Origin of the sequence: Sutcliffiella horikoshii, from assembly GCF_021991925.1 — a bacterium.
In the GTDB taxonomy this organism is placed as follows: Bacteria; Bacillota; Bacilli; order Bacillales; family Bacillaceae_I; genus Sutcliffiella_A; species Sutcliffiella_A horikoshii_F.
On record NZ_RXZI01000007.1, the window covers coordinates 170133 to 223451 of the forward strand.

Consider the following 53319-nt stretch of genomic DNA (forward strand, 5'->3'; position numbering starts at 1 on the left):
GAATGAAGTGCACTATCCCAAAACTTCTTATCTTGTAAGGCTGTCACATAGTTTTGAAGCCCGATAAACTCCATCGATCCAATCCCATCCCACTTCATCAGACCATAGTAACCTGTTAAAATAAGCGGTATGAAAATAAGAATCCCAATCAGTAAAAGTGCAGGGAGAACATATAAGGCTATGATCCATTTGTTAGACATTACTTTATTCATTACATTCAACCCCATATTGTCAGGAATAGAAAAGGACCATCCAGTAAAAAAGGAAGTCCTTTTCTCTCCCATCATAATTAATCGTTCAAATGCATGTTACTCTTGAGATAAGGCATCTTCATGTTCTTTGGCAAAATCGTCTGGTGTTACACCTTTTCCAAAGAGCGATTGAATTAAATCCAAATGAACTTGTGCCACACCTGCGCTCATTTGCACATCAGCAAATAATGTGATATTGCTAGCTTCACTAAGGTCATTCAATACATCAATATACATATCAGGTAGGTCTAGGGAAGCTGCATCCACTTTTGTAGCAGGAATGACACCAGCACCTGTTACAGCTTTCTCGCCCCATTGCTGGATAAAGAATGATACAAACTTCTTTGCTTCATCTTTCACATCGGAATCTTCTGCTACAAACAAGCCAACCCCTGGACCACCAACATGACTGTTAAGATCCCCATTTCCATCTACTGTCGGGAAACTGAAGTATCCAATGGAGTCTCTGAATTCCTGTGGAACATCTTCATTTGTCGTATAGTTCGGAAGATCCCATGAACCCATTAGATACATTGCTGCCTGTTCACCCATAAACATACTCTTCGCTTCTTCATCTGATAATCCATTGAAGCCCCTAACAAACGCGTCCATGTCGACCAGATTTTGAATTTCTTCCGCTGCAGTGACTAATGCAGGATCCTCAAAGGAACCTGATCGATTAATTGCGCTCGTCAGCACATCTCCTCCACCAATTCTATCAGCCATATACATATACCATAAAGAGCCAGTCCATCTGTCCTTATTACCAAGGGCGATTGGCGCCACTCCGTTTTCATTCAATGTAGTGATGATATTTTTGAACTCATCATAGGTTGTCGGAGCTTCTAGACCATATTGATCAAAAATGGCTTTATTATAGAAAACAGTTGCAATATTAAGCTCCAATGGCAAACCATAAGTATTATCGTTCATGGCATATGCTTCTGCCGTACCAGATACAAAACTATCCTTCAGATCTCCTTCAAGCAAATCATCCAAAGTAGCAAACTTTTCACCGTTGACATAGGGCTCCAGAAACCCTGCTGCCCATGTCATCCCAACATCTGGCAACTGATTAGAGGTGGATAATACTTTTAATTTATCCTTGTACTGCTCATTACTTAAGACTTCCAAATCGACTTTCACACCTGGATTTTCTTTCTCGAAGTCCTCAATGATTTCGCTTACAATTTTGTGGTGTTGCTTTGAACTTCCTTCAGGCCATAAATGCATGAATTCAATCGTTTTCCCATCCCCGGAACCCGATGTATTCTCCCCAGAACCAGAGCAACCCGCCAACAATACCAGCAGCGAGAGAAAAATTCCGGAAAATAATGTAACCGCTTTCCTTTTTCTCAAACTAAATACCCCCAATATTCTTATTTTTGAAACAGATTGTTACTAAATTTAGATTATCACCGAAAAGAATGTTTGTCTAGTGGATAAACAAAGTTTATAATAGAAACATATAATGGTACACTTAGGAAAAACAGAATAAGGAATGGAGTTAATCGATGAAAATGTTACATACCTTTAATCAACAAGTAGTCCGAAAGGGAAATAAATCCCTAGTTTTGCAAACCATTAAGGAGTTCACCCCCATTTCCAGGGCGGATATCGCTAATAAGACTGGGCTTAATAAAGGAACTGTCTCCTCACAAGTAAACGAATTACTGAAGGAGAATTTAATTACTGAATCAGGACCAGGAGTTTCAAGCGGCGGAAGAAGGCCGGTGATGCTGTTGTTCAATCAGGTCGCAGGATACACCATTGGCGTAGATATCGGGGTTAATTACATCCTTGGAATCTTAACAGATCTCAGTGGTAATATCTGCAACGAGAAAATCACTCGATTTGATAACTTAACGTTTGAACAAATAAAGGTCGAACTATTTGACATTGTTGATTCCCTCATCTCTTCTATGCCTTCAAGTCACTATGGAATTGTCGGGATAGGTATTGGGGTCCCTGGTACGGTGAATACCGATGGGGAAATCCTTCTGGCTCCAAACTTAAATTGGAAGAATGTCCACCTAAAGGACCTGATGGAAGATCGATATAACGTTCCAGTTTTAATTGAAAACGAGGCAAATGCTGGCGCTTACGGAGAAAAGAAGTTTGGAGCCGGAAAAGAATCAGAAAACATCATATACGTTAGTGTAGGTATTGGTATTGGCGTTGGCCTCATTCTTAATGGACAGCTTTATAAAGGCAACAATGGTTTTTCTGGTGAGCTAGGTCATATGACCATTGAAGTGAACGGACCAAAATGCAGTTGCGGTAACCAAGGATGTTGGGAATTGTATGCTTCGGAAAAAGCGCTGGTTAAAAAAGCCTTACAAGAAAACATCCTCCCTGAAGACGGGAAGGAATTATCCCTAGAATCCTTGATGACACATGCAGAAAATGGGGAAAAAAATGTCATACAAGTTTTTGAAGCCATTGGAAAATATTTAGGTGTTGGAATTAAAAATATCATCAATATTTTCAACCCAGAGCAGGTGATCATCGGTAATCGGTTAGCTTCTTCCTCTAAGTGGCTGGAAGATTCTATAAGGGAGGCACAAGATAATACCCTCTTCACCCACCAAAGAGATTTAAGCATAAACTTTTCAAAATTATCGACGCACTCTACTGCCTTAGGGGTAGCAGCTTATGCAAGTGAAAATTTTCTTACTATTGATATCCAAGAAATGTAAACAGGGTACTTCTAGCAATGGCCTAAAACTTCTATTTAAATAAAACAGAGGGGATGTTTCAAAAATGACACTTATACAAAATCCAATTCTTACAGGCTTTAATCCAGATCCTAGTATTTGTCGAGCAGGAGAAGATTATTATATTGCAGTCTCTACATTTGAATGGTTTCCAGGGGTGGGAATCTATCATTCCAAAGACTTAAAAAACTGGAGGTTGATTTCAAGGCCGCTCAACCGTCTCAGTCAATTAAATATGATGGGAAATCCTGACTCTGGAGGTATTTGGGCACCTGCTTTATCCTATAGCGATAATAAGTTTTGGTTGATATATACGGACGTTAAAGTAGTGGAAGGACAATGGAAAGATAGCCATAACTACCTCGTTACATGTGATGCCATCGATGGGGAATGGTCTGAACCCATCCATTTAAATAGTTCAGGTTTTGATCCCTCCCTTTTTCATGATGAAGACGGTAGGAAGTACCTGGTAAACATGCTTTGGGATCATCGGGTAGGTAACCACAATTTCTACGGAATCGTCATGCAAGAATATAACCCTGATTTGCAAAGACTAACCGGGAAAAAAGAGATTATTTTCAAAGGAACGGATATTAAATTAACCGAAGCACCTCATTTATACAAGATGAACGGATATTATTATTTATTGACAGCGGAAGGTGGAACGAAATATGATCATCAAGCCACTATCGCTAGATCTAAGAACCTGTGGGGACCGTATGAAGTGCATCCTGATAACCCATTGATTACGTCCTTCCCTTATCCAAGAAATCCCCTACAAAAAGCGGGGCATGCTTCCATTGTACATACACATACGGACGAATGGTTCTTGGTTCATCTGACAGGAAGGCCATTGCCGCAGGAAGGGCAAGCATTACTTGACCCTCGGGGATATTGCCCACTTGGTAGGGAAACAGCCATTCAACGATTAGATTGGGAAAATGATTGGCCATTTGTGGTAGGTGGTAACCAGCCTTCTCTTGAAATTGAAGGCCCAAATATAGAGGAAATACCCTTTGAAAAGGATTATGAGGAAAAAGATGATTTCGATTCCAAATCCTTGAACAATCACTTTCAATCCCTAAGGATTCCATTAGGGGAAGATGTCGTTTCATTAACTGATCATCCTGGCCACTTGCGTCTTTACGGTCGTGAATCCCTATCATCAAAATTTACACAAGCACATATTGCAAGACGTTGGCAGCATTTTAATTTCACCGCTGAAACCAAGGTTTCTTTTAACCCGGATACATTCCAACAAGCTGCAGGTCTTGTAAACTATTACAATACTCAAAACTGGACAGCCTTGCAGATTACCTGGGATGAAGCCAAAGGACGAATATTAGAACTTACGGTTTGTGATAATTTCACCTTCACCCAACCATTGGAAGATAATAAAATAGTAATTCCAAATGATGTGCATTATGTATATTTACGGGTGGACGTGGACACTGCCACATATAGGTATTCATACTCTTTTGACGGAGACAATTGGACCGCAATCCCAATAAAACTCTATTCTTATAAATTATCTGATGATTATATTAATGGAGGCGGTTTCTTCACAGGTGCTTTTGTAGGAATGCAGTGTCAAGACACTTCCGGACAGAAGCTTCATGCAGATTTTGATTATTTCATTTATAAGGAAAAAGCTTAATGAAAGGCTCTGTTAACAACAACAGCGGCGTTTAACAGAGCATAATGAAAAAACACATGGCCCCTTATATGGTGTCATGTGTTTTTCCATTTGTTAGCTTACCTGCTCAATCGCGATACCTAATCGCCAAACCTTTCAAAAAGTTCCTCGCGTATTTATCCATGCAAGCCTTATAGTTCTTGTGTCCCTTCTTCCGCAAGAAAGCACCAAGTTCACCTTTGGTTATCGTAACGCCAGCTTCTCCGATAATATCGATGATATCTTCCGTGGTTAACGCAAGCGCGATCTTCACTTTCTTCAAAAGGATATTGTTTGCAGGCTCGTTGGAAAATGGAGGCTTTGCAGGTTGGCCAGGCTTTGGCTCCTGTCTGCCTCTTTTAAAAATAATCAAGCCGTTCAGAAACGATTCAAGCTTATTATTATTGATGGGAAGAATCTCTTCCTCCTCCAGTGCCTGCTCATATTCCTCTTCTGTTTCATAATCATAGCTGTCCACCTGTTTGGTGAGCATCATCTGTACTTCATCTCTTGTAACGTCGATGTCACCTAGCTTAAAGATCTCGACCATGTCGTTGTCTTTAATGTCGAGTGCGTATCTTAATCTGATTAGAATATCGTTGTTTGTCATGTATAAACTCCTTTGTTGAATAACTCATTCTTATATTTATTACCAATTATCATCCATTTAACATCCGTTATGCAATTGGCAGGGTGAGCGTGACCGTTGTACCCCCGTCTACCTCTGAAGATATCCGAATGTCTCCTTCATGCGCCTGGATGATTTCTTTTACGATTGATAAGCCTAGACCTGTTCCCCCAATTTTTCTAAGATCGGAATTGTCGACTCGATAGAATTTGGTGAAAAGGTGTGGAATTGCGTCTTCCGGAATCCCTATACCGTGGTCCTTTATTGTTACTTTTAACATGGTATCAGAAGAAGATACAGTAATATGAATTTCTCCTCCTTCAGGAGAATACTTGATCGAGTTACTCAATAAATTAGCCATCACCTGTAACAACTTCTCCCGGTCCCCCACCACTTTAGTGTTCTCTGTCAAAACCTGAATTTGAATGGGATGCGTATTAGAATTCACCTTGAAAATTCTACTTACCTCCCGGATGATATCCACGATATCTTCTTCCGCCCTACGGTAAAGCTGTTTTCCCGCTTCCATCTTTTGCACATCCAAAAAGTCATTGATCAATGCTGTCAAACGTTTTGCTTCCTGATGGATGGTCGTCAAATAGGTTTTCTTACGATCCTCTGAAAGTTCTTTATACAGCATTCTCTCCGTAAAGCCAAGAACGCTTGCCAAAGGCGTCCTTAACTCATGGCTGACGGTACTGACAAACTCCGATTTCATCCTATCAACTTCATACTCTTTGGTGATATCACGGAACACCAAAATGAACCCATAGCTATGATCCTGCCGCGTGACCTTTTCCTTATACATCTTCATGACACATTTTTCATGCTTTTGATTAATTTCAAATAAGATACTTGTATCATCTTCTACCTCATCAAACAGATAGAACAAATCGGTACGCAGTTTTTCTTTCTCTTCCGCCATTTCCACAAGGACGGACGTCCATTCCTCAAAGGATAGATGCAATAGCCGTTTAGGAGTAGGGAATCCCATAATGCTACACATTTTAGTGTTCGATTGGAGAACGCTTCCTTTCTCATCCACTAAAAGTACACCCTCCTGTATGGTGTTTAAGATATCTTGGTAGAACAGGCGATTTTCTTCGGAATCTTCATATAAATCCACTTTTTCCAGACCCATGCTAACCTGTTTGGCAAGTGCTTCCCCTGTTTCCACATCCCTGTCAGCAAAAGGAGCATCATATCTTGTAAACTGCATATAAGCTACCATCGTTCCCTTCGATGTGATGACAGGTATGAACAAATCAAAGGCTGTCATGTCAATAGTGTGGTAGGTATTCTCCTGCGGGCTACATTTCCTGCTGATTTTAAAGGGTGTGTGTTTTTCCTTTAATTGTTGCAGAAATACATTACTCTCATCTTCCCTAAATTTCCTCACTGCTTCAGGCGACAAACCAATGGAAGCTGTTGTTTTATTCTCATTTAACAACATGATCAGGCCAACATTTGCATCAAGTACCTTTCCCATATTCCTGACGACATTTTCAAGCAAGGTTTCTCTGCTCAATGTCTCAGACATCTCATGGATAAAAGTATTACGGATAGCCAATTGTTCATTACTTGCTTCTATTAACGTTAGATTATCTTGAAGCTGTACCTGTTGGGCCTGTAATTCATCCTGTTGGGCCTGTAATTCTTCATTTTGACCAATCAATTCATCTTCTTTGTATTGTAACGTATTTACCATGGTGTGGAGTGCATTGGATAATACCGCAATTTCATCCGACCCATGTTGATAGGAAGGAAGATTAGTGGTTCTGCCATTTGTTATGTCATCTGCAGCATCCGAAAGCTCCCTTAACGGTTTCCCCACCTTTTTGATGAGCACCCAAGTAATCGTGAACAATAAGGAGATGACAAGAAGAAAATATAAGGAGAATAACAGTTGACTAGCTGTTAACTTTTCTGCCATCACGTCTACATTATCCTCTATTTCCTGATCCACTTCATATCGGTATTCTTTCATATATTCCATGAAAGACAAAATTCTCTCGGATGTTCCTTCTATGAAAAGATAGTCCTGAAGCTCATCCATGGCATCTTGTTCCACTAGGTCTTCCACTTTTGGAAGATACTCAAAAAAATAAAACTGATGGAAGTCTGTTACCCGAACCATAAACTGAGCGTCATTTTCATCCACTGCCATCTTCCCAAGACGAGCAATACCCTCTTCAACCTTAACTTTAGCATTTTTTGCATCTTCCAACATATCCTGATTGGAAAAAGCAACATACCCTCTATACTTCAAAAATGAACTATTAATTTCATCATCAATGTATTTAATCAATTCCTCTTTTTGTTCTAGCTCCTTGTTTCTGTCTATGAAGTCTTTAGATAAAGAATACTCATACCCTAACAAAGTAACGATACCTGTTACCAAGACAAGAAAAAAGATCCCATTGATGATTAAGAATTGTGTAGATATACTATTTTTCCATTTCATTTAGTAGTGCCTCGACTCTTTCCGCCAGCTCCATCGGACTAAACGGCTTGGACATGAATCCCGACGCCCCGGAGGCAAGTACCTCTTCCCGGACAGACTGCTGACTTTTTGCTGTAAGCATAAGGACTGGCGGGAAATCTCGGAGATTCATGGTTTTCATCTTAGTTATAACTTCTAAGCCTGTATACACAGGCATCATATAATCTAGAATGATAAGATCGAAAGTCTTTCCCGTTTCCAATAATTCAACGGCTTCCTTCCCAGTGCAAGCCTCCACAACGCTATGACCTTCATCTTCAAGTGTGTCTGTTATAAGCATGCGGAGAACACTTTCGTCTTCTGCAAGCAATATTTGTGCCATCTCTAACTCCCCCATTTTTTAATCTTTTCATTGGGTAACGCCCTTACGCTGCATTTCTCCCCAACCCTTTTTCTTCCTCAGTACATCCACAATTCCCTGGCACCTCCAAATTACCGTTAAAGGTCTGTACCAGAATGTTTCGGTAAAGGAATAAAAGAACAAAACAGCGATATGCCTCGCTTTGGGATACCGTTTAAGACTCCATTCTTCCATCAAAATAGCCAGCATGGAATAGATGGAACCGTAAATAACAAAAAGCAAGAATAAGAGCAACGCCAATTCTTCGTATATCCCTCCCAGAAAAAAAGAAAGGATAATAAATAGATAGCCTGCAAGTTCCACGACTGGCCCTAAAAATTCAATAAGAATAAAATAAGGCATCGACACCATCCCAATGGAACCGTATTTTGGATTAAATGCCATGGACCGATGTATCCACAAACTTTCAAACAAGCCCCTGTGCCACCTGTTCCTCTGTCTTTTTAAAAAAGTCATCTCTTCTGGAGCTTCTGTCCAGCACACAGGATCTGCCACATAAACGATTTTCTTGTCCGCCTTTTTTTCCTTTATATGCCGATGCAGCCGGACGACCAATTCCATGTCTTCCCCTACAGTATGGGAATAGCCCCCTGCATCGATGACCCATTTTTTCGAAAATACACCGAAGGCACCGGATACAATCAGTAACAGATTGTGTCTGCTCAACCCAATACGTCCCACCAGAAATGCTCGCAAATACTCAATGACCTGCATAATGACCAACGGATTCTTGGATAGTCCCACCTTTAAGATGGAACCATTTTCAATGGAAGACCCGTTGGCGATCCTTACGCTCCCTCCCGATGCAATGACATCTCCATCGGAATCGATGATCGGCTTCATTACTTTTAAGAAGGCATCCCTTTCCAAAATAGAGTCCCCATCCACCGAACAAAAATAAGGGTAAGAGCAAAGGTTGATTCCAACATTCAATGCATCCGACTTTCCACCGTTCTCTTTATCTACCACATAGAGATAGTCAATAACAGAAGACTGATAGATGCCTTTCACTTCTTTTGTAAGAAGCTTTTGTTTGACAATCTTTTTTATTTTCTTTAATTGAAATTCTTCGATAAGCTTTTCCATCGTATCATCTTTTGATCCGTCATTTATCACAATGATTTCATATTGGGGATATTCGATGCTTAGAAGGGACCGGACAGATGCCACTATTCCGAGAGATTCATTATAGGCAGGCACCAAAATGGAAAGCGGTTTGGAATAACTAACATCCAGCAGGTCTTCGTATGGCTCGGTGTTGTCCAACTGGTAACTCTTCCTGACTTGAAACAGGGAAACGATCAACATGAACATGTAAAAGAGGATCACCGTCCCCATATAAAGGACGACAAACCAACCAATCCCTTGCCAAAAGGTATAAAAGAAATTATAGTCCATGAACTTTCCCTCCTTTCAAGAGCCACTCTTCTGCCATATCTCTTGCAAAACGGTCTGTTGAGGTTTCTTGGACCTGCCGAAGATACTCTTCCCCTCCGTCAATGGCAATTATCGACTTCGCTGCATTGTTTCGGACATCAAAGTTCGGGTCGCTCAGAAGTTCGGTCAAAAAGGAGAGGCTTTCCTTCCGATTGGTTTTGCCCAGTAGTTTGCTAATCATCAACCGCTCTTCCCATGCACTCTCTCGAGTATGCAACTTCCCCATACGGTCCAAGATTTTACTGTAACCCAATTCATTCAATGCTTTTAAAATGCGTATTTTCTTTTCCCCTATAGAGGGAATAAGAAGATCCTCGAGAAAGGAAAGGTACTCCCTTTTCCCATCAATTCCTATCATATCTAGTACCGGAAGCTGAATGTATTCCGGAAGTTCTTCAAAACGAGTAACCATCACCTGAAACTGCTCCTCTGTCATCACACCAAATAGAGAGCGGTACATAAATTCCGATAGGCGCCAATTTGGTTCTTTCAAGAACTCCTCCCATTGATTGGTGTGGAGCCTGACCAAGATTTTTAATAATTGCCTTCTTTCTTCCTGGGAGAGTTTTCTTTTCTGAAAGGTAGACAGAAGAAATGGAACCATCCCTTTCATATGAAAATCCTCTACTGCATAAAGACAATTCATCCTGATGCTCCAACGATGCTTAAGAAGGTTCCGCTTATAAACATCGCTAAAATGCGTTTCGGCAAAAAGGGTGATTTTCTCTTGTACCTCTTCCCCCTGAACCACATCGGCAAAATCTTTGAACAGCTCTTCCATTGCTTTCCATTGGTGGCCATTCCAATTCTGTTCAAGAATGACAGAATTTTGGCGGTATAAATAGTCAAAAACGCTCGCCCTCAATTTTTCTTTCTGTTGTTCTATCTGTTGACGCATCCGGTTCTGCATCCGTTTGGTGACAAGCATGAACAAAAATAAAAGGGAGAGTACGACAAATAAAGAAAGTATGATGACAAGCACAATGGTCAAAAGGTTATTTACCATTGTCACATCCCCCGCTTTATCAGATGTTGAAGCCTTGCTTCGACCTCAAGGAGCTTAAAAGGCTTTGTCACATAATCATCAGCGCCAAGTTGCAACGCTTTTTGAATATCCCGCTCACTTTTCCTTGAGGTCAACATCATCACTTTAAACTGATCATGGCGCCTTTGGGCACGAAGCTTCTGCAAAACTTCCAATCCATCCATTTTCGGCATCATCCCATCGAGGATGATGACATACCGGTCTTGGCTTTGTAACCATTCCGATTGCAGAAAACTTTTCCCATCTTCAAATGTTTCTATTTCAAGGGTCCTATTGGCTGGCACCGACAGTTTTCCGACCACTTCTGAAAGCATCATCCTTACAATTTCATCATCATCGACAATCGCGACCTTAACCTTCTGTATGACAACCTCTTGTCCTCCCTCGTATACCTCCACCCTTGCCTTTCCTTTCCTTTTTGCTTCATAAAGAGCCTTATCCGCCCGTTCCATAGCATGTTCCAACGACAAGCTTTCCTCCGTTATCTGTACGACTCCCCCTGAAAAAGAACAAGAAAAAGAGGCTTGGTATGCATGAAAAGTTACCTTCATGAAACCTTCCAGCAGGCGTCCAATCAGCTTTTCTGCTTGCTCCTTTGTTGTTTTCGGCAATAACATGGCAAACTCTTCGCCTCCATATCGGGCAAAAACATCGCCAGTCCTCATATGATGCTTCATATAGGCAGCAAGCCCCTTCAACACCTCGTCACCAACCACATGCCCATATGTATCATTCACCTTCTTAAAATAATCAAGATCAAGGACCCCTACACTAAACGTTTCTTTCATCCGGGAAAGGTTCGCTTGCAGTTTGCCATAGAACGAATGAAAATACTTGCGGTTATACGCCTTCGTCAGTTCATCAATCAACAACAATTCATCATACTGCTTTTTTCTCCCCACATGCCTAGAGATCCGCACTTCAAACTCTTCAAGATCCAACGGTTTAGACATAAAGTCATCCGCTCCCAAACGGTAAGCGTCCAGCCGATTTTTCCGTGTGGGATTGGAGCTGGTCACCATAACAGGTGTCAGCATTTGCTGCCCGCTAGCTTGAAGCCGCTCCAACAAATGAAGCCCAGCATTATCTTTTAAGCAATCATCTAGTATCAGGCAATCTGGCTTTACATCATAAAATGTATCAATAGACTTATCGATGTCTGTACTGACCAATACATGGAAGGATTTGCTCTCAAGGTATTCCTTCCATTCCATGAGTAAAGAAGCATCATGATCCGCGATGAGGATACTTGGTTGATCTTTTGATTGTTCGATTGTGGCAGGGCGCATCTTTTTACAATAGCCAATAACCTCTTGCAAAAATGATTGGCATTCCTTCCATTGCCAAGTTTCCTTTACCATAGTATCCGTTTTTTCATATAACGCTTCTGTTATATCCCCAAGCTCATCCAGTCCGACTGTCCTTGCAGTTCCTTTTATGGAGTGAATAAATCGATACACTTCTTCATGAGGAATATCGCCAGCGCTATCTTCCCACTGATTGATTTGGTTCCAGATATTATCTATCAATTTCGTTTTATATTTATCCAACATCACACAACCCTTTCGTACAGAAAACCTTCCCTTACTAAGTTCCAATATATTTTAATTATAAGGATGTATGATGGTCATGTCATGGATATATTTTCATTACGGAACATTTAAATAATGCATGAATTTTTATTTTGAACCAATTATCCAAATAAAAAGTGCCACTCTTTTTGAAGGAGTGACACTTTTTAAAAAAATTGTTCAGTTGCGTACAAACCTCACAACACTCTCCACATGAGCGGTTTGAGGAAACATATCCACAGGCTGGATCCAGTCCACCTTATATTTTCTGCTCAAGAATTGAATATCCTTGGCAAGTGTGGAAGGATTACAGGAAACATATACAAAGTTTTTCGGTTCTACGTCCAAGACGGTCTTCATGAAAGTTTCATCCAAGCCCGTTCGTGGTGGATCCACGACAATCGTATCTGGCTTCCAACCTTCTTTCACCCATCTTGGCAGCCATTTCTCCGCTTTTCCTGCAACATATTTCATGTTGTTGTATCCGTGGCGTTTTGCGTTTTCCTTCGCGTCCTCAATGGATTCTGCGATGGTGTCCATGCCACGCACCTCTCCAGCATTTTCCGCCAGCCAAAGTCCGATGGTTCCGACTCCACAATAAGCGTCTACCACTTTTTCTTTACCCGTCAATTGTGCCGCTTCTTTCACCAAATCATACAGCTTTACCGTTTGTACAGGGTTAAGCTGAAAGAAGGCACGGGCACTCAGTTCAAATGAAACATCCCCAAGTGTTTCTTGAATTACTTTTTCTCCACTTAAATGGAACGTTTCTTCCCCAAAAATTAGGGAGGTTTTTTTGCCGTTCACATTTAGCATGATGCTCTTCACTTTTGGCAAGCGCTTTTGAATTTCTTCCACTACCAACTGTTTGCGGGGCAATTTTTCATCTGTTGTGATCAGGACAACTTGAATTTCCCCAGTGGAAAAACCAACTCTTGTCATGATGGTCCGTACGGATGGTTGGCCCTTTTTCTCATTTTGAACAGGAATGTTGAAGTCCTGCAGGATTTTTTTCACTGTGTTGGTTACTTCCGTTGTGGCACTGTGCTGGACGATACAATTATCAATATCGATCAGTTTATGGGAGTTGGCACCGTAAAGTCCTGCGATGACTTTCTCCTTATGCTTTCCAACCTGAAACTGGCTTTTGTTTCGGTAGTTCCAAGGGTCATCCATGCCAATTGTCGGTCTAATGTCCAACTTACCCACATTAAGCTTTGTATGGCGTTCTAATGACTGAATGACGATATCGCGCTTTAGGGTCAACTGTTGATCGTATTTTAGATGCTGCAACTGACACCCTCCGCATTGTTCATAGATCGGGCATCGAGGGGTAGTGCGGTGCGGCGACTTGCTTCTGATTTTCTTGATTTTGGCTTCTGCAAACTTGTTTTTGACATCTGTCACTTCCGCCACGACTACTTCTTCAGGTAATGCCCCAGGAACAAATACGACTTGCTTTTTAAAATAGCCCACACCTTCCCCATTAATTCCAAGGCGCTTGATGGTTAATGGAAAGGTCTGTCCCACTTTCATGTCGACACTGGATTGTTGCTTATTATATGGTTTCTTCGTTTTCATTTTACTAACTCCTCAGGTTGCGGTTCGATGCTTCTCCAAAGGTAAAGGGACGCATAACTTAAATATGGTTCCCAACCCTTGCTCCATTCCTGCATCTGCAGGATGGTTGGCTTTTGGTCGAGTCCTTTTAGTTTTTTTAGTGCATTTTGGATGCCGATATCTGCAATCGGAAAAAGATTGGGTCTGCCAAGCCCAAATAGTAGCAGATTCTGAACGGTCCAAGGACCAATGCCTCTAACTTTTACTAGTTCTTTCAGAATCACTTCATCCGGTTTTTGGTGCAATTTGTATAAAGGTAGTTCTCCCTCCGAGATCATTTTAGATGTATCTATGATATATTCCGCTTTTCGGCGGCTCATTTTGAGTTCAGTGATCTGCTCATAATCAAGCTTAGCGACATCTTCTGGCTTTGGATAGAACCAGACACCTTCTCTTTCAAACCCGAAAGTGTGGACAAACCGCTGTGTCAAGGTGTGTGCGAATTTCATATTGACCTGCTGATGGATGATGCATTTCATCAGGCAATGATACAGGTCGAAATCTAGAACAAGTGGTGTTCCTTCATGCTCTTTGAAGATTGTTGCAAGCTCTGTTTTAGCAAAATGATCTTGAATAGCTTGGAGTGGTTTGTCCCATTGGAAGATATTTTTTATGTGATGTATTTCTTTTTCTGTCAGGTTTGCATTACTTGTAAGTTGGAAGGAAGGTTCCTGTTTGGTTCCTGTCGCTTGGACAGTGATTACTATTGGCAGTTCTTCTTGATACATCGGAACTTTTACCGTTCGTTCCTTTTGAATAATAACCATTAAAGGGTCAATGGATAGCCGTTGCAGCACTCTGTCAAAATCATATGGTCCGTCTATATTTATTTTAACCAATTTCTCCACCGTCCTTCATTTACTGTCCCAATTATAACGGCTTTCCGTTGTGTTGCCAAACATGGGAATTGGCGCGGAGTCGTTTCATCCTAATGGATGGGACATCGGAACATGAAAAGAACTCCTTGCTGGCGGGCAAAGGAGTCAGTTCTCTTGAATAAGCAAGATTGGATTGGGAATAGTATGTTGTGCAGCGATATGATCCAGGCTTTTAAATTCATATCCCTGTTTCTGCAGGTCATCAATCACTTTTTCCATCGCTTCAGCATTGTCTTTGGAAACGGTGTGTAGCAGAAGGATGGCGCCTGGATGGATCTGGGCCATGATGTTGTCATAAGAATATCTCCAGCCTTTTTGCTGGTCCGTGTACCAGTCAACATATGCCAGGGACCAGAATACATGTTGATAGCCCATTTGATTGGCAAGTGCCAAGGTCCGATCACTGAAAGTCCCACGAGGGGGCCGCAGGTATGTCATATTATCAAGCCCAGTGATGTTTTTGTATTCCTCTTTGATCATATCGAGCTCTTTTTTGAATCGGACGTCGTTCACTTGTGTCATATCTGGATGATGCCAGCTATGGTTACCGACAATATGGCCTTCGTTTACCATCCGCTTAATGAGGTCAGGCTGATCTTTAAGATAGTAACCTGTTACAAAAAAGGCTGCGGGAACCTTTTTCTTTTTAAGTACATCTAAAACCTTTTCGGTGTATCCATTCTCGTAGCCATTATCAAAAGTAAGATATATTTCTTTTTTCGTGGTGTCACCAAGGTAGAATGCGTTGTGCTTTTTTAGAAGTGCCTCGTATTTTTCACCAGCATCCGGCGGTTCATGGTTCTGGCTCTTTTTAAACCCCCAATGCAGGGTGGTAGTGGAATAGTTGTCCGCTTGGATAAGCTGCGGAATCAGAAAAAGTGCCATAGCAGTAATGGTTAAGATGTTGAGTAGTTTTCTCATTTCATTATGTCCTCCCTTCCATGTTTTGTCGCTACTTCTATGTTTCGTTTTGGAGGGAGGAATGATACGGTGTATTGTTTTCCAATTAGGGAAGAAGGAGCGAGTGGCGGGTTTGTGGCCAGCCACTCCTCTTTTAATACTTTAAAAGGAAAGAGACCTAACCTTCTTTCGCAAGGTTAGGAAATACTGTCCGAGTGCAGGCAAATACAAGCGAAAGTCAGCCAAATACAGTCCGAAACATCCTCCATACATGCCAATCGACATTTACCGGGAAATAACGACGCAACTCTTCCACCTCATCCACCACTTCCGTTTCCACAATCAAAAAAGCAGCCCGGCAACAAACTAACGTTGCCAAACTGCTTTATATTAAAAATTAGTTAAACACTCTATCCTTAAACTGCGCAAGCTTCTCTAAAGAAGACTTTTCCACATCCGCATGCAAGCTGTTGCCATGTGAATCCATCGTTACAACCGCAGTAAAGCCTTCCACATTTAAGTGCCACATTGCTTCTGGGATACCGAACTCCATCAAATCTACTCCGTCGACACCCTTGATACAGTCGGCATAATATTGCGCCGCTCCGCCGATTGCATTCAAGTAAACGCCGCCGTGCTCTTCCAATGCCTTCAATGTTTTAGCACCCATTCCACCTTTACCCATCACAGCGCGGATACCAAAGCGCTTCATGATATCTCCTTGATAAGGCTCCTCGCGGATACTTGTCGTCGGGCCGGCTGCTTTGACGTGCCAGTTTCCTTCGTCATCCTTAAGCATAACCGGTCCACAGTGATAGATAATTTGGCCATCTAAGTCAACCGGGGCATCATTGTCACTCAAGTGCTTGTGGATCGCGTCACGACCAGTGTACATTCTGCCATTGATGCGTACTACGTCTCCCACTTTTAAAGAACGTATTTTTTCTTCCGTAATCGGCGCTTCCAAAACGATTTCACTAGCTTCAGAAGTAGCTGCCACTTCTTCTTGCTCTGTCAATTCTTTAGAGAAGTCGATCATTTCCCCTTCTTGATATAACCACTCGTTGATCTCACCAGTGGCGGGGCTGAGTTTCACTCCCAGTCGGCGATACGCCCAGCAATTGTACGCAACAGAAACGAAGAAGCTCGCCGGAATGCGGTGTGCAACCCCAACCTTACAGCCAAGCAGTGTCGTTTCACCGCCGAAGCCCATTGTTCCGATACCAAGTTTATTGGCGTTATCCATTACATACTCTTCCAGCTCTTTTAATTCTGGTACTGAGTTCTCATCATCAAGGCTGCGGAATAGCTGTTCTTTTGCAAGTTCATAGCCGGAAGTGCGGTCGCCACCAATTCCAACCCCGATGACGCCAGCGCTACAGCCCTGACCTTGTGCCTGGTATACCGAATGCATCACACATTTACGGATTCCATCCAGGTCACGACCTGCACGGCCAAGTCCCTCAAGCTCACAAGGCAAACTATACTGGATATTCTTGTTCTCACAGCCGCCGCCTTTTAAGATCAGGCGAGCATCGATATAATCCTTTTCCCATTGCTCAAATTTGATGACAGGAACACCTTCTCCAAGGTTGTCCCCGCTGTTCGCACCAGTCAAAGAGTCAACAGAGTTCGGACGCAGCTTACCGTCTTTTGTCGCTTGAACAATCGCTTCTTTAATTACCTTTTTAATTTCTAGTTGGTTGACGCCAACAGGTGTTTTTATTTTAAATGTAGGCAGTCCTGTGTCCTGACAAATTGGAGACACATTTTCATCCGCCATCGTAATATTATTCGTAATTGTCGCAAGTGACATCGCTGCACGTGTCCCGGCACTTTCACTAAGTTTAGCTTTTGCTATGGCCCGGCGCACATCCTTAGGAAGCTTTGTAGAGGTTTCCACAATCAAGTCATACATGCTCTCATATAATTTATTCATCTCTAAATCCCTCTCCTATCCCCTGTTGAAAAGTTATCTACGTTTCTTTTATACATTCTTCATTATACTTGTTCTAATTAGAAGGATAAAGGAATTTGTAACCGATTCCATTAAAAGGCTAATCCTATTTGGATTTTTGTGGTAAAGTGGCAATGGATACTTGAGAGATGGGAGAAACAAACAATGACACAGTTATCACTATTGGCGGCAAAATTAGAAGATGCTGGGCAACTGACAGCTATTATGAAAAGAACTTTTGATGAGGAAGCTCGCAGATGGCTAGGGGCGTTGGATACGCCTGTAGTGGACTATAACATTCAGCCGCCTGGATATGATTCCATTTATACGACGCGATATATGATAGAAGAGCTTACCTACTACAAAATTCTAGCGGAAGAGCAACTTGTAGGCGGGATCATTTTGACGTTGACGGGGAACCGTTTTGGCAGGATTGATCGAATTTTTATTGACCCTGTCCTTCAAGGGAAAGGCTTAGGGTCGGAAGTGATTCGGCTGGTGGAAAAAGCACATCCTTCTGTGACGACTTGGGATTTGGAAACCTCCCCAAGACAAAAAGGCAATCTACATTTTTATGAAAAGATGGGCTTTGAACGCACGTTTGAAACAGCGGATGAGGTGTGTTATATCAAACGCATTCCGGTTGGACTGGCTGGTGAAAATGAATTTGAATCCTGCAATTTAGAAGGATCAACATTTTATGGGGCAAATTTAGCTAACAGTGCTTTCAGCAATAGCACGTTATCTGGGGCACATTTTAGCAATATCAATTTAAGTGGATCTAAGTTTCAGAACATAAATTTTCGGGATACATTGATTGCTGACTTGAACCTTTCTGGGAGTATGGTGAAACATGTGGATATGAGCGGTGTTGGCTTCAGTGATACGTCTATTGAGGGGGCACCGGTAAGCTTTGAGCGCTGTGAATTAATGGGTTCTAGATTTAATAATTGTGAGATGGATGATGTGGAGATTACCGATTGCAACATTTCAGGGATGAAGATTGATGGTGTGTCGGTGGAGGAATTGTTGGAGGTTTATAGGATGGTTATGAAGCAGGGGTGATGCTATTTTTAGGGGATTGCACGTTGATGACAATCTCGCACGGTTTTTTTGCTCCAGATTGTCTTTATTACCTTTATAATGACAATCTTGCACGGTTTTTTTGCTCCAGATTGTCTTTATCCCCACTATGATGACATTCTCGCAAGTGTTTATAGCTTCAGATTGTCTTCATCATTTATATGAAGACCCCTCATCAAGCTTTTCCAGCGTCAAGAGGTCTTCATGTCTTATCAAGGATGAAACCAGTCCCAACCTCTTACCAGTCCTTCTTAAACTGATTATATTTCCCCTCTAAATCATCCAGCATCTGGATCAGACGGTCGATATCTTCGAGATCTGTTGATTCCGGATCCAAAGAATCCACGACCTCCAAAAACATGTTCAATCTATTTTTCAAATAATCGACTTGGGAATCTTTGTTGTCTGTTGCTTTGCCCATTATAATCGCACCTTTCTATCTGTCCTTTATCATTTCTCTATACTACCGCACTGCACCACTTCCGGCAACCTTCGTGTGAAATTTCCCGGTCTGCAATCCCACAAATCATGATACAATGAAGGGTAAGGTTTTTTATATAAAGGAGTTTACGATGAAGACAACCATACTACCACCAATTACCCCTTCCTATGATCCATGGGAAGCTTATTTAGATGTAAAAGAATACGGCCAGATGGAACTCACCAATGTGGAGTTCACCACGACGACTCTTTGTAATATGCGCTGTGAGCACTGTGCTGTCGGCTATACGTTACAGCCAAAGGACCCTCAGGCTTTGCCCATAGAACTGTTGATTCAACGCCTGGAGGAAATTCCACGCCTTCGATCTATCAGCATCACTGGCGGCGAACCCATGATGAGCATGAAGTCAGTGAATGATTATGTTGTGCCTTTGTTAAAATATGCGCATGAACGCGGTGTGCGTACACAAATCAATTCGAACTTAACCTTAGATTTAGCAAGATACGAGAAAATCATTCCTTACCTGGACGTGCTACATATTTCTCATAACTGGGGCACAATGGATGACTTTGTGGAAGGTGGATTTGCGATGATGGATCGCAAGCCTACCTATGAGCAGCGGGCGAAATATTTTGAACGTATGATTGAAAATTCCAAGGCCTTGACTGCTGCAGGCGTAATCGTGTCGGCCGAGACAATGCTGAACAAGCGGACGCTTCCTCATATTGAGCATATCCATAAACAAATCGTTGAGGAGATGAATTGTCAAAGGCATGAGGTTCACCCCATGTACCCAAGCGATTTTGCTAGTGGGATGGAAGTTCTGACACTTGAAGAGATACGTGATGCGATACATCGCCTGCTCGATATGCGCGATGAAAATACGTGGATGCTTTTTGGTACCCTTCCGTTTTACCCTTGCAGTGATAACCCGGAAGATTTGGCCTTGCTGAAACGAGTATATGAGGCTAAAAATGTGACAGTTCGTAATGACCCGGACGGGCGCTCCCGTTTGAATGTGAATATATTTAACGGAGATATCATTGTCACAGATTTTGGCGATACACCTCCTCTTGGAAATATACAGACAACGGATTTGCCTTCAGCATATGAGAAATGGAAAGGGACATCCATTGCAAAAGAGTTGGACTGTCATTGCCCTGCGGTTGCCTGCCTTGGGCCAAATATTCTGGTGAAGAATGCGTACTATCCACGTACGGATTTTACAACAAGGAAAACAAAAATGTCTAAATAACAAAAACACGCCTGGGAGCTAGATTCCCAGGCGTTTATTTTTATATTATATAGACGGCATTTTTGATCTTAGACTTCTGCCTTTAAAGATGGTATAGGAACCTAAACAAACCAGCATGCTTGCCATAAGGCTTGATCCAACGATAAGGGCACCGTCCCAGCCAAGGGAGCTACCTGCTAGCTGCCAGGCCTGATATGGTACGAACAACAAAAGAAAAATAATCCCTATTCCCCAAAGTAACAGGATGGCATGATGTTTATCCTCATTTCCTATATCTGATGGCTTTTGCCTCATCTCAACTGTGACCATTGTCCGCACGATACCTATCAAAACCGACAACCCCAGGACCAATAATACCAGGTGCATCATTATGTTGATGACCTCCTTTTCATTCTCACTTATTAAGACGCTTTAAGCTTAAAAAAGTTTCGGTCGGCGGCTGGATTTTCCTTCGACAAATGGATGGACGACAGAATGTGGGCAACGTGACCATAGTAATAGATAGATACCCGGAAGTTAATAAAGATGAAACTGGGAAAATAATCACGTTTTTCCAACTTAGATGTTCCCATATAAAACACCAGCCCAAATATCCGGACTGGTGTACGTATTCAAATTATCGTGGGCGATCCGACGCTGCGAAAATAAAGCTTACGTGGTCCTGCACTGGAATCCAGGCACCGATTCCCTGCGAAGTCACATTCTTCACGACAATTTTCATTTCTTTTCCTTTTAACACAAGGTACACTTCCCCATAAGTAATCTTCCCTTTTTCACTAACTGCAGGGGTGTATGCGTACAGATAGCCAAGTTTTTTCACCGGGATGTTATATACCTGGTCCTTTTTCGTACCGGCACCAACAATGGTCTGGAAAGATAGAGGCAATTTCGTCTTGTCCATTGCCTTTAACATCATCATTTCTTTCACATCATCAGCTGCCTCCACTTTTGAAGTCAGTCCGCCCTTGACGCTTTTTTGTGCTTCCTGACGATAGTGAAGTTGTTGTGGTGCTTTTCCACCGCGATTATCCGTATAGTTTGTATTAATCTTTTGATATTCCCAGTTCACACTTGTTTCCGATGATTCATAAGAAAGTGGCCATTGTCCAAGGTAAATGGTAGCACGATAGCCGATGGCAACTGGCGAGGGAGAAATGTTCGATTCATTCAAGATTTTGATGAGCTTTGGGTTTTCAATCTTCACATTGGAGGAATCAATCAGTTCTTGGGAAAGCTCGCTTGGTTGCAGATACGGCACATCCTGAGATGGATTTGGGTATGTGTTGTCCTTTGAGATATCCAGAACAGAATTCGGAACCTCCAGTTTTTTACTATCGGCTTTCACCTTTGTCTCTTCAGCTTGAACACTATTCACCATGAAACTGAATGCCAAAAAGCTCGCCATGATCATTTGAAGTATGCGCATGATGTGTATTACTCCTTTCAATCGTCTTGAAATCTATGTACTGTTATCTTTTTCGAAGCGATTTCAGATTATCCATGAAAGGTGAAACTTTTTTCCAGAGACCTCGTATATAAGGTAAGAAGGAGGTTGGTTACGATGAAGACACCAATCTGTGCCAATTGTAAAAAGAATTGGAGCTGGAAGACCACGTGGAAGCAGACGTTTACATTCAAGCAGGCGATTACATGCCTTCATTGTGGAGAGAAGCAATATATTACAAAAAGTTCTCGACAAAAACTGTGCTTACCACCGATGATCTTTGCGTTGATCAATGTACCGTTTCTTTCATTTGGAGTGGACTTTTTTTATCTTTCCATCGCCTATGTCATATGCATCATATGTATTTTCATCCTGATGCCTTTTTTATATGAGTTGAGCAACGAGAATGATGCTTTATGGTAAAGAGATTTTTAGCAAACACATACATCATTCATTTCCTTATCTTCTTCGTTGCCAATTTGCTGGTATATCCGTTCTTACAACACAGGACATTTTATGATATGTTTTTTATTTCCATACTTTACGCTGCCATCTGGTGGCTTTGGGATAACGCATCCTCCACCAAAAAGAAAAAACACGAAAGCTAAACTTAGCTCTCGTGTCGTAATTTCCTATAAAGATTTTCTAAACGTGGGTAGAATATCTGAATCAATGGCCCAATTCCAAATGTGATGATAAGTGTCCCAATCCCGATCGGCCCTTTGAAAATAAGGGCAAAAATGAGGGCAAACACTTCCCCGATGGTTTTTGCTGTCATCATTTTGACTTTGAAACGATGTTGAATGCCAAGCATCAAGTTGTCAATTGGAATGACAGGAAACTTTGCTTGCAGATAAGCAGAAATTCCCACTGCCATGATGACCATTCCGCCTACAAGTACAATGAAGCGGAAAACCATTCCTACAGGTATCCAAGCCCCGAACACTTGGATCAACCAAAAATCAATAAACACTCCGACAAGGAAAATCGTGATGACCGCCAGATAGTCCGGCTTGCTTTTATGCAACCAAGCATTGAGGGCAATCAAAATGATCCCGACAATAAACACCCAGCTTCCTACCGTCAGCCCAAATGTTGTGGAAAGACCAACGTTCAGTGCATCCCACGCACCAGCCCCCAAATCAGATTTTATCGTTAAACTAATCCCAAAGGATAAGACAAAAAGTCCAATTAAATAAAATAATGACCTTATAACCAATCTGATAACTCCTCTACATTTTACTGTCACTTGTCCTACTCTACCATTGTAAGCGTGAATCATCAAAATATGAAAAAGAAAAAAAGATTAAATAAATCAGAATATTTATAACATTCCACCTATATACTATAAATACCTAAAAACGAAGGAGGGAAAAAAGCGAACAAACACCTTAGAGTGAAGGAGTGATTCTACCTACACAGTGCACATATAAAGCTTTTTATTCCTTAGTTCAAAGCTTTAACCTCTTGGTACTTAGAAGTGATCAGTTAGCCCTACATGCTTTGGGACTCTGTGCAGCCTACCGCACAGAGTTTTTTTTTGTGTATGCTCTGGTAAGATTTTTCGCAATAGGCTTCACTTTCCGCGGGGCGACCTTTAGCCTCCTCGCAATACTTGAGGGGTCTCAAGGTTGTCGCTATTCCCCCTTAAAAAATCTGCTCATTACCACCAGCAAACTTTGACAGAGCCTTTGTGTAAAGAGAAATTCGTGCCAAAATCAACTGAGTTGATGCCGAAAAGAGGCGAGTTGATGCCAAAACGGGCCAAGTTCGTGCCAAAACAACAGAAGAGTTCATGCCACACCCCTATAAGAGAAAGAATCCAATTCCCATAATCAGGTATGCCGCAAGGATCGTCGCCCCCTCAAACCAGTTTGTCTCCCCGTCATTGGAGATCGCGATCGCTAAGAGTACAGCAGTTACCATAGCAATTAGTTCTGGCACCGTGAACACAAGTGCCATTTGTTTTTCAAAAAAGATCGATATCAGTACAAGAATGGGAGCAACAAACATGGCAATTTGCAAAGTGGAACCCACTGCAATTTCTACTGCAATATCCATCTTATTTTTGTATGCCATAATGATAGCGGATGCATGCTCGGCAGCATTTCCGACGATGGCAACGATGATGACCCCAATAAACAATTCCGACCAACCGAATGCTTCTCCCACCTCTTCAAAGGTATGAACGAGACTTTCCGAAACATAAGCTACCGCAAGTGTTGCTAACAAAAGAATCAAGATTGCTTTTTTCTTCCCCCACTCCGCTGTTTCATGTTCCTCCTCAGAATGTCCACCACCAGCTTCCGTTGACTGGTACACCCCCCTATGTGTGACAAGCTTAAAGAACAGAGCGGCCAAGTATAATAGGATAAGGATGATAGATATCCCTACACTCAATGCAAAAGTTTTTGTATCATTCATCTCCTGCGCAAAAACTTCCGGAATAACAAACGCCACCAAAACCGCGAAAACAAGAAGGCCTGAGTTATGCCTAGCATCAAACACATTGAATTTCTGGCGCTTAAATTTCAATCCCCCAACAAAAAACGAGAGTCCCATGACGAGTAAGAGGTTTCCTAGAACCGACCCTGTCAAAGAAGCGAGCACCACTGTAATCAGCCCAGCCTTTAGCGCAAAGAACGCAATGATCAGCTCCACAGCATTTCCGAAGGTCGCATTGATCAAACCTCCCACCCTCGGCCCTGTATGTACCGCAATACTTTCCGTCGCCCGCCCCATATAGCTTGCCAGCGCTATAATCGTCAAACTGTATATGATGAACATTAATACAACCGGCCAATGCAACAGCGAACCGAGGACAGATAAAGGAAATCCAATGGCAATCATGATAAGGAAAAATTTATACATACCTACACCCTCTTTCCACATTTACCATTATGATATCCCCGACCTCTTCTTTTTATCTTAAAAACCCGCCGACATCTGTGTTTAAAATTTCGTCAAACATGCCACATTAACGGGGAGAACTTTTTATACGAAAGGTGTAGAGGATAACCATGACTACCGACTTAAAGAACAAGATCATCTCCATGTTCAGCAACCATAAAATCGGCACGCTCGCAACGATCAGGGGAGACCGTCCATATTCCCGATTCATGCTGTTTTTCAACGAAGAATTGTTTTTGTACTGCGCAACAAACGAGCACACTCATAAAATAGAGGACATCAAGACAAACCCCCATGTACATATCCTATTAGGCATGGAAGGGACAAGTTGGAAGGAGCCTTATGCGGAAATAGAAGCTGAGGCAAGCTTTGAGGACAGTGCAGAGTTGAAAAAGAAATTCTGGGACGAGAAGCTTTCAGAATGGATTAAAAGCCCGGATGACCCGGAATATTTATTGTTGAAGCTGACGCCCTCTGTCATTCGATATTATGAGAAGGCAGGCAGTGAGGCAGAAGTTTTGGAAATGTAGAAATTCCAAACGATGACGAAAAGGCTCAGGAAATCCCTGAGCCTCAGTGTGTAGACAAAGTTCAAAGATGATAAAAATTTCTAGTTGATCGCAGTGGAAGGAGCGGAGACTCCTCGAAAATGCTAACGCATTTTCTTCGTGCGATGAATCGCTGTCGAAGTATTCCTTGTCCTGCGGGAGGAAGGGACAGGGAAGACCCCGTAGGGCGTAGCCCAGGCCACTGAAAAAGTTCATAATTTTAGTAATCTGTTCCATACCGCTGTTGATTTCCGCACTAGGCTTCGCTTTCCGCGGGGCGACCTTGAGCCTCCTCGGGCTACGCCCTGCGGGGTCTCAAGAATGTCGCTATCCCCCCGCAGGAGTCTTCGCCTATTGCTGCAATCAACAGCTAGAAAACGTAATAAAGATAAGTTTTCGGGTTTTTCAGTGGCCTCGGCGTAGCCCGAGGAGGCTTCCGGACCGCCCGAGGAAAGCGAAGCTCCTGCAACGAAGATCAACTCTTCCAACAGATAACCTAACTAATTTATAGTTTGTCAACAGTCTGAGCCTCAGGAAATCCTGAGCCTTTCACCTTTAACATTACTCCAACCTATAAATCATGCACTAAAAGATAGGTTGCTTTTATAGGTCCATGCACTCCCACGACCAGGTTCATTTCAATGTCTGCAGAGTTGCTTGGGCCGGAGATGAAGTTGATGCAGCTAGGGATGTTTTCACCAGTTTCAACTTGATGGTGAATTTTGCTAGCTGTTTGTGTGATGCGGGGAACTAAGGTGCTCTTTGGTATGATCGCGATATAGGTTGCCGGAAGCAGGCTTACCGACCTGCCTTTTCCTTTATCGCTGAAAAGGACCACTGTTCCGGATTCCGCCAAGGTTTCGTCACTAAAGGTAATTCCGACATTGGAGCGCTCGGCAACAGTGATGTTCTCTTTGCCAATTGCGAGATCCCATACGTGAACGTCTACTCCATTCCCCGACCACCCCTTGTATAGGTCAGTATCCAAGCCCACACGTTCAAATCTCGGATCATCCCATGTAATGACTTGACCGCCTCCATAGCCATCTATAACGTTTTTCACAGCCCGAGGTAAGTCTGCAACATTCGTTTCGACCAGACTTGTATGAATATGAACACACTGCTTGCGGAGTACTTCCACCAATTCATCCTGTGTTGCATGTTGTAAAACCTTCCACTGCGGCTGGTGCTTCCAGACAGGGCGAGTTACTCCTTGTGTACGAACCGGCCTGCCGAGGCTTGCAGAAATGGTGGATAAAAAGGATTCCTGATTATGAATTTTTCCCGTCATCTGCTTTCCCTCCTCCTTTTTCTCTCTCCTCAAACCAATCGCGGAATCTTTTTTTGTCCGGTGCCGGAAACTCACGAATGGCCGTCCAACTCTTTAAAGGTCCTGGTCCGCTTGAAATGGATTGGTCGGTTGTAAAAGGATTCAGAGCGGTTGGGGCTAGCTTTGAGCCCATTTTATACATCAAAGGGGAGGCTGACCCCAGTCCAAATGCCTTCATGGCAAGCTTTTCGGAGATCGGTGCTCTTCCTTCCTTCTCCACAATTTTTTGGCGATGTTTATGCAAAAGTTCGTGCAACGGAATTTTTACGGGACAAGCTTCTGTACATGCTGCACACAAAGTGGATGCATATGGCAACTCTTTATGATCGTCATATCCGTCAAGCAACGGAGTCAGTACGGCACCGATTGGTCCTGGATAGATCGAACCGTAGGAATGTCCACCGATATGACGGTACACAGGACAAACATTGATACAGGCCGCACAACGAATGCACTGCAGGACGGATTGGAATTCCGTTCCAAGGATTTTCGATCTTCCATTATCAAGGATGACCAAATGGAATTCTTCCGGGCCATCGATATCGCCTTCCTGCCTTGGCCCAGTTAAGGTCGTGACATAACTCGTCAGCTTTTGGCCTACTGCACTTCTTGTCAACAGGCTGACCAACACTTCTAGTTCTTCGTATGTCGGCACAAGCCGTTCCATGCCCATGACGGTTATTTGCGTTTTAGGGAGTGTGGTGACAAGTCGTGCATTCCCTTCGTTCGTTACGAGACTGATGGACCCCGATTCTGCCACGGCGAAATTGCAACCCGTAATCCCAATGTCTGCTATCAGGAATTCCTTTCGTAGCATTTCGCGCGCGTGAAGTGCCAATTCCTCTGGCTTTTCTGTTTTTTGGTAGGCCAGCTTTTCTCTGAATACATCCCGGATCTGTTGTTTATTTTTGTGTAGGGCAGGTGCCACAATGTGAGATGGGGGATCATGGTCGTCCACTTGAAGGATATATTCGCCAAGATCCGTTTCAATCACTTCACATCCAACTGCCTCAAGTGCCTCGTTCATGGAAATCTCTTCTGTAACCATTGATTTTGATTTTACAACCTTCTTGGCATCCTTCTTTTTCGCCACGTTTTGGATATACTCGTTGGCCTCTTCTGCCGTTTCCGCAAAAAACACATGTCCTCCGCGCTTTGCCACGTTTTCACTTAATTGATGTAAATAGTAATCCAGGTTATCAAGCACATGTTGCCGAATCTCTTCGCCGTGTGAACGCCATTCCTCCCAATCTCCCAACTCAACGGTCGATTCTATCTTTCTCGTACGAAGACGTTCCTGCGCGCTTGCCACTGCTCCGCGCATGAACTTGTCCCCGATTCCTTTTTCCGTTCTATTCTTAAAAGAACCTTCTCCGATTTTCATTGCCATCTTCCTTCACCTCCCACATTCCTTAACGGCTGTTCAGTACTTCTGCTATATGCATGACTTTCACGGGTTTTTCCAGCCTTTTGGCGCGCCCCCCGATATTCATCAGACAGCCACAGTCCGCTCCAATCAAATAATCCGCTTGCACTTCTTCTATATGATGAACCTTTTCATCTACCATCTGCTCCGAAATGTCTCCCATTTTCACAGAAAATGTCCCTCCAAATCCACAGCAGTTGTGAGCATTGGGCAGTGGTGTGAAGTCCAGTCCTTCCACATTTGCTAATAGCTTCATAGGCTCCTCTTTTGCACCAAGCAATCTCGTCATATGGCAGCTTGAATGGAAAGTGGCGCGGCCTTGTAATTTCGCCCCGACATCCTCCTTTTTTACTACCTGAATAAGAAATTGGGTGAGTTCATATGTTTTGGCAGCAAGGTTTTCCGCTTTTTCTTTCCAAACGGGGTCTTCCTTGAAAACATGAGGATATTCCTTGAACATCGTCGCACAGGATCCAGAAGGGGTTACCACATACTGAGACGATTCAAATGTCCTGATCATCTGCTTCATCGCTTCTTTCGACTCTTTCACATAGCCGCTGTTATAAGCAGGCTGACCACAGCAAATCTGCCCTTTTGGAAAATCCACTTCACAACCTGCTCTCTCCAGCACTTCCACCGTCGCTTTACCGACATCCGTCTGAAACATATCCACTAGGCATGTCGCAAATAAACTTACCTTCATCTAAAAAACTCCCCTCACTCAGAAAGCGTTTACTTATACTATTAATCTTATCATCATACAAACTAACTAATTAGTCAACCGGTCATCTGATGATTAATATTAAAAACGAGCAGCCTGCAGGATTAATACCTGTCAGACTGCATCATTCTATGCTTTTGGCTTAATGAAATCCTTCAATACCTCTTCTACTGCTTCCAGATGCTCCAAGATCCTCTTTTGGGCTAAGGCAGAATCCTTCTGTTCAATCGCTTCATATATCCCCTCATGGTCATGATAAAGCTTTTCTACGGTTACCTGTTTGCTATACAACCATAACCGCCTTGTCTCCCTCATTGTTTCCACCATAATACCCGACACGCTACTCATAAGGCTGACTAGCAGAGGATTTTGGGATGCAACGGCAATGGCGAGATGAAAGGCAAAATCAGCCTGTTCTCCAAGTTCTTCGTTTCCAAATCCAGCTTTCATTTCTGCCAAGGCTTTTTTCATGGCCGCTAAATCGGTATCGGTTCTTCGTTCAGCAGCTGCGGATGCGGCTCCCGCTTCCAAAATCCTCCTTATTTCAAGAAGATGAGCCAAATCATTCTGCCCCATAAGGACCGCTGTGGATACAGGCAGTCTTAGCATGTCTGCCTGAAACTCCTTTATGTACGTCCCTTCTCCCTGACGGATGTCCAGAATTCCCATTGCACGTAACGCCGATAACGCTTCCCTCACAGCAGACCTGCTTACCTGAAAACTCTCCGAAAGCTGTTCCACCGAGCTCAATTTATCGCCAGGTCGCAATTCTCCCTGTTTAATCAAGTCCAATAAGCTTTCGGCCACTTCTTCATAAAGTTTCTTCGCTTTGATTTTTTTATATTTCATCCTGCACCTCGACTATTTTCCTTAGTACTATTTTATCAATGTTGGTAGGAAAACAAAAGAACGAGTATCATCGCTCCTAGTTTCCACCACAATCACCTTTTAAGTAAATTTGACCAAAAATTGAAAAATAGATTGAATAATGTTTCCGCTTACACTAACATATACATATAATCATCAGATGACCTCATGAGCAACACACTTAGCGAACGCACTTCACAAAAATGAAAACGCTTTAAGAAGTTTGAAAATTAATTCTATTTCAAGGAGGAACACACATGGGAATTGGTCTATTATCGCTCATTGCTATCCTACCAGTCATCACGATCATGCTTTTTCTCGTTATTTTGAACTGGCCTGCAAGCAGAGCGATGCCCGTAGCATTGGTTGTCACCATCGCATCGGCAATCTTCTTATGGGGCACTAAAGCAAATGTTGTTGCCGGTGCTGCAGTGAACGGGATATTTACGGCACTTGATATTCTTTTTATCGTTTTCGGAGCAGTGTTGCTATTGAATACGGTAAAAGAAAGTGGTGCCATTAACACCATTAGACAGGGCTTCATCAGCATTTCGCCTGACAGGAGAATTCAAGCAATCATAATCGCTTGGTTATTTGGCGCCTTTATTGAAGGGGCAGCCGGGTTTGGTACACCTGCCGCCATCGCTGCTCCACTACTGGTTGCCATTGGATTCCCTGCACTGGCGGCTGTAATGGTTGCACTGATCATTCAAAGTACACCTGTATCCTTTGGAGCAATCGGGACGCCGATACAAGTAGGCGTCAACACCGGCCTACGTGATCAAACTGCCGTTACGAACGCGTTAGAAGGCACAGGCATGACCTTTGATCAATACTTACTGCAAATTGCATCCAATGTCGGCTTCTTTCATATGGCAATCGGTATGTTAATTCCTTTATTTATGGTATCCATGCTGACCCGATATTTCGGAGCAAACCGTTCGTTCAGAGAAGGATTGAAGGTTTGGAAGTTCGCGCTATTTGCCGGAGCAGCCTTTACCATCCCGTATTACCTGATCGCATCGCTTCTCGGCCCTGAATTTCCTTCTCTAATCGGGGCACTGATTGGCCTATTGATCGTTGTTCCAGCAGCAAAAGCAGGTTTCTTGACTCCAAAAGAGGGGCAGTATTTTGACTTTGAAGCAAAGAACCGCTGGGAGCCTGAGTGGCTTGGCGCGCTGAACCATCAAACGACAGATATTCCAAAAAATCAAAAACGCATCAGCCTTCCAATGGCTTGGCTTCCATATGTGTTGGTTGCCGGTCTCCTGGTGCTTACTAGAACAATAGACTCACTTGGTGCCATGTTAAAAGATCCTGCTGTAACAATCAGACTGACCAACGTATTTGGTTCGGGGATTGATTCCGTCTCTACACCGCTCTTCTTGCCAGGATTTATTTTTGTCACGATTTCTGCTATCACCTTCTTCCTGCATTCTATGAAGAAAGCAAATTACCAGAAGGCATGGAAGGATTCGTTTAAGACCGTTGTCACAGCAGGTGCTGCTTTAATTTTTGCCGTACCGATGATCAAGATCTTTCTATTAACATCCTTAAGTGGGGATAAATTGGCAGCTACTGCGCAAGAATTAGCCGGAATGAACATGCCGCTTGTCCTCGCAGCGGGAGTTTCGAACCTTGTCGGTGACTTCTGGCCAATCATCGCCCCTGCCATTGGTGCACTTGGTGCCTTCATTGCCGGAAGTAACACCTTCAGTAATATGATGTTCTCCCTCTTCCAATTTGGTACAGCGGAAAGTGTCGGCCTCAACGTGAACCAAGCCGGGCTTGTAGTGGCCCTGCAAGCAATCGGAGGGGCAGCCGGAAACATGATCTGCGTACACAACGTGGTCGCAGCTTCCGCAACAGTAGGCATTGTGGGAAAGGAAGGCCTGCTTATCCGCAGAGTGCTCTTCCCGCTTAGCTACTACTTGCTTGCCGGTGGGGTCCTCGGAATGGCCATCATCTCTGGTGGCGTAAACGGATGGTTTATCCTTTACGGCCTTGTCGTTATGGCTTTTATCTTCTATATGATAAGTTATAAAGGAAAAGGCGCATTATCCATTGAACGGAAAATAGGAGCATAAATACCTTTAATACAAGTAATAACCACTTTGATCGGAGTGGAAGGCGCGCAGACTCCTGCGGGAGGAAGGGACATGGAAGACCCCGCAACGAAGTGAGGAGGCTCCCGGACCGCCCGCGGAAAGCGAAGCGCCTGCAACGGAGTTCAAAGCGTATATGAAACTTAAGAATGATGGAAGCGGTCCTGAACGTTAGGCCGCTTTCTTTTTGAAAGGAGGTCTCCCTTTGCTACGAACATCCCTAGCAAAAAAAATCATACGCGAAGTTAAAAATTTTATAGAAGAAGACCTGATCATGGTCGACACAACCGGCACCATCATCGCAAGCACAAATGCCGATAGATTAGGAAATTACCATGAAGGGGCATTTCTCGCCGCTTCTGAAAAACAAATGCGGATCATATCCAAACAGGATGAAACGACACTTTCCGGCGTAAAAGCCGGCATCACCCTCCCCCTCTTTCATCAACAAAAAGTCGTTGGTGTCATCGGTATAACCGGAACGCCGGAACAAGTACTTCCATACGGGGAATTGATCAAGAAAATGACAGAGTTATTAATCCAGGAAAACTACTATCAAGACCAGTTTGAGTGGGAAGCAAGATCGCTTGAGACCTTTGTGTTCGATTGGCTATTAAAAGACGGACCATCCACTTCCATCAAAAAGCGTGCCGAAGTACTAGATGTTAACATGGACGTGAACCGGCAAATCGTTTTAATGGAGTTTCAGACAGATGAAGCACTCATGAAAACAAAAAGATGGCATTTTTCCGAATGGGATTTGGATCTGAAGAAAGAAGATATTCTTGTTCAATGGGGCCAGAATAGAATGATTTTACTGCTCGCAAGCAATTATTTTGACAACAGGGAATCCCTTCACAATTTTTTGAAGAATATCCAGCAGCAACTTCAAAGCTATATAGGGGCAACGGTGTTTATGGGTATCGGAAGAGCAGGCAGCTTATCTTCGTTAAAAGACTCCTATACAGAAGCGGAAAGAGCGCTGGATGCCTGTTCGACTGATGCACCGCTTACGTTTGAAGAGGACCTTCGCCTGGAAATGATCCTACAAGCAATCCCGGTTGAAGTGAAGAAAGAGTTTTCCCATCGCCTTCTTTCGCCAATCATAGCCGAAAAAGAATTATTCGAGACCGTCCAAGTCTACCTTACCCGTCATTTATCCTTGAAAGAAACCGCCAAGGAAATGCACATCCATATCAACACATTGCATTACCGATTGCGCAAGGTGGAAAATCTGACTGGATTGGAGCTAAAAAAGGCCCATGATTTGACCACCCTTTACCTTGCATACTTACTCTTGGACGATTCTACAAATAAACTGTATTAATTTACGATTTCTTTTAGATAAATATACATAGAGTTCCCGCTTCGCTTTTTATAAAATAAAGATAAGACATTAGTAGCCCGGGAGGTTAATTTTATGATAAGTGAAGCTTTGAAAAAGCAATTAAAGGATATAGTTGGGGCGGAAAATTATCGGGACAGCCAAGCCGAAAAGCTTGTCTATTCCTACGACGCCACCCCTAATTTTCAAGCGATGCCGGATGCTGTCATCGTTCCAAGGAATACAGAAGAAGTGTCCAAGGTCGTGAAACTGTGTAACGAGCATCGCATTCCGCTTGTCCCGAGGGGGTCTGGCACCAACCTTTGTGCAGGGACCTGCCCGACAGAAGGCGGAATCGTCCTTTTGTTTACCCACATGAACAAACTGCTCGAGCTGGATGAAGAGAACCTGACCGTCACCGTTCAGCCTGGCCTTGTGACGCTGGATATGATTCATGCTGTCGAAGCGAAGGGATTATTTTACCCGCCCGATCCGAGTTCCATGAAGATCTCCACCATCGGAGGAAACATTAACGAGAATTCCGGCGGCCTGCGGGGATTGAAATACGGAGTAACGCGTGACTATGTGCTGGCACTTGAAGCCGTCATGCCGAACGGTGACATCATCCGCACCGGTGGAAAGCTTGCGAAAGATGTTGCCGGCTATGATCTGACAAGGCTGTTTGTCGGTTCGGAAGGGACACTTTGCATCATTACCGAAGCGACATTGAAGCTTGTGCCGATGCCAGAGACGAAGCAGACGATGCTTGCCTTGTATCAGGATATCGAAGCGGCGGCAAAAACGGTTTCTACGATCATTTCCAATAAAATCATCCCTGCCACACTGGAATTCTTGGATCAACCAACTCTTGAGGTGGTGGAGGATTTTGCGAAAATTGGTCTGCCGACTGACGTGAAGGCGGTTCTTCTGATTGAACAGGATGGCCCGCAGGAAGTGGTGGCAAGGGATATGGCAAAAATTCAAGAGATTTGTATGGCAGAGCAGGCTGTTTCTGTCCAAGTGGCACAGACTGAGTTGGAAGCGGAAGCGCTGCGTACCGCTCGCCGTTCCGCACTCTCCGCGCTGGCAAGGCTCAAGCCGACTACTATTCTCGAGGATGCGACCGTCCCTCGCTCCGAAATTGCCACCATGGTGAAGGCTATAAACGAAATTGCCATAAAGCATCAAGTGAAAATTTGTACCTTTGGACATGCGGGAGATGGAAACCTTCACCCCACCGTTCCAACGGACGCCAGGGACCACGAGGAAATGGAACGGGTGGAAGCGGCATTCGAAGACATTTTCGCAAAAGCGATCGAGCTTGGAGGGACGATTACCGGAGAGCACGGAGTCGGTGTCATGAAGGCTCCATACCTTGAGTGGAAGCTTGGCGCAGAGGGAATAGCAGCCATGAAAGCGATTAAACTGGCTTTTGATCCAAACAACATTATGAATCCCGGAAAAGTATTTGCGAAGGAATCAAGAAAACGGGTGGTGGTTTCCAGATGACTTCAGTAAAAGAGAAACAAGTCATACAAGAAGAATTCAAGAATCGCATGGATGAGGATGAATTGCTGAATTGCATGCGCTGTGGCTTCTGCCTCCCTTCCTGTCCGACCTATGTAGAATCAGGCTTCAAGGAATCCCACTCCCCTCGTGGACGAATAGCGCTTATGAAAGCCGTAGTGGATGGGGTGATTGAGCCGGATGAAGATGTGGAGCGTACACTTGACCTTTGCCTGGGTTGCAGGGCTTGTGAACCTGTTTGTCCTTCTGGCGTGAAGTATGGTCATCTGCTGGAGGAGGCGCGCGACATCATCAACCAGAATAAAAAGCATTCGCTACCTGTAAGGGTGCTGAGGAAAACGGCGTTTGATGGGCTATTCCCTCATCAAAATCGCATGCGGGTGTTGACCAATTTTCTTGGAATCTACCAACGCTCCGGACTACAAAGTGCCGTTCATCATACAGGACTGCTGAGGCTGTTACCGGAAAGCATGGCAAGCATGGAGCGTGTCTTGCCAAAGGTTCCTACTATGAAGGAAATGAAGAATCGTCCTTCCCATCTGCCAGCGATGGAAGTACAAAAAAAACGAGTGGCCTTCTTTTCCGGTTGCCTGATGGATACGATGTTCCTGGAGACCAATAATGCCACAACGAAACTGTTACAGCATGCAGGCTGCGAAATCGTGATACCTGATACGCAAAATTGTTGTGGGGCCCTTCACGGACATAGCGGGGAAAAAGGGAGCGCCAAGGAGCTTGCCAAACGGAACATTGCTGCGTTCGAAGACTTGGAAGTCGACTACATCATCACCAATGCAGGCGGGTGCGGAGCCTTCCTTGTCGACTATGACCATCTATTAAAAGATGATTTCGATTGGTATGAGAGGGCGGTTGCCTTTAAAGAGAAGATTAAAGATATGTCCGCTATTTTGGTGGAATTGGAGTTTCATAAAAAAGACTTGCGAGTGCGTCCACAACGGGTCACCTACCAGGACTCCTGTCATCTCCGCAATGTACAGGGCACCTTCCTTCAGCCACGTATCCTGCTGCAATCGGTAGAAGGCGCAGAATTCCACGAGATGAAAGACGGAGACCGTTGCTGTGGCTCTGCTGGCATTTACAACATTGTGGAGTCCGAAATGTCGATGCAGATATTGGACCACAAAATGGAGAAAGTAGCCGAAAGTGAGGCGACGACCATCGTGACCGCGAACCCCGGATGTTTGCTGCAGATGAAGCTCGGAATTGAGCGTGAAGGTTTGACCGGAGTGATTCGGGCAGTCCATATTGCGGACTTTTTATTGGAAGGACTGGAGGAGTGACGGGGGTACTTGCTTAATAGAATGGAAGGGTAGGGGCTGGACGATAGAGTAGTACTTTAGATGGGTGATGGTGGGATTTAGTATGGGTGATGACAATCTCGTTTGTTTTTTCCGTTTAAGATTGTCATTATGCACCCTATGATGACAATCTCATCTGCTTTTTTTGCTCGAGATTGTCATGATACACCTTATGATGACAATCTCGTTTGCTTTTTCCGTTTGAGATTGTCATGATGCACCCTATGATGACAATCTCATCTGCTTTTTTTGCTCGAGATTGTCATGATGCACCCTATCATGACAATCTCGTTTGCTTTTTCTGCTCGAGATTGTCTTTATGCACCTTATCATGACAATCTCATCTGCTTTTTCCGTTTGAGATTGTCTTTACCCACCCTATCATGACAATCTCATCTGCTTTTTCTGCTCGAGATTGTCTTTACCCACCCTATGATGACAATCTCATCTGACTTTTCCGCTCAAGATTGTCTTTACGGATCTCACGCCACACACCCAATATTCTCCACCTCATACAAAAAGACAGCAACGGCTTATGCTACCATTGCTGTCTTTTCTTTATCTACTAAACTGAAAAAAACCCCTCAAATCTAGTAATAAAAGCAGCAGAAGCCTTATCGCCACTCTCCCGCAAAGCCGCATACACCGTCCCTACAATTGGAGGAAATGCTGCCCGCTTAAACAAATAAGGTAATCCTGCACGCCGAGCCTCGCTATGTAGATAATCCATCATTGCTTCTGCATGCTGGCCGATCCCACCAGTCAAAATGATCGGTACAGTATTTTGATCCACATCATCCTTCATCAACTTTTCATATAACACTTGGATATCCTTCAACATCGCCCGTGCCGCACCTTCTATGAACGACGTACATAAATCATCCCCCTGATTGGACCAGACAACGGCAATTCGAGCCAAAGATGCAATCCTGTCCCGAGTTTTCCCTAGTTCATACACAAGTGGCACGAGTTCGGACATTTCCTTCACCTGAAAATGCTCCAATACTTCCTCCGTCATCCTGCAAGGTTCTTGGCCACCGGCGTCGTATTTCTCAAACACGTGCTCCAGTATGTTTTTTCCGATTGTAAATCCACTATACCCATCATTGATCAAATAACCCCATCCGCCCACTCTTCCACGCTCCAGCTTTTCATTCACGCCGAACGCGATGGAACCAGTGCCGCTGATGCAGACGATTCCAGGCTCCCCCTTCGTTTCGGAATAGAGAGCGGTAATGGCATCGTTATCAACGGTAATGCTCGGTTTATCTCCTAGCAAGCTCACCAGTAGCTCTTTAAACCATTCCTTCTTTCCACCGCTTTCCGCTCCGGAAATCCCCGCAAAAACCAAATCCTCACCCGAAAGCTCCTTCCCTTGAAGCAATTGAGAAAAGAGATCCTTCAGTTGAGACAAAATACTTTCTTCGTTAGAACTGTTCGGGTTGGTCGGACCGACCGTAGCCATTTTCAATACGGTTCCTTGCGCGTCCACCACAACCCCTGTCGTCTTTGTGCCTCCACCATCAATGCCAATAATCATATGCTAGTCCCCTTGTTGTTTTTTACATTTGCCTACCTAACTCATTCTATATATCTTTAAAGAATCCTTTTTCCCTACCACTTATCTATCCATATTTCTTCTGATGCACCTTCTTTTTTTCCAAGTACTCCTCATCTGTTCTTACCTTCTTCCACAGTGTTTCGAAGATCGCTGCCGATTCCGCCTTTTCCTGATCGATTTGGCGTTCCTTTACATTCCCATCTTCATCATACTTTCTCCCGCCTTTATAGTTCGTATAGCGGCGGGCCCTTGTGTAACCCATTTGAAGGAATTTCCTAGCCATGTCCATTCCCACAAAATCATCCTGTTTTTTGTATTCAAGATACATTTCATATATTTTTTCCGATGACTCCCTCGCTATCTCGGGTGTCTTGAATCGCCAATGTGGCAGAATCTCCCCTTTGTAGGGCTCCACCAAGAGCACACCTTGTTCCCCTCTCCCCACACGGTACAGTTCCGGTTTCTCACGAAAATCTATCTTTTCAAAATCCAGCGAATAATCAAATCCCATATGCTCTCCTCCTTTTTCTAAAAATGTACCCTAAATAACAAAATAAAAAGCAGTGATATGTGCTATTGCACCTACCTACTGCTTTGTCAAAATAACCGGACCATTCTTTGTTATTGCAATTGTATGCTCATATTGTGCCGAAAGCTTCCCGTCCACTGTCCTTGCCGTCCAGCCGTTATCATCCATTTTACTGTGCCACGTACCTTCATTTACCATCGGTTCAATGGTGATGACCATCCCTTCCTTCAGGCGCAAGCCCCTCCCTGGTGAACCGAAATGCAATACTTGCGGGTCCTCATGGATGGTCCTGCCGATCCCATGACCAGTGAAATCACGGACAACCGAATAGCCCTCCCCCTCCACATAAGTCTGGATGGCATGACCGATATCTCCAAGCCTATTTTCCACTACCGCCTGCTCAATTCCTATACATAAAGCTTTTTTGCTAACATCCATCAGCTTCCTTGCCGACTCGCTCACTTCTCCCACCGCATAAGTCCAGGCTGAGTCAGCCAGCGCTCCATTTAAATTGACCACCATATCAATCGTCACAATATCCCCTTTTTTTAATGGAGACTTTCTCGGAAAGCCATGACAGATTTCATCGTTGATGGAAGCACATGTTACATATTGATAGCCGTTGTAGCCAAACTGTTCCGACTTCGCTCCATTCTTTTTTAAAAAAGTATCCACATAACGGTCGATTTCCATTGTTGTGATTCCCGGCTTAATTAACTGCGCTAGTCGTCTATGGCAGGCAGCCAGGAGTTTCCCTGCCTCCGCCATCCTCTGTATTTCTCTCTCTGATTTTAAAATAATCATATAAACCTCCTCCTAAATGAGGAATATTTTTTCTTACTACCTACTTCCATACTATATTCAAGATTATCCGAAAGGTCTCTTAAACATGAAAGGCCACCCCTCACTCGGGATGGCCTTTTAGGTTGATTAGTTACTCAATTCAAACGTCTCTTCAATCTCTATACTACCCTTTACAGATTGGACCATCGGACAGTTTTTGCTAGCAAGCTCAATAGCGGACTCAATCTTGCTTTCCGCCAGATCCTTTCCTTTGATGGTGTAATGGATATGTATTTTTTCAATACGGTTGGCTTCTTTTTCATTACGGGTGACATCCGCTTTAATCGCGATGTCTTCAATTTCCATGCGTTTTTTCTTGAGGATGCTTTTCAAAACTCCCCCGCTGCAGACTGCGATGGAAGACACCATCAGCTGATATGGGCGGAAACCGTATTGCTCGTCCCCTGCAACATGCAGCTCCCCGTACTCAAGATTGGTTGTGAATCCTACTTCTTTCATTTTAAATTCCATGTGATCCCCATCTCCTTTTTATCTTTAGAATAGCAAATCTCGAAATAGTCCTGCCAGTTTTTTGTTTGCTACGTATTATCCATTCCAAAATAGTCCTGAATTATGTAGAATGAAGGATGGTTAAAATATTAATTTTAGAGGTTGTATCTTATGAATCGTTTCCGGTTTTGGATCCTCGTATCCATTGTAGCAGTTTCCGGCTTCAGCCAAGGAATGCTGCTTCCTTTAATTGCTGTCATTTTTGAAAATAGTGGCATATCCTCCACATTAAATGGGTTAAATGCTACTGCCTTATATATCGGAATATTACTTGCATCCCCATTTATGGAACAGCCGTTGCGAAAGTATGGCTATAGACCTGTCATATTAGTGGGTGGTTTCCTAGTTGTCGTTTCCCTGGCACTGTTCCCTGTGTGGCAGAGCTTCTGGTTTTGGTTTGTTCTCCGCTTATTGATCGGCATCGGAGATCATGCCTTACACTTTGCCACCCAAACGTGGATCACATCGTTTTCGCCCGAAAATGTGCGTGGAAGAAATATCTCGCTTTATGGCGTGTTCTTCGGAATCGGCTTTGCCACTGGTCCGTTGATGACACCGCTTGTGGAGATCAATCAAGCGCTGCCATTCATCGTATCTTCCCTCCTTTGTTTGGTTGGCTGGGTGTTCCTGTTTTTCCTGAAAAATGAACGCCCGGAGCAAGAAATAGGCGTGAATTCCTTTTTCGAAACCATCAAACGTTTCCGAAAAGCTTGGAAGTACGGCTGGATCGCCTTTCTGCCTCCACTTGGATACGGATTTTTGGAAGCATCCTTGAATGGAAGCTTCCCGATCTATGCATTGCGTAACGGAATCGAGGTAGGGAGTGTTTCCATCTTACTTGCTTCCTTTGCTATCGGAGGGATCGTGTTTCAGCTTCCGCTCGGGATATTAAGTGATAAGTTTGGACGGCGGAATATCCTGCTCGTCATTTTGTCCCTTGGCTGCTTAAGTTTCGTGACGGCAAGCTTTTTAGAGGGGAATTTCATTGCGTTGGCGGTATGCATCTTCATCGCAGGAATGCTTGTAGGCTCCACCTTCTCGCTCGGTATCAGTTACATGACAGATCTTATGCCAAAGAATCTGCTTCCGACAGGAAACCTTATGTGCGGCATCGCCTTCAGCATCGGGAGTTTAGGCGGACCATTCTTTGGCGGGTTGTTCATTCAATTCTTTTCCGATATCAGCTTCTTTCACATCATCAGCTTTCTGTTGTTCGTGATCTTCTTGTTGACCTATTCATTTGGGGAGCGCGGGTTGATTGCAGTGAAGGGGTAAAAGACTAAAAAAGGTTCATCACCCAGCATACAATGCCAAGGGATGAACCTTTTTTGTATCATTTACTTGGAAGGGACAAATGCCCGTCTATCCGCATATGTCTTACAAAGAGAGCAACAGTGGACCTTCTTCCTTTTCTCTATATAAGTGAAATAAGTCCTTACTTTCTTTTTACAAAAATAGCACGTTTTCTTAAAAAACAATCTTTTCCCCTCATTTCATGTACCTTAGACACTTCTCGCCTATACCCTACAAATAAAACCATATATATACAATTATACCACTTCCAAAAAACTTTGAAATACATTTTGTGACAATAGACCCATATAATCCCCAAACTTCTCCTCCACTCAACAACAAAAACCTTCATTGCATCAATTCGTTACTGTGTTAAAAGGGGTCTGACCCCTTTTTAGCCCTTTTATAAAAAAACTTTCAAAAAGTTGTTCCATTTCTAAATATTCTGTTATATAATAATATTAATTCGAAACACACTGTACTAATACAAAGGAGGAGAAAGGAACATGAGCAGACAGGAACGTAAAAACATGATTAATTTTATCGAAGTGATGAAGAAAGCGGATCGTGAGTCATTGGCCTTTATGACGGATGCGGACATCGAGCACTTATACAATAATGTGTACGAACAAATGATGATTCATCAAAGCTTATAAGACTGGTCTAAACACATAATAAAAAAACTGCAATCCCCCACGTTAAGCGGAGGATTGCAGTTTTTCTTTTTGCCCTTTAATGGACTTTTGTCTGTTAACTATGATTATTCCTAACACCACCAACATCAGTCCGATCAGGATCGTATAATGCATCACTTCATCCAGGAATACCACTGATAGCATAACACCGAATACAGGGACTAAGAACAAATACATGGAGACCTTCCCGACCTTGTTGTACTTCATCACATTGTTCCATAACACAAAGCCCGCTGCTGACAAAAATGCAAGATAGATCACAAGTCCAATGGTATACAAATTAAATGCAAATGGGAAGAACCCTGCACTTATACCTCCGACAACAATTAACCCAACTGAACCAAAAAGCATCTGGTATGCGGTTAAATAAGAAATATCCATCGTCGCTGCCCGTTCCCGTGCCATGATGTTCCCATAAGCGGAAGCCATCATCGCAAGCAACAACAACAGTTCTCCAATCCCAAACTGGAAATCAGCTCCCGCTTTTTGCAGATTTACCACTAACACTCCAGCAAACCCCAGGGCGATGCCAAGCCATTTACGGATCGACAACGAGTCATCTGCATATAAAAAATGTGCAAAGAGAATCTGGAAAAACGAAGCTGTTCCCGCGATTACCGCTCCCTGCATACCAGTGGAATAACTCAAACCGAAATAGAATAATAAGTACTGTAAAAATGTCTGCATAAACCCAAGCTGCACCAAAGGGATGATGGTCTGCCGCCTTAGTTTTAACGATTGCCTAAACAGGGTAAAAAATACAAAGATCATCAATCCTGCAAGCAGGAATCGATAACCTGCAAACAGAAGTTGTTTATCATATTCGTTTGCACCTATATCTAAAGCAGTATAGCTCAGCTTAATAGCTGGAAATGCACTTCCCCAAAGAAAAGTAGCCAACATCGCCGCAGCAATGATGCCAAGCTTACTTGTAAAAAATCTTTCAGCCGTCATGGCCACTCACCTTCTCTCCAAGCTACATTATACACAGAATATCCACTACCTACATACTGTATAGTCTTGGAAAAGAAATAATAGTGGATATCTTCAAGCATATAATCTATAATAAAAATTAGATAATAATTAATATAATTTATTGATAACTACTCTCAATAACGCAACATCCTCATAAAGTATTGCTGCTATCGTATTGATGGCAGCTTTCGTCATTTAATAAGGGTACTGATGTTGATTATTTTTCTCAATTAGGAGGTTGGAAATATGAAAGAAATGACGACAGATGCTAACAAAGATACATTCATGAAGAAATTCACCACCCACATTGAACTCATTTTTGCCATTATCTCAGGAATTCTCATTCTTATCGGTTGGTTATTACTTCGGATGGACATTAACACAGTAGCCATCCCCATCTTCATTCTTGCCTTTCTGATAGGCGGATACTTTAAAGCAAAGGAAGGCATTCAGGATACGATTGAAGAAAAAGAACTGAATGTGGAAATGCTGATGATCATTGCCGCCATCGGTGCAGCAATCATCGGTTACTGGATGGAAGGCGCCATCCTCATCTTTATTTTCGCATTAAGTGGTGCGCTTGAAACATACACCATGAACAGAAGCCAGAAAGAAATTTCTGCCCTCATGGACATCCAACCTGAAGAAGCATTAAGAATGACAGATGATTCCGAAGAACGAGTCCACATTTCCAAACTTGTGATCGGTGACCGTGTCCTTGTAAAGCCAGGAGAACGAATCCCCACAGATGGCACCATTGTCAGTGGCGAATCTGCCATTGATGAAGCAGCAATCACCGGCGAATCCATCCCTTTGGAGAAAAAAGTGGACGATGGAGTGTATGCAGGAACCATGAATATCAACGGGTCCATTGTGGTGGAAGTAACAAAGCTATCCACCGAAACCCTATTTCAAAAAATTATCAACCTTGTTCAGAACGCACAAAGTGAAAAATCACCGTCTCAACAGTTCCTAGAACGTTTTGAAGGCCCATATGTAAAAATAGTTCTAGGTGTCGTTGCGGTCATGATGGTACTCCCCCACTTCCTTTTGGGATGGAGTTGGAATGAAACATTTTATCGTGCCATGATCCTTCTAGTGGTCGCGTCTCCATGTGCGCTTGTCGCATCTATCATGCCGGCAACGTTATCCGCCATCTCCAATGGTGCGCGGAAAGGTATATTGTTTAAAGGTGGAGTTCACCTTGAGAACTTGAGCCACCTTCAAGCCATTGCTTTTGATAAAACAGGCACGCTCACAAAAGGTAAGCCGGAAGTGACAGATGTTGTCGTACGGGATGGGATGACTCAGGAGGAATTCCTATACATCGTCGGCTCTATTGAAAGCTACTCCAATCATCCATTGGCACAGGCCATTACCGGGTATGCGAAGAAAAACAGTACAAAAGCTTTGCAAAGACCAGAACAATTGGATGACAAAGCAGGATGGGGTGTGAAAGGTCGTCTTCTTGAAAAGGAATATAGTGTCGGAAAAGCTGATTTTGTTGGAGCCGAAAGTGCACATTCTTTCCGGGACGGAGTTGCAGATACCCTGACCAAGTCCGGTAAAACGGTAGTATATGTGAAGGATGAGGAAGGAATTGTCGGCATTCTTGCTTTAAAAGATGTCATCCGCAAAGAAACCGTGAAAGCTATCCAACAATTGCAGGCACTTCAGGTCCAATCCATCATGATCACTGGTGATAGCAAACTCACAGCAGAAGCCATCGCAAAAGAGGCAGCCATCCAGAAGTTCGTGGCGGAATGCCTGCCTGAAACAAAGGTAGAAACCGTCAAAACCCTTAAAGACGAGTACCAGATCGTTGGAATGGTAGGTGATGGAATCAACGATGCTCCCGCTTTGGCTACTGCAAACGTCGGTATTGCGATGGGAGAAGGAACCGATGTGGCATTGGAAACTGCAGATGTCGTACTGATGAAGAACGATCTAGAAAAGATAGCGGAAGCCATCAAGCTTTCCAAGCGCATGAACCGCATCATCAAACAAAATGTCATCTTCTCCATTGTGGTGATCATGCTTCTGATCAGCTCCAACTTCCTTCAAATCATTGACCTGCCTTTTGGTGTCATCGGTCATGAAGGAAGCACGATTCTGGTTATTTTAAATGGGCTGCGGTTATTGAGGTAAGTATGAAATTGGAAAGCTCTTTTCTCAAAGGTTGTTGCTTTTAACAGGTAAAAAGTCGGCAATTGGACTTTTTACTGCATACTTACTCTAGACATGCAAGTAGCATTTAAGTATTGCAGGGAAAAGAGCACGACAGTAATGAATATAACGGTAGGCTTAAAAATACGTAAAAGCAACAAAGTTTACGAAAAAAGCCAATTTAAAAAAGCAGCGGGCGTGCAAGCTCGCTGCTTTTTTGTGAAATCTAGTGGTATCCATTCTGTCCATTCGCACTTCCAGAAGTTTTATTCTTTGGTTTGTGCTTGGAGTTTTGCTTCGTACCGCCATCTTTTTTCGTATGCTTTGTCATGAAAGTTCCCTCCAGATTAGTTAGAGTATCTTTCAAACATAGCTTACCCTTTCCAATCGGAAAGTTGTCTGGGAAAATTTTATCAAACAAAGTTCTTCTTCCATCGCAACAAAATGGCATTAATCTCTCCGCCAATGATAATCATAAGCCCTGAAATATAAAACCATACCAATAACACAATGATCCCCCCAAGGCTTCCATACATCGCTGTATAGTTCCCGAAGTTGCTCACATAGTATGAAAATAATAATGACGCAGACATCCAGCCAACTGTAGCGAACAAGGAGCCGGCAAGAACATCTCTAAGCCGCAAATGTATATTAGGAGCAGCCAAATATAGACAGCTGAATACAAAAAACAATATCACAAAACTGACTCCCCATCTGATCGTATTCCAAATTGTAAGAAACTCATTAGAAAGACCATAGGAGGAGAAAATGAACAATCCTATTTCCCGTCCAAACACAGGCAACAATAATGCCACAATGATCACAAATACCATGGCCAATGTAAGCAAGATAGCCGTCCCTCTGACAATGAAAAAATGTCTGTTTTCATTCACGTCAAAAGCACGGTTGAAAGCCCTGACGATAGCATTGATTCCGTTAGAGGCAAACCAGATGGTCGCAATGATCCCGAAGGAAAGTAAATCGCCACGTTGTTCATTCAAGATCCTGACCACATTGGTCTCAATCAGCTTCATCGTATCACCTGGTGCATATTGCCGGATTACCCCGAGTACATCTTCTTGTGTAATGGGAACATAGGCGATCAAGGTGAGTAAAAAAATAAGAAACGGAAAAAGAGACAATAAGAAAAAATACGCTAACTCTGCTGACATCCCCAATGCTTCATTCCTGTCCAGGCGCTGAAACAGTTGTTTTCCAAAACGTAATATTCCCATTCACTTTCCTCCAGCACTTATCTTTTACTCTATTCTATTGTGAGCACGTCCTGCTTACGACAGGTTTTTACTTTTATGCTCCGCAGAATCCAAATGTTTCGAGATGACTTCTTTTGTTTCATTCACGATTTCCAACACTTGAGGTGTGGTTTCCTTCAACTGATTCACTTTCACCCTTAGATAATCTATATCTTTGGATACATCGTCCATTGTCGTTTTTACCGTTTCAATACGCATTCGTACTGCATCGGCAACTTCCTGTGGATGCTGCACCGCATACTTTAATTTTCCACCAACACACTTCCCATTATGTATGACGGTAGATCTTGTATTTTTATCTAACAAGGCAATCGCACCGCCTACAAGTGCTCCAATCAGCATACCGTCCAATAATCTATTTTTATTCCCCATCTTATCCTCTCTCCTATCCGTTTAATTTTTCTTTTTTTATCGTATCCAGCAGGTTTTGACAACCTACCTGAACCATGTCATACACTTCGTCAAAATTCCCGGTGAAATAAGGGTCAGGCACATCACTTACTTGACTCTCCGGTACAAAGTCAAGCAACCGTCCGATGAAGCCGGTTTTACCATAACCTGCCATCCTTCTCAAATTACCCATGTTATCGGCATCCATCGCAATGATATAGTCAAATCCGCTGAGGTCCTGTTCCTTCACCTGTCGAGCTTCCATTCCCTCATAGCTTATCTTCTTTTCATCCAGTAGGTTTCTTGTTCCTTCATGAGGAGCATGTCCAATATGCCAATCTCCAGTTCCGGCAGAATCCACTTCAATCTTTTCCGTCAATCCCTGTTTCTCCACCTCATGCCGAAATACCGCTTCCGCCATTGGAGATCTGCATATGTTTCCTAAGCATACAAATAACACACGTATCATGATACTTCTCCCTTCCGAGCATCTTATCCTTATTATAAACATATTTCGTCACTTTCACGAATCTTGTAATGGTTTAATACCCGACTTCCCAGAAGAAGATACTGTTTTTCATCAATTCATGATAAAATAAGGAAAAGCTTCTGTATGAAAGGACGGTTCCAATATGAACTTAACAGAAAAATCAACCGAAAATGTAGAATATATGATCGAAGCCATCAAAGGCAAATTAAAGGTATTAAACCTGGGTGCCATCAAACCATCTCACTTTGATGAAGAAATGTACGAAGAACTCAAGGATATTTACGAACTTGTCATGAGAAAGCCTTCCTTCAGCCCAAACGAAATGCAGGCGATTGCTGAAGAGCTTGGAAACTTGCGAAAACAATAACACCACCATTCAAACACCTACTTCGGTAGGTGTTTTAGTTTGTAGACAAACTATAAACTAGTTAGATTATCTGTTGGGAGAGTTGATCTTCGTTGCAGGAGCTTCGCTTTCCGCGGGCAGTCCGGAAGCCTCCTCGGGCTACGCCGAGGCCACTGAAAAACCCAATAACTTATCGTTCAAATGATTTCTAGCTGTTAATTGGAGCAATAGGCGCAGACTCCTGCGGGGGGATAGCGACAATCTTGAGACCCCGCAGGGCGCAGCTCGAGGAGGCTCAAGGTCGCCCCGCGGAAAGCGAAGCCGTTTGCGAAGATTAACAGCGGTGTTAACCAGATTATTAACATTCATTACTTTTTCAGTGGCCTTGGCTACGCCCTGCGGGGTCTACCATGTCCTTTCCTCCCGCAGGAGTCTTCGCTCCTTACACTACGATCAACTAGAGAATTTTATTATTTTAAGCTTTGTCTACACACTGCAAACACCTACTTCGGTAGGTGTTTTTTTCGTACCTATAGTACTCCCACTTCCTGTATGAAGTACTACCCCTACTAGCTTGTGCATATAAGTGTACAGAGGGGGGATAGACATGTTTTTTCTTTATGCTGCAACCATTGGATTTGTCTTATTATTATTTTTATTGATGGGAATTTTTCTTTACAACGTCGCTCAAGGCTTGAACAAAAAAGATGCCATTGAAATCGATCCTCTGCCTTCAGAACCGACAGAAGAAGAAACAAAAGCGATACATTGAAAGTCCAGGAAACGAAGTTCCAGGAACAGAAATCAACAATATTCAACATTACTTTACTTTGAAACAGCCTTTAGAGGGTTGTTTCTTTTTTTATTTCCTTCATTTAAGGTAAAATGAAGCATAGGTAACAAGACGCAAGACTAGGGAGGTTTCGCCATGGATACAATCACCCACACACTATTTGGTATGACCATCTATGGAGCAGTGGATAAACGACAGGATGATAAAAAAACAAAGATAGCGATGTTTGTATCCGCAGTGGGAGCAAGCCAGATACCGGACAGCGACGTCATATCCAGTCTATGGGACACAGAGGGAATGTACCAAATGTGGCACAGGGGAATCACACATTCTTTATTCATGGTGCCGATATGGGCATTGCTGTTCTTCTTGCTCAGCATTTGGTTTTTGAAAAGAAAAGATTGGCGATTTCTATGGGTGCCGCTTATCGCCGTTTTCATACATAACACAGCAGATCTGTTCAATGCATGGGGCACGGGGTATTTAGAACCTTTCTCCCCCATACGGATTACCTTTGGCACGATTCCGATTGTGGATTTTGTCATTTGGACGATAATTGCCATCGCCTTTTTTGCAAGAAAGCTTTGGAACAAAGAAAGACATCTCCTGTACAGATTGGTCTGGATTTTAATCCTGGCACACGTGGCCATTCAGACAAGCCAAGGATATCTGTTATACAAACAATATGAAGATAAATACGAACAGGTTGCCTTATCTGCCAGCTTTCTACCATGGCATTTTACAGTTATCGGAAAAAACGAGCAAACCGTCGAGTTAATTGATGATGCATTGTTCACTTCCCCACAATTGCAATACACTCTCGAGTCCGCTGAGGAAGCCGACCTAAATGAACTGTTTACACAAGTACCAGAAGCTAAAACGCTCTACGAGTGGTCTCCCTTCGTTGTCATCGTGGACGACGACCAAAGACTCGGCATCTACGACCCAAGATTTTATCGAAACGGACAATCATTTTTATTTGAGTATATGGAAAAATAAATGAATTTTTTTATAAAAGTAACTTTCCCAAGTGCATTGGAGTGCATGGCGAGAGACTCCTGCGGCAGTAAGGGACAAGGGGACCCCGCTGGCTTGACGAGGCCATTGAAAAACGTTAAAACTTATCTTTATTATGTTATCTAGCTGTTAATTGAAGCAAAAGGCGTAGACTCCTGCGGGGGAGCAGCGGCAATGTTGAGACCCCGCAACGAAGTGAGGAGGCTCAAGGTCGCCCCGCGGAAAGCGAAGCCGTTTGCGGAAATCAACAGCGGCGTTAACCACAGATTATTAAAATTCATTAATTTTTCAGTGGCCTCGGTACAAGCCGAGGAGGCTCTTGGACCGCTCTCGCGGAAAGCGAGCGTCTGAAGCTGAATTTCACTGGGAGTACACCAAAACTTTTCCTAATTTCTTTTCGTTTTGAGGTATATTATTCTACTAATCTGGGAATAGTATGATTAAATACTAAAAAACAAACGAGGTGCTAGAGGATGATAGTTTCAAAGAGATACTTTTTAACCGACATGGAACGTGAAAGTGTAGAACAAACTTTAACAAACAAAGGCCACCTACGTGAAGAGGTATTAGGCATGGATGATGAAGAAATCATTCATATTTATCAAAAATATCAGGTACAAGAGTTAATTGCGAAATAACATAAAATACCCCAATGAAAAACCGTGACGAATGTCCGGTTTTTTAGTTTGTTTGTATACATACACACAAAAAACGACCTGGCCATCGGCTTCAGGTCGTTTTTATATAATGAAGGGGGGAGTGAATGAACAATGTTATTGAGGGCTTAACCCTTTAATTAAATCCAATCTTGGCTTTACAACATCCACTTTGATTCCTTTTGCTTTATACTTATCTACAATCTTCCTAACATCTAGCCCCTTTTTCGTTTTCTCCACTGTCTTTTGCATGTTTCAATCGCCTCTATTCGTTAGATTTTTGGACTTAGATCACATACATTTCTATATGAATTAGAACATTTGTTTAACAAGTGTCATTTCCGTCTCTTGCAGTTTTCCGTCACGATAGAAGGAAACTTTCATCTTATCCCCGATATTTTTTTGACTGTATAAGAATTTCCTTAATCCTAAGGCATCCTTAATATCCTGGTCATCCAGCTTTACAATGACATCATATTCTTTCAGCCCTGCTTTATCGGCAGGAGACGTGGTCTCTACTCCAGTTACGACGATTCCGTTTTTCACTTCTTCCGGAAGTTTCAGTGTAGATCTCTGCGCTTCGAGTGGCACATCAGACAATGAGGCCAACCCTACTCCCATAAATGGTCGTTGTACTTCCTTGTGTTGCTCCAGATCCTCTATGATTGGCTTTACCGATGAAATTGGAATCGCAAAACCGATTCCTTCCACTCTGGATTGTGCAATTTTCATCGAGTTGATGCCGATGACTTCCCCGCGAAGGTTGACTAGCGCACCTCCACTGTTACCTGGATTTATCGCCGCATCAGTCTGAATGACGTCGGCCTCCCAGTCCGGTTGGCCATTTTGATCTATGTCAACGGGAATGATCCGTTCTTTTCCGCTGATGATGCCTTGAGTGACAGAACCGAAGAATTCCAGTCCGAGAGGATTTCCAATTGCAATAACTGGTTCCCCTAATGTGATGGAATCCGAATCACCGAATGTTGCAACCTGTTTAATGTTTGCATCATCCACCGTCAAAACGGCTAAATCTGTCAACGCATCACTTCCAACCACTTCGGCTTCCACCCTGGTACCATCCACCAGGCTCACTTCCACTTTGGAGGCTCCATCGATTACATGGGCATTGGTTACAATGAATGCTTTGCCATTCTCTTTCTTGTATACCACTCCAGAACCGGTTCCTGCCTCCTGATCCCCTTGTGCACCTCTGGGATCAAAAAGGGAATTTCCGCCTCTCTGTATATTAACTACCCCAACTACAGCTTCGGAAACGTTATCTACTGCACTTGTTATATTTGTTTGTATCTTTTCATATTCTACCTGGTCTGTCTGGACTGCCGAGTTCGTTTCAACACTCAATGGAGGGTCCGCAGCAGCCTCTCCATTTCTGTCCATGTAAAAGCCCCAATCGAGAAGGACCGGTAACATGGCAACCACTCCGAGCGCACCGATGATTCCTCCTGTTATGGAAGCGAATACGAGCTTTCCGAAAGTTTTTTCCTTACGGGTTCTTTTTTGCGTGACATGCTCGTCATAATAACCCATATTTCTTCACCTCATCATGAGAATGTTTTTTTATCTATTTCTATTAAACCCTAGTACGATGAAAGTAATCTTAAAGAAAAATGAGAATACGATGAGAAATACAGGTGTATTTCTAAGCTATGTTTCATTTACCTGATGAACAGCATTCAGGGTCACCGTAATATTGGTCCATTCACCCTCGACGCTATCGGCCACAATGGAACCGTTATAGTTATCCACCATTCTTTTCGCGATGGACAGTCCAAGTCCCTGGCCGCCTTTTTCCCTGCTACGGGCTTTATCCACTCTGTAGAATCGATCGAATATTTTCTGCAAATCTTCTTGTGGAACCCCGATACCGTAATCTTTTATGGAGACTGTGAACTGATTGCCCTCATTATTTGCTGTAACCTCTACCGTCGTGGAGTGACTGGAGTATTTCACTGCATTATCCATCAATATGATGAGAACCTGCTCGAGATGCCTTTCCGCTATGGCAACCTTAACTGGTTCTTTCAAATGATTAGTAAATGTAAAAGTGAAGTCTGGATGGAGCAAGGTGAATTTTTTGATCACATCTTCCACAACATGTACGGGCTCTACCAGGTCTTCCACCACTTCCAGTCGGTCGGATTCCAAGCGGGTCAGTTCCAACAGCTCATACACGAGCATTTTTAACCTCTCCACTTCCTGCTGGGAAGCTTTCAATGATTCCTCCAGCACCTCGGGATCGTTTTTTCCCCATCGGTTCAAAAGCTTCAAGTGTCCTTCCAAAATAGAGATGGGCGTCCTCAGTTCATGGGAGGCATCCTCCACAAATTGCTTTTGCTTTTGGAACGACATTTCCACATCATCCATCATTTCATTAAATACATTGGACAAATCTGCAATTTCATCCTTTTGGTTTTTATCTTGGGGAACACGTTCTTTGAACCCCCGCATCTTGATGCGTTTCATCGTATCGGTTAGTGCCTGGATTGGGGCAAGTAGCTGTTTGGCGATGAGCATCCCTCCAACGCCGCTCAATAGGATGGCCCCCGCGCCGGCAGACCATGTCACAAGGAATATCAAGCCTCGCAAACGTTCATAGTTTTTCAAATCGCGTATAATCTCTATGTACCCAATAAATCCATTTGTTATCACAGGTTCACGATGAATTAAATAATGTTTTCCATTCACCTTCACATGTTCAAGGTTTTCGCTCTCTACAGGGGTAATCAGCAGCTCCCTTGGAAGGTTAGTGGCAACAGCAACGATGAGGGCTCCATCTTTATCGATTACTCTGATCAGTTCATTCGTTTCATTTATCTTTTCAATAAAGCCACTGCTGTTGATGATTTCCGAGCGCCCCACAAAAAAAGGCTGCTCCGAAAAATAGGCCTGAATCTCCTTCATCTTTTCCTGTATATTACGTTCCTCCTGTTCAATCATCCAGGTTCTCATCACATAATATTGAACAGAGTTATAGGCTACAAACAGGACGAATAAAACCAAAGAGGACCATATGGTTATTTTCCACCTGATAGGCAGTTGCTTCATATACCTTTGAAATCGATTCATTTTCTCATCACATAACCCGTCCCGCGCACTGTTTGTATGTAACTTTCCTCATCTGGCTTATCAATCTTATTTCGTAAATAGCGGACATATACATCCACGACATTTGTTTCAGCATAGGAACCCAGCTCCCACACTTTATCCAAAAGAAGTTCCCTTGTCAGTACTCTGTTAATATTCGTCATGAATATAACCAAAAGGTCGAACTCCCTTTTGGTCAGTTCAATTTGTTCCTCGGCTCTTGTCACCGTTCTTGCATCAAGGTCTACCTTCAGCTCTCGGAATGAAAGGATATTGTTCGACGCTTCCTTTTTCCCTTCCATCCGGCGGAATAGCGCGCGAATCCTTGCCAGAAGTTCTTCGATCGCAAATGGCTTGGACATATAATCGTCCGCACCACTATCTAGGCCTGATACTTTATCCATCACACTATCCCTTGCGGTCAGCATGATGATTGGAGTTTCTTTGGCCGCTCGAATTCTACGGCATACTTCCATACCACTAAGGCCTGGGAGCATCAAATCAAGCAGGATAATATCCCACTCTTCTGCTAATGCCAGCTCAAGCCCCTCTCTCCCGTCATAGGCTGTGGACACTTTGAAACCTTCATATTGTAATTCAAGCTCAATAAAGCGGGCTAAATTTTTTTCATCTTCTATTATTAGGACTCTGCACATGATGGCACCTCCACAATAAGCGTGGCTTCTTGGATATATTTTAGACGTATTACCGGATTTTAAGTCTCTCTTTAATACTAACTAATAAATGGTGAGGATGGGATGAGAATTTGATGAGAATTGAAAGTGTAATGTTTATGTAACTTCGTTGTAAAAAAAAAAAAAAAAAAAAA

Annotated in this window: 51 protein-coding genes (1 of these 51 cut by a window edge); 17 read left to right on the top strand and 34 right to left on the bottom strand. The window is 43.2% G+C overall.

What is annotated here, in order from left to right; translation table 11 throughout:
* Both EKQ44_RS17140 and EKQ44_RS17145 read right to left on the bottom strand, forming a co-directional pair.
* Positions 1-212: the start of a carbohydrate ABC transporter permease gene (locus EKQ44_RS17140; protein WP_237664769.1), read on the bottom strand. 667 nt of this gene lie to the left of the window's left edge; only the first 212 of its 879 coding nucleotides appear in the window; the start codon lies at positions 210-212; its stop codon lies beyond the left edge, outside the window.
* A gap of 96 nt (positions 213-308) precedes the next feature.
* The gene (locus EKQ44_RS17145; RefSeq protein ID WP_237664770.1) at positions 309-1610 is read right to left on the bottom strand and encodes an extracellular solute-binding protein; all 1302 of its coding nucleotides are present in this window, start codon (positions 1608-1610) and stop codon (positions 309-311) included.
* 155 nt (positions 1611-1765) lie between these two features.
* Between EKQ44_RS17145 and EKQ44_RS17150 the strand changes: the two genes are divergently transcribed.
* Entirely contained in the window at positions 1766-2950 is a 1185-nt protein-coding gene (locus EKQ44_RS17150) for an ROK family transcriptional regulator (RefSeq protein WP_237664771.1), read from the top strand.
* Positions 2951-3014: 64 nt separating this feature from the next.
* Positions 3015-4625, top strand: coding sequence for a glycoside hydrolase family 43 protein (locus tag EKQ44_RS17155; RefSeq protein ID WP_237664772.1), 1611 nt, complete (start codon positions 3015-3017; stop codon positions 4623-4625).
* Positions 4626-4731: 106 nt separating this feature from the next.
* Here EKQ44_RS17155 and EKQ44_RS17160 read toward each other — a convergent pair whose 3' ends face one another.
* The 11 genes from EKQ44_RS17160 to EKQ44_RS17210 form a co-directional block, all read right to left on the bottom strand.
* Positions 4732-5253, bottom strand: coding sequence for a YehS family protein (locus tag EKQ44_RS17160; RefSeq protein WP_237664773.1), 522 nt, complete (start codon positions 5251-5253; stop codon positions 4732-4734).
* A gap of 67 nt (positions 5254-5320) precedes the next feature.
* Entirely contained in the window at positions 5321-7735 is a 2415-nt protein-coding gene (locus EKQ44_RS17165; protein ID WP_237664774.1) for an ATP-binding protein, read from the bottom strand.
* Positions 7719-8096 carry a response regulator transcription factor gene (locus EKQ44_RS17170; protein ID WP_237664775.1) on the bottom strand — a complete coding sequence of 126 codons (378 nt, stop codon included), beginning with the start codon at positions 8094-8096 and terminating at the stop codon, positions 7719-7721. Before EKQ44_RS17170 ends, EKQ44_RS17165 begins: the two co-directional genes overlap by 17 nt.
* 27 nt (positions 8097-8123) lie before the next feature.
* On the bottom strand, positions 8124-9533 hold the full coding sequence (locus EKQ44_RS17175; RefSeq protein ID WP_237664776.1) for a glycosyltransferase family 2 protein: 1410 nt from the start codon (positions 9531-9533) through the stop codon (positions 8124-8126).
* A complete protein-coding gene (locus EKQ44_RS17180) occupies positions 9523-10578 on the bottom strand; it encodes a HEAT repeat domain-containing protein (RefSeq protein WP_237664777.1) in 1056 nt (351 codons plus the stop codon). The genes EKQ44_RS17175 and EKQ44_RS17180 overlap by 11 nt, the downstream gene beginning before the upstream one ends.
* Positions 10579-10580: 2 nt before the next feature.
* On the bottom strand, positions 10581-12170 hold the full coding sequence (locus EKQ44_RS17185; protein WP_237664778.1) for a GGDEF domain-containing response regulator: 1590 nt from the start codon (positions 12168-12170) through the stop codon (positions 10581-10583).
* A 198-nt stretch (positions 12171-12368) separates the two neighbouring features.
* A complete protein-coding gene (gene rlmD, locus EKQ44_RS17190) occupies positions 12369-13769 on the bottom strand; it encodes a 23S rRNA (uracil(1939)-C(5))-methyltransferase RlmD (protein ID WP_237664779.1) in 1401 nt (466 codons plus the stop codon).
* Positions 13766-14647, bottom strand: coding sequence for a DNA-3-methyladenine glycosylase family protein (locus EKQ44_RS17195; RefSeq protein ID WP_237664780.1), 882 nt, complete (start codon positions 14645-14647; stop codon positions 13766-13768). Before EKQ44_RS17195 ends, rlmD begins: the two co-directional genes overlap by 4 nt.
* Positions 14648-14791: 144 nt before the next feature.
* A complete protein-coding gene (gene pdaA / locus EKQ44_RS17200; RefSeq protein WP_237664781.1) occupies positions 14792-15607 on the bottom strand; it encodes a delta-lactam-biosynthetic de-N-acetylase in 816 nt (271 codons plus the stop codon).
* A gap of 217 nt (positions 15608-15824) precedes the next feature.
* Positions 15825-15965, bottom strand: coding sequence for a hypothetical protein (locus EKQ44_RS17205; RefSeq protein WP_237664782.1), 141 nt, complete (start codon positions 15963-15965; stop codon positions 15825-15827).
* A gap of 18 nt (positions 15966-15983) precedes the next feature.
* The gene (locus tag EKQ44_RS17210) at positions 15984-17525 is read right to left on the bottom strand and encodes a fumarate hydratase (protein ID WP_237664783.1); all 1542 of its coding nucleotides are present in this window, start codon (positions 17523-17525) and stop codon (positions 15984-15986) included.
* 183 nt (positions 17526-17708) lie between these two features.
* Here EKQ44_RS17210 and EKQ44_RS17215 point away from each other — a divergent pair, with 183 nt between their 5' ends.
* Positions 17709-18608 carry a GNAT family N-acetyltransferase gene (locus EKQ44_RS17215; protein ID WP_237664784.1) on the top strand — a complete coding sequence of 300 codons (900 nt, stop codon included), beginning with the start codon at positions 17709-17711 and terminating at the stop codon, positions 18606-18608.
* 256 nt (positions 18609-18864) lie between these two features.
* Here the strand turns inward: EKQ44_RS17215 and EKQ44_RS17220 are convergent, their stop codons facing one another.
* A complete protein-coding gene (locus EKQ44_RS17220) occupies positions 18865-19047 on the bottom strand; it encodes an SE1561 family protein (RefSeq protein ID WP_237664785.1) in 183 nt (60 codons plus the stop codon).
* Between the two features lie 151 nt (positions 19048-19198).
* Between EKQ44_RS17220 and yfkAB the strand changes: the two genes are divergently transcribed.
* A complete protein-coding gene (gene yfkAB, locus EKQ44_RS17225; RefSeq protein ID WP_237664786.1) occupies positions 19199-20323 on the top strand; it encodes a radical SAM/CxCxxxxC motif protein YfkAB in 1125 nt (374 codons plus the stop codon).
* Between the two features lie 45 nt (positions 20324-20368).
* Here the strand turns inward: yfkAB and EKQ44_RS17230 are convergent, their stop codons facing one another.
* Both EKQ44_RS17230 and EKQ44_RS17235 read right to left on the bottom strand, forming a co-directional pair.
* Positions 20369-20692, bottom strand: a complete 324-nt coding sequence (locus EKQ44_RS17230) for a hypothetical protein (RefSeq protein WP_237664787.1) — start codon at positions 20690-20692, stop codon at positions 20369-20371.
* A 247-nt stretch (positions 20693-20939) separates the two neighbouring features.
* A complete protein-coding gene (locus EKQ44_RS17235) occupies positions 20940-21749 on the bottom strand; it encodes a YfkD famly protein (protein WP_414491342.1) in 810 nt (269 codons plus the stop codon).
* 135 nt (positions 21750-21884) lie between these two features.
* Between EKQ44_RS17235 and EKQ44_RS17240 the strand changes: the two genes are divergently transcribed.
* Positions 21885-22190, top strand: a complete 306-nt coding sequence (locus EKQ44_RS17240) for a TIGR04104 family putative zinc finger protein (protein ID WP_237664788.1) — start codon at positions 21885-21887, stop codon at positions 22188-22190.
* Positions 22191-22377: 187 nt separating this feature from the next.
* On the opposite strand, the gene EKQ44_RS17245 is transcribed toward EKQ44_RS17240, so the two are convergent.
* Complete coding sequence (locus EKQ44_RS17245; protein ID WP_237664789.1) at positions 22378-22986, bottom strand: YczE/YyaS/YitT family protein; 609 nt, start codon at positions 22984-22986, stop codon at positions 22378-22380.
* Between the two features lie 587 nt (positions 22987-23573).
* The gene (cax, locus tag EKQ44_RS17250) at positions 23574-24638 is read right to left on the bottom strand and encodes a calcium/proton exchanger (protein WP_237664790.1); all 1065 of its coding nucleotides are present in this window, start codon (positions 24636-24638) and stop codon (positions 23574-23576) included.
* Positions 24639-24787: 149 nt separating this feature from the next.
* On the opposite strand from cax, the gene EKQ44_RS17255 reads away from it, so the two are divergent.
* On the top strand, positions 24788-25207 hold the full coding sequence (locus EKQ44_RS17255) for a pyridoxamine 5'-phosphate oxidase family protein (protein ID WP_237664791.1): 420 nt from the start codon (positions 24788-24790) through the stop codon (positions 25205-25207).
* A 589-nt stretch (positions 25208-25796) separates the two neighbouring features.
* Here EKQ44_RS17255 and EKQ44_RS17260 read toward each other — a convergent pair.
* The 4 genes from EKQ44_RS17260 to EKQ44_RS17275 all read right to left on the bottom strand — a co-directional run bounded on the left by EKQ44_RS17260 (position 25797) and on the right by EKQ44_RS17275 (position 29551).
* On the bottom strand, positions 25797-26516 hold the full coding sequence (locus tag EKQ44_RS17260; RefSeq protein WP_237664792.1) for a LutC/YkgG family protein: 720 nt from the start codon (positions 26514-26516) through the stop codon (positions 25797-25799).
* Positions 26497-27945, bottom strand: a complete 1449-nt coding sequence (locus EKQ44_RS17265; RefSeq protein ID WP_237664793.1) for a LutB/LldF family L-lactate oxidation iron-sulfur protein — start codon at positions 27943-27945, stop codon at positions 26497-26499. Before EKQ44_RS17265 ends, EKQ44_RS17260 begins: the two co-directional genes overlap by 20 nt.
* 22 nt (positions 27946-27967) lie before the next feature.
* Positions 27968-28684 (bottom strand): (Fe-S)-binding protein, encoded by a 717-nt coding sequence (locus tag EKQ44_RS17270; protein ID WP_237664794.1) that lies wholly within the window; start codon positions 28682-28684, stop codon positions 27968-27970.
* 147 nt (positions 28685-28831) lie between these two features.
* Positions 28832-29551 carry a FadR/GntR family transcriptional regulator gene (locus EKQ44_RS17275; RefSeq protein ID WP_269151706.1) on the bottom strand — a complete coding sequence of 240 codons (720 nt, stop codon included), beginning with the start codon at positions 29549-29551 and terminating at the stop codon, positions 28832-28834.
* A gap of 275 nt (positions 29552-29826) precedes the next feature.
* Here EKQ44_RS17275 and EKQ44_RS17280 point away from each other — a divergent pair, with 275 nt between their 5' ends.
* The 4 genes from EKQ44_RS17280 (at position 29827) to EKQ44_RS17295 (ending at position 35826) form a co-directional block, all read left to right on the top strand.
* Positions 29827-31656: an L-lactate permease gene (locus EKQ44_RS17280; RefSeq protein ID WP_237664795.1), complete on the top strand. Its 1830-nt coding sequence runs from the start codon at positions 29827-29829 to the stop codon at positions 31654-31656.
* A gap of 223 nt (positions 31657-31879) precedes the next feature.
* Complete coding sequence (locus EKQ44_RS17285; protein ID WP_237664796.1) at positions 31880-33001, top strand: CdaR family transcriptional regulator; 1122 nt, start codon at positions 31880-31882, stop codon at positions 32999-33001.
* A 93-nt stretch (positions 33002-33094) separates the two neighbouring features.
* The gene (gene glcD / locus EKQ44_RS17290; RefSeq protein WP_237664797.1) at positions 33095-34507 is read left to right on the top strand and encodes a glycolate oxidase subunit GlcD; all 1413 of its coding nucleotides are present in this window, start codon (positions 33095-33097) and stop codon (positions 34505-34507) included.
* Complete coding sequence (locus tag EKQ44_RS17295; protein ID WP_237664798.1) at positions 34504-35826, top strand: (Fe-S)-binding protein; 1323 nt, start codon at positions 34504-34506, stop codon at positions 35824-35826. Before glcD ends, EKQ44_RS17295 begins: the two co-directional genes overlap by 4 nt.
* Before the next feature lie 583 nt (positions 35827-36409).
* Here EKQ44_RS17295 and EKQ44_RS17300 read toward each other — a convergent pair.
* From EKQ44_RS17300 to EKQ44_RS17315, 4 genes are all read right to left on the bottom strand, one after another.
* Positions 36410-37384: an N-acetylglucosamine kinase gene (locus EKQ44_RS17300; protein WP_237664799.1), complete on the bottom strand. Its 975-nt coding sequence runs from the start codon at positions 37382-37384 to the stop codon at positions 36410-36412.
* 85 nt (positions 37385-37469) lie between these two features.
* Positions 37470-37916: a DUF4385 domain-containing protein gene (locus tag EKQ44_RS17305; protein WP_237664800.1), complete on the bottom strand. Its 447-nt coding sequence runs from the start codon at positions 37914-37916 to the stop codon at positions 37470-37472.
* A 75-nt stretch (positions 37917-37991) separates the two neighbouring features.
* Entirely contained in the window at positions 37992-38738 is a 747-nt protein-coding gene (map, locus tag EKQ44_RS17310; RefSeq protein WP_237664801.1) for a type I methionyl aminopeptidase, read from the bottom strand.
* A 126-nt stretch (positions 38739-38864) separates the two neighbouring features.
* Positions 38865-39248 (bottom strand): OsmC family protein, encoded by a 384-nt coding sequence (locus EKQ44_RS17315; RefSeq protein ID WP_047971589.1) that lies wholly within the window; start codon positions 39246-39248, stop codon positions 38865-38867.
* 150 nt (positions 39249-39398) lie between these two features.
* On the opposite strand from EKQ44_RS17315, the gene EKQ44_RS17320 reads away from it, so the two are divergent.
* Both EKQ44_RS17320 and EKQ44_RS17325 read left to right on the top strand, forming a co-directional pair.
* Complete coding sequence (locus EKQ44_RS17320) at positions 39399-40562, top strand: MFS transporter (protein ID WP_237664802.1); 1164 nt, start codon at positions 39399-39401, stop codon at positions 40560-40562.
* Positions 40563-41086: 524 nt separating this feature from the next.
* The gene (locus EKQ44_RS17325) at positions 41087-41236 is read left to right on the top strand and encodes a BH0509 family protein (RefSeq protein ID WP_010191652.1); all 150 of its coding nucleotides are present in this window, start codon (positions 41087-41089) and stop codon (positions 41234-41236) included.
* A 42-nt stretch (positions 41237-41278) separates the two neighbouring features.
* On the opposite strand, the gene EKQ44_RS17330 is transcribed toward EKQ44_RS17325, so the two are convergent.
* On the bottom strand, positions 41279-42229 hold the full coding sequence (locus tag EKQ44_RS17330; RefSeq protein WP_237664803.1) for a DMT family transporter: 951 nt from the start codon (positions 42227-42229) through the stop codon (positions 41279-41281).
* A gap of 267 nt (positions 42230-42496) precedes the next feature.
* On the opposite strand from EKQ44_RS17330, the gene EKQ44_RS17335 reads away from it, so the two are divergent.
* Complete coding sequence (locus EKQ44_RS17335; RefSeq protein ID WP_237664804.1) at positions 42497-44398, top strand: heavy metal translocating P-type ATPase; 1902 nt, start codon at positions 42497-42499, stop codon at positions 44396-44398.
* A gap of 431 nt (positions 44399-44829) precedes the next feature.
* Here the strand turns inward: EKQ44_RS17335 and EKQ44_RS17340 are convergent, their stop codons facing one another.
* The 3 genes from EKQ44_RS17340 to EKQ44_RS17350 are packed head-to-tail and all read right to left on the bottom strand — an operon-like array spanning position 44830 to position 46549.
* The gene (locus tag EKQ44_RS17340; protein ID WP_237664805.1) at positions 44830-45651 is read right to left on the bottom strand and encodes a YihY/virulence factor BrkB family protein; all 822 of its coding nucleotides are present in this window, start codon (positions 45649-45651) and stop codon (positions 44830-44832) included.
* Between the two features lie 54 nt (positions 45652-45705).
* A complete protein-coding gene (locus EKQ44_RS17345; RefSeq protein WP_237664806.1) occupies positions 45706-46062 on the bottom strand; it encodes a YtxH domain-containing protein in 357 nt (118 codons plus the stop codon).
* Between the two features lie 13 nt (positions 46063-46075).
* Entirely contained in the window at positions 46076-46549 is a 474-nt protein-coding gene (locus EKQ44_RS17350) for a low molecular weight protein-tyrosine-phosphatase (protein ID WP_237664807.1), read from the bottom strand.
* Positions 46550-46712: 163 nt separating this feature from the next.
* Here EKQ44_RS17350 and EKQ44_RS17355 point away from each other — a divergent pair, with 163 nt between their 5' ends.
* The 4 genes from EKQ44_RS17355 (at position 46713) to EKQ44_RS17370 (ending at position 49364) form a co-directional block, all read left to right on the top strand.
* A complete protein-coding gene (locus tag EKQ44_RS17355; RefSeq protein WP_010191662.1) occupies positions 46713-46937 on the top strand; it encodes a DUF1128 domain-containing protein in 225 nt (74 codons plus the stop codon).
* Positions 46938-47523: 586 nt separating this feature from the next.
* Positions 47524-47688, top strand: a complete 165-nt coding sequence (locus tag EKQ44_RS17360; protein ID WP_237664808.1) for a hypothetical protein — start codon at positions 47524-47526, stop codon at positions 47686-47688.
* A gap of 156 nt (positions 47689-47844) precedes the next feature.
* Entirely contained in the window at positions 47845-48708 is an 864-nt protein-coding gene (locus EKQ44_RS17365) for a metal-dependent hydrolase (RefSeq protein WP_237664809.1), read from the top strand.
* A gap of 491 nt (positions 48709-49199) precedes the next feature.
* Positions 49200-49364, top strand: a complete 165-nt coding sequence (locus EKQ44_RS17370) for a hypothetical protein (protein ID WP_237664810.1) — start codon at positions 49200-49202, stop codon at positions 49362-49364.
* Positions 49365-49499: 135 nt separating this feature from the next.
* On the opposite strand, the gene EKQ44_RS21500 is transcribed toward EKQ44_RS17370, so the two are convergent.
* The 4 genes from EKQ44_RS21500 to EKQ44_RS17385 all read right to left on the bottom strand — a co-directional run bounded on the left by EKQ44_RS21500 (position 49500) and on the right by EKQ44_RS17385 (position 53146).
* Positions 49500-49634 carry a hypothetical protein gene (locus EKQ44_RS21500; protein WP_269151707.1) on the bottom strand — a complete coding sequence of 45 codons (135 nt, stop codon included), beginning with the start codon at positions 49632-49634 and terminating at the stop codon, positions 49500-49502.
* Between the two features lie 60 nt (positions 49635-49694).
* Positions 49695-50933, bottom strand: a complete 1239-nt coding sequence (locus EKQ44_RS17375; protein ID WP_237664811.1) for a S1C family serine protease — start codon at positions 50931-50933, stop codon at positions 49695-49697.
* Between the two features lie 117 nt (positions 50934-51050).
* Positions 51051-52472, bottom strand: coding sequence for a sensor histidine kinase (locus tag EKQ44_RS17380; protein ID WP_237664812.1), 1422 nt, complete (start codon positions 52470-52472; stop codon positions 51051-51053).
* Positions 52469-53146 carry a response regulator transcription factor gene (locus EKQ44_RS17385; protein ID WP_237664813.1) on the bottom strand — a complete coding sequence of 226 codons (678 nt, stop codon included), beginning with the start codon at positions 53144-53146 and terminating at the stop codon, positions 52469-52471. Before EKQ44_RS17385 ends, EKQ44_RS17380 begins: the two co-directional genes overlap by 4 nt.
* Between the last annotated feature and the right edge of the window lie 173 nt (positions 53147-53319).

Bases quoted from the DNA above. Each gene is read 5' to 3' on its own strand.
- EKQ44_RS17150 (WP_237664771.1), top strand. From the start codon at position 1,766: ATGAAAATGTTACATACCTTTAATCAACAAGTAGTCCGAAAGGGAAAT.
- EKQ44_RS17155 (WP_237664772.1), top strand. From the start codon at position 3,015: ATGACACTTATACAAAATCCAATTCTTACAGGCTTTAATCCAGATCCT.
- EKQ44_RS17160 (WP_237664773.1), bottom strand. From the start codon at position 5,253: ATGACAAACAACGATATTCTAATCAGATTAAGATACGCACTCGACATT.
- EKQ44_RS17165 (WP_237664774.1), bottom strand. From the start codon at position 7,735: ATGAAATGGAAAAATAGTATATCTACACAATTCTTAATCATCAATGGG.
- EKQ44_RS17170 (WP_237664775.1), bottom strand. From the start codon at position 8,096: ATGGCACAAATATTGCTTGCAGAAGACGAAAGTGTTCTCCGCATGCTT.
- EKQ44_RS17175 (WP_237664776.1), bottom strand. From the start codon at position 9,533: ATGGACTATAATTTCTTTTATACCTTTTGGCAAGGGATTGGTTGGTTT.
- EKQ44_RS17180 (WP_237664777.1), bottom strand. From the start codon at position 10,578: ATGGTAAATAACCTTTTGACCATTGTGCTTGTCATCATACTTTCTTTA.
- EKQ44_RS17185 (WP_237664778.1), bottom strand. From the start codon at position 12,170: ATGTTGGATAAATATAAAACGAAATTGATAGATAATATCTGGAACCAA.
- rlmD (WP_237664779.1), bottom strand. From the start codon at position 13,769: ATGAAAACGAAGAAACCATATAATAAGCAACAATCCAGTGTCGACATG.
- pdaA (WP_237664781.1), bottom strand. From the start codon at position 15,607: ATGAGAAAACTACTCAACATCTTAACCATTACTGCTATGGCACTTTTT.
- EKQ44_RS17210 (WP_237664783.1), bottom strand. From the start codon at position 17,525: ATGAATAAATTATATGAGAGCATGTATGACTTGATTGTGGAAACCTCT.
- EKQ44_RS17215 (WP_237664784.1), top strand. From the start codon at position 17,709: ATGACACAGTTATCACTATTGGCGGCAAAATTAGAAGATGCTGGGCAA.
- EKQ44_RS17220 (WP_237664785.1), bottom strand. From the start codon at position 19,047: ATGGGCAAAGCAACAGACAACAAAGATTCCCAAGTCGATTATTTGAAA.
- yfkAB (WP_237664786.1), top strand. From the start codon at position 19,199: ATGAAGACAACCATACTACCACCAATTACCCCTTCCTATGATCCATGG.
- EKQ44_RS17230 (WP_237664787.1), bottom strand. From the start codon at position 20,692: ATGATGCACCTGGTATTATTGGTCCTGGGGTTGTCGGTTTTGATAGGT.
- EKQ44_RS17235 (WP_414491342.1), bottom strand. From the start codon at position 21,749: ATGCGCATACTTCAAATGATCATGGCGAGCTTTTTGGCATTCAGTTTC.
- EKQ44_RS17240 (WP_237664788.1), top strand. From the start codon at position 21,885: ATGAAGACACCAATCTGTGCCAATTGTAAAAAGAATTGGAGCTGGAAG.
- cax (WP_237664790.1), bottom strand. From the start codon at position 24,638: ATGTATAAATTTTTCCTTATCATGATTGCCATTGGATTTCCTTTATCT.
- EKQ44_RS17255 (WP_237664791.1), top strand. From the start codon at position 24,788: ATGACTACCGACTTAAAGAACAAGATCATCTCCATGTTCAGCAACCAT.
- EKQ44_RS17260 (WP_237664792.1), bottom strand. From the start codon at position 26,516: ATGACGGGAAAAATTCATAATCAGGAATCCTTTTTATCCACCATTTCT.
- EKQ44_RS17265 (WP_237664793.1), bottom strand. From the start codon at position 27,945: ATGGCAATGAAAATCGGAGAAGGTTCTTTTAAGAATAGAACGGAAAAA.
- EKQ44_RS17270 (WP_237664794.1), bottom strand. From the start codon at position 28,684: ATGAAGGTAAGTTTATTTGCGACATGCCTAGTGGATATGTTTCAGACG.
- EKQ44_RS17275 (WP_269151706.1), bottom strand. From the start codon at position 29,551: ATGAAATATAAAAAAATCAAAGCGAAGAAACTTTATGAAGAAGTGGCC.
- EKQ44_RS17280 (WP_237664795.1), top strand. From the start codon at position 29,827: ATGGGAATTGGTCTATTATCGCTCATTGCTATCCTACCAGTCATCACG.
- glcD (WP_237664797.1), top strand. From the start codon at position 33,095: ATGATAAGTGAAGCTTTGAAAAAGCAATTAAAGGATATAGTTGGGGCG.
- EKQ44_RS17295 (WP_237664798.1), top strand. From the start codon at position 34,504: ATGACTTCAGTAAAAGAGAAACAAGTCATACAAGAAGAATTCAAGAAT.
- EKQ44_RS17300 (WP_237664799.1), bottom strand. From the start codon at position 37,384: ATGATTATTGGCATTGATGGTGGAGGCACAAAGACGACAGGGGTTGTG.
- EKQ44_RS17305 (WP_237664800.1), bottom strand. From the start codon at position 37,916: ATGGGATTTGATTATTCGCTGGATTTTGAAAAGATAGATTTTCGTGAG.
- map (WP_237664801.1), bottom strand. From the start codon at position 38,738: ATGATTATTTTAAAATCAGAGAGAGAAATACAGAGGATGGCGGAGGCA.
- EKQ44_RS17315 (WP_047971589.1), bottom strand. From the start codon at position 39,248: ATGGAATTTAAAATGAAAGAAGTAGGATTCACAACCAATCTTGAGTAC.
- EKQ44_RS17320 (WP_237664802.1), top strand. From the start codon at position 39,399: ATGAATCGTTTCCGGTTTTGGATCCTCGTATCCATTGTAGCAGTTTCC.
- EKQ44_RS17325 (WP_010191652.1), top strand. From the start codon at position 41,087: ATGAGCAGACAGGAACGTAAAAACATGATTAATTTTATCGAAGTGATG.
- EKQ44_RS17330 (WP_237664803.1), bottom strand. From the start codon at position 42,229: ATGACGGCTGAAAGATTTTTTACAAGTAAGCTTGGCATCATTGCTGCG.
- EKQ44_RS17335 (WP_237664804.1), top strand. From the start codon at position 42,497: ATGAAAGAAATGACGACAGATGCTAACAAAGATACATTCATGAAGAAA.
- EKQ44_RS17340 (WP_237664805.1), bottom strand. From the start codon at position 45,651: ATGGGAATATTACGTTTTGGAAAACAACTGTTTCAGCGCCTGGACAGG.
- EKQ44_RS17345 (WP_237664806.1), bottom strand. From the start codon at position 46,062: ATGGGGAATAAAAATAGATTATTGGACGGTATGCTGATTGGAGCACTT.
- EKQ44_RS17350 (WP_237664807.1), bottom strand. From the start codon at position 46,549: ATGATACGTGTGTTATTTGTATGCTTAGGAAACATATGCAGATCTCCA.
- EKQ44_RS17355 (WP_010191662.1), top strand. From the start codon at position 46,713: ATGAACTTAACAGAAAAATCAACCGAAAATGTAGAATATATGATCGAA.
- EKQ44_RS17360 (WP_237664808.1), top strand. From the start codon at position 47,524: ATGTTTTTTCTTTATGCTGCAACCATTGGATTTGTCTTATTATTATTT.
- EKQ44_RS17365 (WP_237664809.1), top strand. From the start codon at position 47,845: ATGGATACAATCACCCACACACTATTTGGTATGACCATCTATGGAGCA.
- EKQ44_RS17370 (WP_237664810.1), top strand. From the start codon at position 49,200: ATGATAGTTTCAAAGAGATACTTTTTAACCGACATGGAACGTGAAAGT.
- EKQ44_RS21500 (WP_269151707.1), bottom strand. From the start codon at position 49,634: ATGCAAAAGACAGTGGAGAAAACGAAAAAGGGGCTAGATGTTAGGAAG.
- EKQ44_RS17375 (WP_237664811.1), bottom strand. From the start codon at position 50,933: ATGGGTTATTATGACGAGCATGTCACGCAAAAAAGAACCCGTAAGGAA.
- EKQ44_RS17380 (WP_237664812.1), bottom strand. From the start codon at position 52,472: ATGAATCGATTTCAAAGGTATATGAAGCAACTGCCTATCAGGTGGAAA.
- EKQ44_RS17385 (WP_237664813.1), bottom strand. From the start codon at position 53,146: ATGTGCAGAGTCCTAATAATAGAAGATGAAAAAAATTTAGCCCGCTTT.